The organism is Rhodothermales bacterium, from assembly GCA_017643395.1.
Lineage (GTDB): Bacteria > Bacteroidota > Rhodothermia > Rhodothermales > UBA10348 > JABDJZ01.
This window is the reverse complement of the sequence record JAEPNP010000002.1, coordinates 288358-346028: the sequence shown is the minus strand read 5'-3', so window position 1 is coordinate 346028 and position 57671 is coordinate 288358. Positions and strand designations below refer to the sequence as shown.

General features: G+C 63.0%; 43 protein-coding genes (2 of these 43 only partly in view). 23 read left to right on the top strand and 20 right to left on the bottom strand.

The window, feature by feature from the left end; genetic code table 11:
- The 7 genes from JJ896_09805 to JJ896_09775 all read left to right on the top strand — a co-directional run.
- Positions 1–1735 carry the end of a DUF11 domain-containing protein gene (locus JJ896_09805; protein MBO6779934.1) on the top strand. Its footprint begins 2741 nt before the window's first position, so 1735 of the gene's 4476 nt are visible here — the last part of the coding sequence; the start codon falls outside the window, past its left edge; it ends in the stop codon at positions 1733–1735.
- Between the two features lie 337 nt (positions 1736–2072).
- Entirely contained in the window at positions 2073–3485 is a 1413-nt protein-coding gene (locus tag JJ896_09800; protein ID MBO6779933.1) for a T9SS type A sorting domain-containing protein, read from the top strand.
- A 145-nt stretch (positions 3486–3630) separates the two neighbouring features.
- Entirely contained in the window at positions 3631–4254 is a 624-nt protein-coding gene (locus JJ896_09795; protein MBO6779932.1) for a DUF4287 domain-containing protein, read from the top strand.
- A gap of 39 nt (positions 4255–4293) precedes the next feature.
- Entirely contained in the window at positions 4294–4728 is a 435-nt protein-coding gene (gene lysM, locus JJ896_09790; GenBank protein ID MBO6779931.1) for a peptidoglycan-binding protein LysM, read from the top strand.
- A 121-nt stretch (positions 4729–4849) separates the two neighbouring features.
- Positions 4850–7243 (top strand): DUF853 family protein, encoded by a 2394-nt coding sequence (locus JJ896_09785; protein ID MBO6779930.1) that lies wholly within the window; start codon positions 4850–4852, stop codon positions 7241–7243.
- A gap of 25 nt (positions 7244–7268) precedes the next feature.
- Positions 7269–8003, top strand: a complete 735-nt coding sequence (locus JJ896_09780; protein ID MBO6779929.1) for a DUF937 domain-containing protein — start codon at positions 7269–7271, stop codon at positions 8001–8003.
- Between the two features lie 153 nt (positions 8004–8156).
- Positions 8157–11861: a PAS domain S-box protein gene (locus JJ896_09775; protein ID MBO6779928.1), complete on the top strand. Its 3705-nt coding sequence runs from the start codon at positions 8157–8159 to the stop codon at positions 11859–11861.
- Here the strand turns inward: JJ896_09775 and JJ896_09770 are convergent.
- From JJ896_09770 to JJ896_09735, 8 genes are all read right to left on the bottom strand, one after another.
- A complete protein-coding gene (locus tag JJ896_09770) occupies positions 11858–13255 on the bottom strand; it encodes an MBL fold metallo-hydrolase (GenBank protein MBO6779927.1) in 1398 nt (465 codons plus the stop codon). The two genes, JJ896_09775 and JJ896_09770, sit on opposite strands and share 4 nt — an antisense overlap.
- A gap of 4 nt (positions 13256–13259) precedes the next feature.
- Complete coding sequence (locus JJ896_09765) at positions 13260–13859, bottom strand: hypothetical protein (protein ID MBO6779926.1); 600 nt, start codon at positions 13857–13859, stop codon at positions 13260–13262.
- A gap of 13 nt (positions 13860–13872) precedes the next feature.
- On the bottom strand, positions 13873–14646 hold the full coding sequence (locus JJ896_09760) for a transporter (protein ID MBO6779925.1): 774 nt from the start codon (positions 14644–14646) through the stop codon (positions 13873–13875).
- A gap of 137 nt (positions 14647–14783) precedes the next feature.
- Positions 14784–16406: an N-acetylmuramoyl-L-alanine amidase gene (locus JJ896_09755; protein MBO6779924.1), complete on the bottom strand. Its 1623-nt coding sequence runs from the start codon at positions 16404–16406 to the stop codon at positions 14784–14786.
- Positions 16407–17450 (bottom strand): PorV/PorQ family protein, encoded by a 1044-nt coding sequence (locus JJ896_09750; GenBank protein MBO6779923.1) that lies wholly within the window; start codon positions 17448–17450, stop codon positions 16407–16409.
- Between the two features lie 9 nt (positions 17451–17459).
- Positions 17460–20903 carry a hypothetical protein gene (locus JJ896_09745; GenBank protein ID MBO6779922.1) on the bottom strand — a complete coding sequence of 1148 codons (3444 nt, stop codon included), beginning with the start codon at positions 20901–20903 and terminating at the stop codon, positions 17460–17462.
- Entirely contained in the window at positions 20904–23738 is a 2835-nt protein-coding gene (locus JJ896_09740) for a carboxypeptidase-like regulatory domain-containing protein (GenBank protein MBO6779921.1), read from the bottom strand.
- A gap of 133 nt (positions 23739–23871) precedes the next feature.
- Entirely contained in the window at positions 23872–25767 is a 1896-nt protein-coding gene (locus tag JJ896_09735; protein ID MBO6779920.1) for a T9SS type A sorting domain-containing protein, read from the bottom strand.
- A 96-nt stretch (positions 25768–25863) separates the two neighbouring features.
- Here JJ896_09735 and JJ896_09730 point away from each other — a divergent pair, with 96 nt between their 5' ends.
- Positions 25864–27576 carry a family 10 glycosylhydrolase gene (locus tag JJ896_09730; protein MBO6779919.1) on the top strand — a complete coding sequence of 571 codons (1713 nt, stop codon included), beginning with the start codon at positions 25864–25866 and terminating at the stop codon, positions 27574–27576.
- A gap of 58 nt (positions 27577–27634) precedes the next feature.
- Here the strand turns inward: JJ896_09730 and JJ896_09725 are convergent, their stop codons facing one another.
- Genes JJ896_09725 through JJ896_09715 form a run of 3 tightly spaced genes read right to left on the bottom strand, consistent with a single transcriptional unit; the run spans position 27635 to position 31678 of the window.
- Positions 27635–28300, bottom strand: coding sequence for an AhpC/TSA family protein (locus JJ896_09725; GenBank protein ID MBO6779918.1), 666 nt, complete (start codon positions 28298–28300; stop codon positions 27635–27637).
- Between the two features lie 2 nt (positions 28301–28302).
- Positions 28303–29136 (bottom strand): response regulator transcription factor, encoded by an 834-nt coding sequence (locus JJ896_09720; GenBank protein ID MBO6779917.1) that lies wholly within the window; start codon positions 29134–29136, stop codon positions 28303–28305.
- 1 nt (position 29137) lies between these two features.
- Positions 29138–31678 carry a histidine kinase gene (locus JJ896_09715; protein MBO6779916.1) on the bottom strand — a complete coding sequence of 847 codons (2541 nt, stop codon included), beginning with the start codon at positions 31676–31678 and terminating at the stop codon, positions 29138–29140.
- Between the two features lie 139 nt (positions 31679–31817).
- Between JJ896_09715 and JJ896_09710 the strand changes: the two genes are divergently transcribed.
- A complete protein-coding gene (locus JJ896_09710) occupies positions 31818–32600 on the top strand; it encodes a TatD family hydrolase (protein ID MBO6779915.1) in 783 nt (260 codons plus the stop codon).
- Positions 32601–32651: 51 nt separating this feature from the next.
- Entirely contained in the window at positions 32652–33329 is a 678-nt protein-coding gene (locus JJ896_09705; protein ID MBO6779914.1) for a hypothetical protein, read from the top strand.
- Between the two features lie 24 nt (positions 33330–33353).
- On the opposite strand, the gene JJ896_09700 is transcribed toward JJ896_09705, so the two are convergent.
- Positions 33354–35141, bottom strand: coding sequence for a DUF4954 family protein (locus JJ896_09700; GenBank protein ID MBO6779913.1), 1788 nt, complete (start codon positions 35139–35141; stop codon positions 33354–33356).
- 1 nt (position 35142) lies between these two features.
- Entirely contained in the window at positions 35143–36402 is a 1260-nt protein-coding gene (locus tag JJ896_09695; protein ID MBO6779912.1) for a Gfo/Idh/MocA family oxidoreductase, read from the bottom strand.
- A 281-nt stretch (positions 36403–36683) separates the two neighbouring features.
- Between JJ896_09695 and JJ896_09690 the strand changes: the two genes are divergently transcribed.
- Genes JJ896_09690 through JJ896_09675 form a run of 4 tightly spaced genes read left to right on the top strand, consistent with a single transcriptional unit; the run spans position 36684 to position 42376 of the window.
- The gene (locus tag JJ896_09690) at positions 36684–37682 is read left to right on the top strand and encodes a hypothetical protein (GenBank protein MBO6779911.1); all 999 of its coding nucleotides are present in this window, start codon (positions 36684–36686) and stop codon (positions 37680–37682) included.
- 56 nt (positions 37683–37738) lie between these two features.
- Complete coding sequence (locus JJ896_09685) at positions 37739–38269, top strand: hypothetical protein (GenBank protein MBO6779910.1); 531 nt, start codon at positions 37739–37741, stop codon at positions 38267–38269.
- Positions 38270–38273: 4 nt separating this feature from the next.
- On the top strand, positions 38274–40511 hold the full coding sequence (locus JJ896_09680; protein ID MBO6779909.1) for a hypothetical protein: 2238 nt from the start codon (positions 38274–38276) through the stop codon (positions 40509–40511).
- On the top strand, positions 40508–42376 hold the full coding sequence (locus JJ896_09675) for a hypothetical protein (protein ID MBO6779908.1): 1869 nt from the start codon (positions 40508–40510) through the stop codon (positions 42374–42376). The genes JJ896_09680 and JJ896_09675 overlap by 4 nt, the downstream gene beginning before the upstream one ends.
- 31 nt (positions 42377–42407) lie before the next feature.
- Here JJ896_09675 and JJ896_09670 read toward each other — a convergent pair whose 3' ends face one another.
- Complete coding sequence (locus JJ896_09670; GenBank protein MBO6779907.1) at positions 42408–43274, bottom strand: FAD:protein FMN transferase; 867 nt, start codon at positions 43272–43274, stop codon at positions 42408–42410.
- Positions 43274–44701, bottom strand: a complete 1428-nt coding sequence (locus tag JJ896_09665) for a Gfo/Idh/MocA family oxidoreductase (protein ID MBO6779906.1) — start codon at positions 44699–44701, stop codon at positions 43274–43276. Before JJ896_09665 ends, JJ896_09670 begins: the two co-directional genes overlap by 1 nt.
- A gap of 88 nt (positions 44702–44789) precedes the next feature.
- On the opposite strand from JJ896_09665, the gene JJ896_09660 reads away from it, so the two are divergent.
- Positions 44790–45356, top strand: coding sequence for a YceI family protein (locus tag JJ896_09660; protein ID MBO6779905.1), 567 nt, complete (start codon positions 44790–44792; stop codon positions 45354–45356).
- Positions 45357–45359: 3 nt separating this feature from the next.
- On the opposite strand, the gene JJ896_09655 is transcribed toward JJ896_09660, so the two are convergent.
- From JJ896_09655 to JJ896_09645, 3 genes are read right to left on the bottom strand one after another with little or no spacing between them, the layout of a single operon-like run.
- On the bottom strand, positions 45360–46763 hold the full coding sequence (locus JJ896_09655) for a beta-lactamase family protein (GenBank protein ID MBO6779904.1): 1404 nt from the start codon (positions 46761–46763) through the stop codon (positions 45360–45362).
- A 3-nt stretch (positions 46764–46766) separates the two neighbouring features.
- Positions 46767–47168, bottom strand: coding sequence for a hypothetical protein (locus JJ896_09650; protein MBO6779903.1), 402 nt, complete (start codon positions 47166–47168; stop codon positions 46767–46769).
- Positions 47153–47587, bottom strand: coding sequence for a DUF3667 domain-containing protein (locus JJ896_09645; protein ID MBO6779902.1), 435 nt, complete (start codon positions 47585–47587; stop codon positions 47153–47155). Before JJ896_09645 ends, JJ896_09650 begins: the two co-directional genes overlap by 16 nt.
- A gap of 179 nt (positions 47588–47766) precedes the next feature.
- Here JJ896_09645 and JJ896_09640 point away from each other — a divergent pair, with 179 nt between their 5' ends.
- The 6 genes from JJ896_09640 to JJ896_09615 all read left to right on the top strand — a co-directional run bounded on the left by JJ896_09640 (position 47767) and on the right by JJ896_09615 (position 51833).
- Positions 47767–48120, top strand: coding sequence for a hypothetical protein (locus tag JJ896_09640; GenBank protein MBO6779901.1), 354 nt, complete (start codon positions 47767–47769; stop codon positions 48118–48120).
- Between the two features lie 346 nt (positions 48121–48466).
- Positions 48467–48655 (top strand): hypothetical protein, encoded by a 189-nt coding sequence (locus JJ896_09635; protein MBO6779900.1) that lies wholly within the window; start codon positions 48467–48469, stop codon positions 48653–48655.
- A 156-nt stretch (positions 48656–48811) separates the two neighbouring features.
- Positions 48812–49168, top strand: a complete 357-nt coding sequence (locus tag JJ896_09630) for a hypothetical protein (protein ID MBO6779899.1) — start codon at positions 48812–48814, stop codon at positions 49166–49168.
- 344 nt (positions 49169–49512) lie between these two features.
- Positions 49513–50343, top strand: coding sequence for a hypothetical protein (locus JJ896_09625; GenBank protein ID MBO6779898.1), 831 nt, complete (start codon positions 49513–49515; stop codon positions 50341–50343).
- Between the two features lie 69 nt (positions 50344–50412).
- On the top strand, positions 50413–50619 hold the full coding sequence (locus JJ896_09620; protein ID MBO6779897.1) for a hypothetical protein: 207 nt from the start codon (positions 50413–50415) through the stop codon (positions 50617–50619).
- Between the two features lie 593 nt (positions 50620–51212).
- Positions 51213–51833 carry a hypothetical protein gene (locus JJ896_09615; protein MBO6779896.1) on the top strand — a complete coding sequence of 207 codons (621 nt, stop codon included), beginning with the start codon at positions 51213–51215 and terminating at the stop codon, positions 51831–51833.
- Here the strand turns inward: JJ896_09615 and JJ896_09610 are convergent.
- On the bottom strand, positions 51828–52268 hold the full coding sequence (locus JJ896_09610) for a GNAT family N-acetyltransferase (GenBank protein MBO6779895.1): 441 nt from the start codon (positions 52266–52268) through the stop codon (positions 51828–51830). The two genes, JJ896_09615 and JJ896_09610, sit on opposite strands and share 6 nt — an antisense overlap.
- 58 nt (positions 52269–52326) lie before the next feature.
- Between JJ896_09610 and JJ896_09605 the strand changes: the two genes are divergently transcribed.
- Both JJ896_09605 and JJ896_09600 read left to right on the top strand, forming a co-directional pair.
- Positions 52327–56301: a response regulator gene (locus JJ896_09605; GenBank protein MBO6779894.1), complete on the top strand. Its 3975-nt coding sequence runs from the start codon at positions 52327–52329 to the stop codon at positions 56299–56301.
- 115 nt (positions 56302–56416) lie between these two features.
- Positions 56417–56740, top strand: a complete 324-nt coding sequence (locus JJ896_09600; GenBank protein MBO6779893.1) for a hypothetical protein — start codon at positions 56417–56419, stop codon at positions 56738–56740.
- Between the two features lie 13 nt (positions 56741–56753).
- Here the strand turns inward: JJ896_09600 and JJ896_09595 are convergent, their stop codons facing one another.
- Positions 56754–57671, bottom strand: the final stretch of a protein-coding gene (locus tag JJ896_09595) for a response regulator (protein MBO6779892.1). Its footprint extends 2994 nt past the window's final position; the window shows 918 of its 3912 coding nt (coding positions 2995–3912); the start codon falls outside the window, past its right edge — the gene reads right to left on this strand; it ends in the stop codon at positions 56754–56756.

Sequence of the window (57671 nt, the reverse complement as noted above, 5' to 3'; positions counted from 1 at the left end):
GTCGCTGACCAACGTTGGCGGCTCGGGGTCCTGGACATTTACGAACCGGAACACGGTTTCCTTCAGCGGTATCGAGACGCAGATTGACGACCCGTCCACTGCCGATCTGGCCTTGTCCAAGACGCCGGAAACGGTCGTTGCCTACCCCGAAGATGTGCTGGTCTTTACCATCACGGTGAGCAACAACGGGCCGAGTGATGCTACCGGTATAGAGATCACCGATGACCTCCCGTCCCGCTTGACGTGTGCTTGCAGCCCCACCGTGAGTGAGGGTGCCACGGCCTACTCGGGTGGCGCCGGTGGCACCATCACCTGGAACGGGATTGACCTGGCGGCCGGTGAGTCCGCAACCATGACGTACCGGGCCAGCGTCTCCGGCTCGACTCCGGGCACCGAGACGAATTCGGCTCTGATCGCCGTCGCGACGCCGACCGATCCGGTAGCGAGCAACAACTCGGCAAGCTCGACCATCGAGTACCGCCGTCCCGTGCGCTTCCCGGAAAATGTGCTTGTACAGGCCGTGGACTTCCGCGTGAACTCCGGCGGCATGGTGGAGACCTTCGCTGGTACGTTCAATCAGGGGCTGTACCGCAGTCTGCCGGGCTTCATCGGCAGTCGCTGGGCCCCGGTTCGCGGGGGCTTGCCTTCGCCGCTGGTGGTCAATGAAGTCCTGGTAGCTTCGACAGGCACCATGTATCTGGCGGCTCACGGTTGGGCCGGCATGTACAGCTCGACGGACGGCGGACGCAGTTGGGATGCCGTGGACTTCGGCGGCCCCACGCTGACCATCGTGCATGCCGTGGCCGAGTCCGAGCTAGACGGCATCCTGTACATCTCCGCGGACGATGGGCAGATCTGGCGGCTCTCCGGCGGCTTCTGGGATTTCGCAGGTCGTCTGCCTGAGGGCGCAGCCCACACGCCGTGGACCATGGTGGCAGACCCGGCCGTCTCAGGCCGTGTCTACGCAGGCACCTTCGGTGACGGCGTGTTTCGCAGTGACGACTACGGAGAGACCTGGGTCCGGATATCCGAAGGCGCCATGCCTAACAACGGATCCATCCACGTCTTTGACCTGGCGTTCGACCCGGAACTCACGCCGACGACCCTCTGGGCGGGCACGTCGCGAGGCATTTTCTATTCGCAGGACAGCGGAGTGACCTGGGTCGATGCGTCATCCGGGCTCGGCAAGTTCACTGAAGTCCGTTCCATCGCGTTTGGCCCTGTCGATCCGTTGCCTACCGCCACCGGTCGCATGTATGTGGCGACCTGGGGAGGCGGCGTCTTTGAGCTTCCGAGCGATCGCGCGACGTTGCCTTCCTGGACCAACGTGACACTGCGCCTGCAGCAGGTCGGCGTGGTCGGCGTGACGCCTGACGGCAAGAAGCTGTGGGCCGGGCCCGCTACGGGTGGTGCGGTGGGACTCTCCCTCAGCAGCGTGAGCACGGACGCAGAGCCACCGGCAGAACTGCCGACCGGACTTTCCCTGCATCAGAACTATCCCAACCCCTTCAACCCGTCGACCAACCTGTCGTTTGCATTGCCGCAGTCGGCAGAGGTTCGCCTCTCGGTGCATGACGTCATGGGTCGCGAGGTCGCGGTTCTGGTCGATGGACTCCTTCCGGCCGGGGAGCACAGTGTCGTATTCGACGCTTCCCGACTACCCAGCGGCCCGTACGTCTATCGATTGCGCACGCCGGGGGCCTCGCTGGACAGGGTGATGATGCTGCTCAAGTAGCACGAGGCAGCACAAATCGGACGTAGCGGCCGGGCGGATCAGGATCCGCCCGGCCGTGCTGTTTTTGGGCGTTTTGACGCGAATCGGACAGCGATTGCTGGCCGATTGGTGGCAGGTCGTGACCGATTCGAGGCGCGGGGTGTCGCAAATTTTTTGTTCTGGTCCGTATCCCACAAATGACCGTTCCCGGATTCGTTCGGGATTGGTCAACGATGATTGCCCTCTGGGTCGCGCCGTTTCGGCTGTCGATGTACACAGCTCTTTTCTGCCGCGAACGCCAATTACGAATCGGCGAAGTCACCCACGTTTACTTCGTCCTCGGGAGGATCACCCCAACATGATCGGTTTTTACAATGTCATGGGCCGCGTAGCGCGACCGGTTGCTCTGCTGGCACTGCTCAGCGTTGCACTCGCCCCCGCTTCCACTGCGCAGATTGCGTTTCCTGACTTTGCTCACGCCAAATCGGTGGTGTTCACTACCGATGGTGGCAATGAAGTCCAGGTCGTCGGGACGCATAGCTTCGGTATCTACCGGACCATTCCGGGGGCAGTCGGTACGAACAAGTGGAACGAGGCCTCCGGGCTGACCAAGCCTATCACCATCAATGACATGGTTGTGCTGGCCAACGGCAATGTGCTGGCGGGCGCGTCCGGTTCAGGTGGGCAGCAGACCGATGTCAATGCCACCGGCCTGTTCACGAGCGCCGACGGCGGTTCATCCTGGTCCGCAGTGGCCAAGTCGGCGTTTGATTCGCTGGCGGTACACACGGTTCAGGCCATCGCCCAGTCTCCAGCCGACAGCGTGATTTTCCTGTCAGCCGACGACGGCAACATCTTCATCTCGCAGGATCATGGAGCTTCCTGGACCTTCAACGGGCGGCTGCCCGGCGGGTCCAGCCAGCTTCCCTGGGCGCTGCTTGCACACCCGACCACCGCTGGAACCGTCTATGCCGGCACGCCTGGCTACGGCGTCTTCGTGTCTACCGATCACGGTGCTGGCTGGAGTGTGTTCACAGACAATACGACCCTGCTGCCGGCCGATCCGGCACCGGGAACCGGGGGTGGCCACGTCTTTGACCTGGAGATGAACCCGGCGAATGCGAATCAGATGTATGCCGCGACGGCCGGCGGTGTGTGGCGGTTTGATGACGTCACCAGCGCCTCCGGCAGCTGGTCGCGCATGGCCGCGGCCGATTCGTCCTTCACCCTGGTCGACGGCACCACGTACAACGCCTATCCCGAGGTGCGGTCCATCGCGTTCAACAACGCCGGCACAACCCTCTACATGGCTACCTGGGGATTTGGTGTGCTGACCACGACTGACTTTACCGGATCTCCGTCGCCCACGCAGATCGCGCTTCGCGGCGAGCAGGTATCGACGGTGGCAGTGGCTCCCTCCGGGGCGGTCTTTGCCGGCACGGCCAACGGCGTGCACGAAGTGGTCGCCGCCTCCTCAACCGAGGTATCGCCGCAGAATGACGTGCCAGAAGGCTACACCCTTCGTCAGAACTACCCGAACCCGTTCAATCCGACCACCTCGATCACATTCGATCTCCCCACTCAGGCCGACGTGTCTCTGCGGGTGTTCGATGTACTGGGTCGCGAAGTCGCCGTCCTCGCCCAGGGCACTCGCGCGGCGGGTTCACACACCGTCACGTTTGAAGCTGCCGGCATGCCGAGCGGCCTCTATCTCTATCGTCTGGATGCAGGTGATCAGAGTCTGACCCGAACCATGTCGCTTGTGAAGTAGACCTCTCGGAGGAGGTAGTCCCTTCCGAACGGGCATCGCAGCGGACTTGCGAAACACCCACCGCCCGTTCCAGGACCGACAGGCCGGACAGCAATGTCCGGCCTGTTTCGTTTAGGTAGATTTGGCGGCACCCAATCGTTTTCCCATGTCCTGGCACCCTCAATACGCCGTGCACCCGGCCATCGCATACAGTCAATCGGTTATCGCATCGATGCCGGAACGGACCGGACGGAGCATGGAAGACTGGGTCCGATTGGCACTGTCTGAAGGGCCCGGGGATGAACGGGCCTGTCGCGACTGGCTGCGCGCAACATACAAGCTTGGTAATACCACCGCGTCCGGTATAGCCTCATTTGCCCATGGGGACGGTCGATCCCGTGTTGATCCGGACCACTACCTGCGCTCGGCACCCGCCATGGTTGACGCCCAGTACGCAGGCAAAAAGGCCCATCTGAGGCCCATTCACGACCGGGCCGTACAGACCGTGCTTGAGCTATTCCCCGATGTTCGCATCGCGCCGACGAAGACGACGGTTCCGTTCTACCGCGCGCATGTGTTTGCGCACGTCAAGGCAAGCACGCAGCAGCGTGTCGACCTCGGATTGAGTATTCGCGCCCGGCAGCCTCCGCCGAATGCCAGGATAGTCGACACGGGCGGGGCTGCGAAGAAGGACCGGATCACATGGCGAATCCCCCTCGGCGGCCCGGAAGAGGTGGATGACCTCGTGCGAGTCTGCCTGCAAATGGCCTGGGAGGAGGCTGCGGGGTAACTTGTGGGCTCATCCCAACCATGACTCGCATACATACCCATGGGTCTCATCAGTTTTCTGAAAAACGTCGGCGCCGACATCTTCCGCGGCGGTGATCGCGCTGAAGAAATCAAGGAGTTGCTCCAGAAGTCGCTGGGCAGCAAACTCATCAGCATCGAAGTCGCCGAAGACGACGGCGTCGTGACTCTTTCCGGCGAAGCCGACTCGCAGGCCTCGAAAGAGAAAGCTGCCCTGATCGCCGGTAACGTGAAAGGGATCGAGCGCGTGGACGACACCGCCCTGACGTTCCCCGCGCCGGTGCAGGTCAAGTACTACACGATTGAGAAGGGTGACTCCCTTTCCCGAATCGCCAAGGCGCACTATGGCGATGCCATGAAGTACAAGGTGCTCTTCGAGGAGAACCGCGAAGTCATCAAGGACCCGGATCTGATCTACCCGGGTCAGGTGATTCGCATCCCCAATCTGGACGACTAGCGCTCGATATCGTGCGGTGTGACTTGGCACCGCTCGAACCGACTCCTGTATCTTCCGGCCGGCCCCGGGCACCTACGCCCGGGGCCGCGTCCGTTTATCCCACCACATCCTGACCGACAGCATGGCGGAGGAGACCGCGAAGGCATACGAGAAGCTGGGGGCCTTTTACCTGGGTCGAGAGATAGACGGCCCCGACGGCGATCCCCAGGACGCGCCGGTTCTGTACGATTCAAAGGACCTGACCACGCACGGGGTCATCGTCGGCATGACCGGCTCCGGAAAGACCGGACTCGCTGTCGGCATCCTCGAAGAAGCGGCCATTGACGGCATTCCCGCTATTTCGATTGACGTCAAGGGAGACCTCACCAATCTGCTCCTGACCTTTCCGGAAATGCGGCCGGAAGACTTTCGGCCATGGATCGATGAGGGGGCTGCGGCCCGGAAGGGGCAGTCTGCGGACGAGTTTGCAAGAAGGACGGCGGACCTGTGGAGCAGCGGCATTGCAGGCTGGGGCCAGGGGCCTGACCGCGTTCGTCGCCTTAAAGACGCGGTTGACTTCCGCCTGTACACCCCCGGCGCCAGCAAGGGAGTGCCCATGTCGCTACTGGGATCACTGGGGCGGCCCGAGGGCGGGGATGCGGATCCGGATGCCCAGCGCACACAGATTCTGGGAACGGTGTCCAGCCTCCTGACTCTGCTGGGAATGGATGCAGACCCCATCCGCTCCACCGAGCACATCTTCCTGTCCAACATTCTGTCGTGGGCGTGGCAGGACGGACGGGAATTGACGCTTCCTGACCTGATTCGATCGGTTCAGCAACCGCCGTTCGAATCCATCGGCGTCATTGATCTGGAGTCGTTCTTTCCTTCTCGGGAGCGCATGGCTCTTGCCATGTCACTCAACAACCTTCTTGCGTCCCCCAGCTTCAGCGCCTGGCGTGAGGGCGCGCCCCTGTCCGTTCCGGACCTGCTCTATGGGCCTGAGGGCAAGCCGCGCCATTCTGTGCTGTACCTCGCGCACCTGTCGGATGCGGAGCGCATGTTCTTCGTCACCAGGCTGCTGAACGATGTGGTGGCATGGATGCGCACGCAGTCGGGCACCGGCAGTCTTCGGGCCATGGTGTACATGGACGAGGTGTTCGGCTACATGCCACCGACCGCAAACCCGCCATCGAAGCAGCCCCTGCTCACCCTGATGAAGCAGGCCCGGGCGTTTGGGGTCGGCGTTGTGCTTGCGACCCAGAATCCCGTCGATCTGGACTACAAGGCGCTCTCCAACGCCGGAACGTGGATGCTGGGAAGGCTCCAGACGGAGCGGGACAAGCTGCGCGTCCTGGATGGCCTGGAGGGTGCCGCAGGTGGTGCCGCGTTTGTTCGGCGGGAGGTCGACGCCATTCTATCCGGGCTCGGAAAGCGACGTTTCATGCTCCACAATGTGCATGAGGACGGTCCGGTGCTGTTCCATACGCGCTGGGTGCTGTCTTACCTCGCGGGACCGCTTACGCTGGACAGTGCGTGTCAGCTGGCCCGTGAGACGATGCCCGAATCCGAGGCAGCGGACCAGGGCCCGGCAGAGAGCGCATCGGCCATGCCTGCAGCTGCTGACGATGCCGCCGAGGCTCCCGCGCAGACGCGGCCGGTGCTGCCTGACGGCGTCGAGGAGCTGTTTCTCGAGGGGGATCTGGGAATCGACGCAGACCGCTTTACACCACGGTTGCTCCTGAAGGCACGGTTGCACTTTGTGCGGGCCAGTTGGAAGGTAGACGAGTGGATGGATGTGCAGCTCCTGGCAGACCCGGAGTCCTCGGCGCCCTGGGAGGAGGCCGTGGAGGGTACCTACCGGACCGGGGAAGCGCCCACGCACGATGCGCTCTATGATCCCGTGCCGGTCGCTGCCCTGCGGACCCGTTCGTGGAAATCGTGGCGGTCAGGGGCAAAGGACGCGCTCTATCGCACGCGGACCATTCCGCTGTTTCGCAGCAAGGCCCTCAAGGAGAGCTCTCGCCCGGGAGAGACGGAAGCCGAGTTTCGAATGCGGCTGCGCCACAAGGCCCGTGAACTGAGGGACGTGCAGATCGAGAAGCTGCGTCGCTCTTACGATGCCAAGATCGGGCGGGTCGAGAAGCGCATTGCTTCGGCAGAAGAGCGCGTGGCGCGAGAGGAGTCGCAGTATGAAGAGCAGCGAATGGCTTCCATCCTGGACGTTGGCACGACCGTGCTCGGCACGTTTCTTGGGCGCAAGCGCATGTCTCGCAGCACGATCAGCGGGGCTTCCCGTGCGGCCCGGCGATTCGGAAGAGCCTCCAAGGAGAAGCAGGACATTGCGTTCGCCAAGGAGAAGCTGCAGGTGCTGATGCAGGATCTTGCAGAGCTGGAGATGCAGCTGGAAACGGAACTCGACGAACTTCGTGATGCTTTCGAGGTCGATTTGCTGGACCTGGAAGTACTTGACCTGAACCCCCGCAAATCCGACATCCAGATCGGGCAACTGGCCTTGGCCTGGGTGCCCGTCTGATTCTCAAGCAACGACCCCCAACGACATGTCAGGTATTACAGACCTCTTGCTTTCACAGCTGGGCGGCGGCCAGATGGACGCCCTGGCTCAGTCCATTGGTGCTCCGCGCAGCACGACCGAACGAGCCATGGAGGCGGCGATACCCGCTCTGATCGGTGGACTGGCCCGAAACGCCACCGCTTCACCCTCCGGGGCTGCCTCCCTGGCGAGCGCACTGGAGCGCGACCACGACGGATCGGCGCTCGACAATGTGGGATCGCTGTTGGGAGGCCTTGCCGGAAGCGGCGCATTGGGCGGCTTGCTCGGTGGTGGCAAGAAGTCCGGTGGCCTCGGAAGTCTGCTCGGTGGGTCGAAGAAGGGTGGCCTGGGTGGCCTGCTGGGCGCGGCAGCAGGTGCGGCGTTGAGCTCCCGCACCACGAACGGTGCTGGCATTCTGAAGCACATTTTCGGTGGCCGCCTCGGCAAGGTGGAGCACATGGTCAGCAAGGCCTCGGGTCTGGATGCCGGCCAGGCGTCGAAGTTGCTCATGATGCTGGCTCCGATCGTAATGGGCGCCCTCGGCAGGCTCAAGAAAGAGCGCGAGCTGGACGCCGGAGGCTTGGCTGGACTACTCGGCGGCGAGCGAGAGACGCTTGCAAATCGCCAACCGGAGTTGGGGGGCTTCATGGCCATGCTCGATTCCGACGGTGACGGCGATGTCAAGGACGATGTGGCCGAACTCGGTGCCGGGCTGTTGAAGAATTTCATGGCCGGCCGTTAGGGCCCGACTGCGGCCTGATCAGTGCCGGCCGCACCGACTCCGCCGCCTCCAGGCTGCGAGCAGGTCGCACGGATCGACAGGTAAAGGATTTCCAGCGTGGGCCGATCCTCGAAGGGATAGGAGCGCCACAATGGCACCCCAGGTGCCTGAAGCATGGAAAACCCGCTGGCCAATTTGCCTGGCGAACACCTCGAGCACGTGCTGGAGCTTGCCGGCGACGTCATCTACAAGACGGACGCCGCAGGCCGAATTACGTACGTGAACCAGCGGGTTCGGGAAATGCTCGGGTACAAACCCGAGCAACTGGTGGGCGCCCACTACCTGACGCTCGTGGCCCCGGAAGCCCGTTCTGAGATCTTCAGATTCTACGGTGAGCAGTCCCGTCGGGCCACGGGCCGCACGTATCGGGAGTTTCCAGCGGTGCGAGCGGACGGTGCAGAAATCTGGGTCGGACAGCACGTCCAGGTAGTCCTTGAGGGGGGGCAGCCGGTCGGTTTCATCGGTATCGCCCGGGACAAGACGGAGATCCAACACGCCAAAGGCAAGCTTGCTGAACGCGATGCGAGGCTGACGCTCCTGTCGCGTCTGTCTGCGCAGGAAGGCGATGCGCTCGAGCGCATTCGGGACGGACTGCGACAGGCTTGTACGGCATTAGGCCTTTCGATGGGCCTTCTCAGCCGCATAACGGGTGACAGCTACGAAGTCCGGCGGTACTGGCCGCAGGATTGTGGTTTGTACGAAGGACAAATCTTTGAGCTGGGCGACACCTATTGTCAGACCACCTGGCAGGATCGGGTGGTCACCGCCATCGAGGACGCCGGAGAAACGCACGCGTCCCACCCTTGCTTTGAGGCATTCGGTCTGCGCACCTATCTCGGCGCGCCCGTATTTGTCGGAGGCAGGCTGGTCGGCACCGTGAGCCTTTCCGACCCTGAGGCCCGAAGCACCGGATTCACGACGGCCGACACCGATTTTGTCTCGCTATTCGCTCAATGGGTCGGCTCCGTGCTTGAGCAGTCCGTCGCCCTGGACCGGATTCGAGCCGCGGAGGGCCGCATGGAGGCGATTGTCTCCACGTCGGCAGACGGGATTCTGACGTGCAATGCGGACGGCGCCATTGTATCCGCCAACCCTGCCGCGCGCCGCATGCTCCAGGTGGAGCATGAGCCTGTGGGTCAGGACGTGCGGCTGTTCATCCCCGCATTTCTAAAGACCGAAGTGGGAGGGACTGAGGCCGTGCCGGCCCAGGCACTGCGTCCCGACGGTACCTCCTTTGAGGTCGAGTTGAATGTCTCCCGCACGGAGCACGCCGGACGGGCGCTGCTTGCCGGCATTTTTCGTGACGTGACCGAGCGCAATCGGCATGCAGGACAGCTGCGCCGGCGAGAGGCAGCCCTGCGCGCGTTTTTTGACGGCACGCCCTTCCTGATGGGCATCATCTCGTTGCGCAATGGCAACCTGGTGCATCTTTCAGCCAACTCGGCGGCTATCGAGTTCTTTGGCCTGCTGAAGCCCAAATCGGGCACGGCTGAGCTTGGCGGAAGCGGAGAGATCCCACAGAGCGCACGTTGGGAGCGGGCATGCGGCCAGTGTCTCGCCCAGCGCACACCGGTGCGCTTCGAGACACGCGTTCGGGAGCGGTGGCTCAACGTCACGATCAACCTGATTGACGACGCCCAGCAGGGTGTGCCCAGGTTCTCGTACGTGGTCGAGGACGTTACCACGCAACATGAGCAGGCTGACGAGCTGGCCCGTCGCAAGGCTGAGTTCGAGGCCATTTACCGCTCCATTCCGTACGCGGCCGTATTCGCAGATACGGGAAGGGGCATTGTGGCCGTGAACCCTGCCTTCCAGTCCATCTTTGGCTACAAGGGGGACAAGGTCATCGGCAGCGAGGCCTCGTTTCTGCTGGCAAATCCCGAGCAGCCGTTTGAGCCGGGCCAATCCGAAGTGCGCTTTCGTCGCAAGGACGGCTCCGAGTTTGACGCCGAGGCCATCCGTGTGGATGTGCGAGCAGCGGACGGCAGTACGCTGGGCTCGCTGGCCTTGATACGCGACGTCACCGAGAGAAACGAAAACAGGGAACGCATCCGCATGCAGGCGAACATCCTGGGGCAGGTGCAGGATGCCGTGGTCGTGCTTGACCACGAGATGCGTATCACCTACTGGAACCAGGGCGCCCAGGCACTGACCGGATATGAGGCCGAAGCTGCCGAGGGCCGCCTGATCATGCGTCTGACACCGTTCCGCTGGCTGACCGCCGACCAGGAGCAGGAGGCGATCAACAGTCTCCTGGATCGGGGCAACTGGAAGGGAAGACTCCGCCTGCGATCACGCAGCAGCGGCGTCGTGTTCGTCGATGCGGTGGTCAGTCTGATGCAGGATCGCGAAGGGGAGGCATCCGGCATGCTGGTGGTGGCACGAGATGTCACCGAAACCGTGCATCTGGAGCGACGCCTCCGTCTTCAGGCCCGAGCGGACACGCTCACCAGTCTACCGAACCGCATGGTGCTGGACGAGCGCATCCGGGAAGCCCTGGTGCGACGGGATACGGAGCGCCAGGTGTTTGCCCTTGTCTTTATCGATGTGGATCGATTCAAGCTGGTAAACGACTCCCTGGGCCATGCCGTGGGCGATGCGCTCCTGCAGCAGGTGGCCGCGCGCATTCGCTCCAGTCTCCGGGTCGGCGATGTTGTTGCTCGAATTGGCGGAGACGAATTCGCCGTGCTGCTGAACAATGTCGAGAACGAGCACCAGGCGCGAGAGGCGGCGGACCGCCTGTCCGAATCGCTCTGTGAGCCCTTCCGTGTGTCAGGCAAGAATCTGCCCGCGTCTGCAAGCATGGGCATGGTGATGGCGGACTTCCGCTACAAGAGTCCTGACGAGCTGCTGCGCGATGCGGACACGGCCATGTATGTGGCGAAAAGGCGGGCGCGAGGCACGTGCGTGGTGTTCTCGGAGGCCATGCACGAGGACGTCTCGCGCCGCTTCAAGCTGGAGTCTGACCTGGCGTTCTCCATCGAGCGCGATCAGCTGGAGTTGTACTACCAGCCGTTGGTGAACCTGACAAACGGCGAACTGACCGGATTCGAAGCGCTGGTACGCTGGAATCACCCGGAATTGGGCCGATTGTCGCCGGACGAATTCCTTCCGATCGCGACCGAGCGCGGCATGCTGGCAGACATCGACACGTGGGTCTTGCGCGAGGCCGCGGCCCAGCACTCAGCCTGGCTCATGGCGAATCCGCGCCGAAAGGGTCTCGTGATGCACGTCAATTCGTCCAGCGACACCGTGATGATGCCCGAATACGGCGAAGCCGTAAAGGCCGCCGTGAAGGACTTCGAGCTGCCAGCCGGCGCTCTGGAAATTGAAATCACCGAGCACATCCTCATGGAGAATGTGCCGGAGGCGGCCAAGCGACTGAAGGCGCTCAAGCGAAGCGGTGTGAAGCTGGCCGTCGACGATTTCGGCACCGGGTACTCTTCCCTGAACCTGTTGCACGCGCTTCCGGTCGATACCGTCAAGACCGACCGCTCCCTCCTGGATCCGACGATCCTCGAGGACCGTGGCAATCACATCCTGCGCACCATCGCGACCCTGACCGACGCACTCGGTCTGGAGTTGGTAGCAGAGGGACTCGAGTCTGAGCTGCAGCTCAGACGCCTGCAGGACCTCGGATTCAAGGTGGGGCAAGGCTACCTGTTCAGCAAGCCCCGTTCCGCAGCACACTCGGAGATTCTCCTGCGCACTCCCGGCTGGGTCGGTTACTGGGAGGGTGCCGGTACGGAGGCTGGAGACCGTGCGGCCGCGCAGCCCAATCGCCAAACCGGCGGCCCGCGACGTCGGGACTCGGTCTAGAGTCGCACCGTCTCTCCGAATTCCGGAATCTGCACGTTACCGTAGCCGGCCCCGCGGAACGCCTCGGCCATCGCGTCCTGTCGCTTCGGCGCACCGTGCACGAGAAAGATGTTCTGCAGGCGGTCCTGGTCCAGCTTGCCTACGAAGTCCAGGATGCCGGGCTCATCCGCGTGCGCCGAGAAGCTGTTCATCACCGACACCTCGGCGCGCAACCGGTGCATCTCACCGAAAATGCGTACCTCGGGTCGCTTCTCGATTATGCGCTTGCCGAGTGTGTGGTCGGCACAATAGCCCACCATCATCACCGTGTTGCGGTCGTCACCGATGTTGTTGCGCAGGTGGTGCAGGATGCGGCCTGCCTCACACATGCCCGAGGCGGACAGGATCACCATCGGCACGCGGTTACCGTTCAGGGCCTTCGATTTTTCGACGTCGCGCACGTAGGTCAATCGGTCGAAGCCCCACGGGTTATCATCCGTGAGCATGTACTCGTGCAACTCGGCATCAAAGCACTCGGGGTGCGCCAGAAATACGCTCGTGGCATTCACGGCCAGCGGACTGTCCACGAAAACCGGCACATGCCTGAGGTGGCCTTCGTTCCACAGCTGATCCAGGGCATAGACAATCTCCTGTGTGCGCCCAACTGCAAAGGCCGGAATGATGACTCTGCCGCCGCGCGCAGCTGTGCGTTCAATGACTTCCTGTAGCGCCTTCTTGGCTCGGTCTCCCGGCTCATGGGTCTGACCGCCATACGTGGACTCGCAGATGAGCCAATCGCAATCCTGCATGGCCTGGGGGTCCCGAAGAATGGGTCGTCCCGGGTTGCCGACGTCTCCGGTAAACCCCAGGCGCTTTGTTTTGCCGCCCTCGGTAATCGTGAGCACCATGGTTGCCGACCCCAGAATGTGACCGGCGTCGCGATACTCGACCGATACGCCCGGTACCGGCTCGAACGGTTGGCGATAGCCGACTCCGACGAAGTGCTCCAGGACGCCTTCGGCATGTCGGCGCTCGTAGAGAGGGGCCACGGGAGCATGTCCACGCCGCCGGTTCAGTTTGTTGATGAACCGGACATCCTTCTCCTGAATGTGAGCACTGTCCAGCAGCAGCAGTGTGGAGAGGCTGTACGTGGCGTGCGTGGCGTAGATGCGCCCGCGGAATCCCTCTTTCCAGAGTTTGGGCAGCAGGCCCGCGTGATCGATGTGAGCGTGCGAGAGCAGCACCACATCAATCTCCTTCGGATCGAACAGAAAGCTTCGGTTCATGCGGTCCGAGTCCGCCCGGCGGCCCTGGAAGAGGCCGCAGTCCATCAGGATCTTGTGCCCGGAGTCGAGCTCAAGCAGGTGCTTGGATCCCGTGACAGTGCGCGCCGCGCCGCAGAATCGAAGTCGCATCGGCTCAGCCTCCCACTTCGCGGGAGACGATGGTGATCTCGTTGGGGTAGCGGATGGGACCCAGGGGAGTGTCGATGGACGGGCGGGCACGCAACGAGACACGCTTCGGAGCGCCGTTCACCCCGGCTACCGCCGCCACGAGCTCCACCAGGTCCTGAGCGCTGTTCCGGAAGAACGAGATGAGATTCAGTTCGACGCCGATGGGCACAGCGACCGGAATGCCTGGCGGCAGGTCCCGAGGGTCGTTGAAGCTGCCGGAAATGGTCTCTCGATCATCGAGCAGCAGTGTCCAGTCCATGCCCACCATGCGCGCGTTCACCGGATTGTCGGAGGGGTTGGTAGCCGCCAGGTTCAGGGTAAACCGCAGGGGCAACTCGTCTCTGCCCACGGCAGCGACGATGCGCCCGACGTCCAGGACATTGAGGTCGTTGTAGCTGCGCACCTCATCGAAGTTGACGCCTGCCAGATTGACCTGATTCACGCTGTTGATGGCAAAGTCCACCGACTTCAGCGCGGTGATCTGCTGCAGTGTCTTGCAGCCTGACAGGGAAAGGGAGGCAGCCGTGAAGAGGGCTACCAGAAGGGGTAGGGAGCGAATTCTCATGGGGCAGGGAGGCTTATTCAGGCAGTCTGACGGCAAAGCCGGCACCAATAAACGCGTCGGGAGCCGAGCCGCCCAGGCCCGATCCGATGTAGACGTCCAGCTGCGCGGTGTCGCGGAGGAGGAAGGCGTATCCCACGCCGAAATGATGGGCATCTTCCACATCGTCTGGCAGGAGGAGCCCGAATACTTCGCCGTAGACAGTATGCCCGCGGTCTGTTGACCGGCCGAGGGTCACCGAGTAGAAGTCGTTGCGGTCCCGGCCGTCGTCATCGCCAAACAACCCCGGCGGCGCTGGCGTCCAGTAGGATCCCGCGTTGAGGGTCAGACCGAGCTGGCCTGCAAGCGACCATCCCAGTGCCAGTCGGGCTTCGGGCACCGTCTCTCCGGCGGAGAATGCATCTGCTCCAGAAGGCAGGGACATCGTCAGAATGAGAGCCGAGGAGGGTGCGCGTCTTCCTCCCTCCGAGAGCACAGCTTTGGCGCCCACGGAAATATCCCCGGATCCAGAGGTGGATGTTCCATTTGCGTCTGTAAACCGATTGATTCCCGTCCAGCCCAGGCGCAACTCAATCGGCGAAGCAATGCCGAAGCGCAGCAGACTCTCCAGGACCTGATCTGCGTTGGAGTCATCGATACGAGTCCGCTTTACCCCGGCCTCCAGCTGCACCGTGCGCATGGGCAACACACTGGTCGACGCACCGAAATCCGGGCGGTCGGTGGAGATGGTCTGACCGGATGCCGGCAGGACCAGAAGCGCCAGAATCAGCGCGCACAACGGGAAGCGCATGGACGGTCGGGATAGGCTGCCGGAGTATACGCGTCCGGAGCGCGGTACGCCCGCGACGTCGCACGTCGTTGCCGCCACGACCGCACGGCTCAGCGCCGCTCGCACCCTCACGCCAACGCCGCAGGAGCTGCCGCCACTCAGCGGTTCACAACCAGCGTTTCGGCCCTGTCGAACACCACTCCCGAAAACCCTTCGACCACCAACCGATAGTGGTAGACCCCGCCGGCAAGCGTGCCCACGTCGTAAGGAACGGCATACCATCGCTCGCCTTCCTGCACGCCGTCGGCGAGTTGCGCAACCCGCCGCCCCATGGTGTCATAGAGCGCAAGATCGACCCGGCCGCGAGACGGCATGAAGTACCGGAAATGGACCCGGCCAGAGGCAGGGTTCGGAAAGACCTCGGAGACGGTATGTCGCACCGGCAGGTCCAGGCTCACCTCAATGGAGGCCACCCGCTGCTCCCGGCCGTCGGAGCCGGTCACGTACAGTCTGTAGTTCACCGGTTCGGCGCTCTGCACGCCGGCGTCCGCGAACGTGGCCGGCGGAGCACCCTGGCCGCGCACGAGCACCGCGTCGCGCTCGCCGTCAATCCAGCGCTCCAGACGGTGGCTGACCACGCCGAAATCTGCCACGAACTCCCAGTTGACCTGCACCACGCCGTCCGCGCCGGGTTCGGCCGTCAGGGTTGCCTGTGCGATGGGCTGGTTGCCGGTAATCAGCAGTTCCGTGACCGCGGTTCGGATGCCTGGCAGGAGGGCGTAATTGTTGTCTCCCGGACAAGCGGTCGAGCTGAAGTCGCGATGACCCCGAATCTGGGACGGCGCCACGCCATACCGCTCACTGAGGAAGGCAAACAGCGTCACATACGTGTCCAGGGCCTCGGCGGTGATCTCGTCCTGGCAGTTGCCACCCTCCGGCGGATGGTAGCACCCCAGCATGCATATGCCGATGTTGCCGGTATTCGCACCGCCCACATGCGCGCCTCGGGCAAACACGGGCAAATCGTTCAGCGATCCCGCGCTGTTGAGAAACGGGCGGCCCTGGTACAGCCGGCCGCCGCGGTCGATCACAAAGTGGTAGCCGATGTCACTCCAGCCGCGGATGTCCTGATGCAGGTCCTGGATGGCCTTCACCTGCGCGATGCCCTCGTCCCGCGTCGTGGCAGAGAAGCCCGCGGCGTGGTGGAAGGTCATGAAGTCGTGCGATGGGCTCGCCAGTGGCACCGGGTTGCCGCGCACAAACGGTCCGGCGCCCCACTCTGAACGCGTGATCAGGGGGGGAGGGATGATGGTGCCATTCTCCGCGCCGGCCAGCGGGGCCAGAAACGGCGTGTCGTCCGCAAAACCGTCCGCATCCTGCCGGTTATCGAACGTTACCGTTCGCCCTACTTCAATCGATGCCTCGGCGACCATGCGGATCTCGAATTGCACGGCGGGCTCAAGCACATCGCCCCGATACCCAGCCACGAACTCATCGCCGGTCGCTGATCGCACGACGCGCATGGGCAGCCAGGGTCCCCACGCCCCGTTGCGCTGAAACCGGATATCCGCTTCCAGTGCCCGGTCCGCGGAGACTGCCTCCAGCGCCACGCCCGACAGCGGGGCATTCAGCGCTCCGGAAGTCAACGTGAGCGTGGTGCGTTTACCTGCCGTTTCTGAGCGCTGAGCGGGCTCGGTCAGGCGGCCGTCAAGGTCATCGAGCATTTGTGCCCGGGCCGGCATGGCCACGAGCACGAGCACAAGCCCCCAAAGAAGGCGCATCTAGAACTGAAGGTTAAAGGTGTACCAGTGGGTCTGCTCCAGAATGCCGAAGTCGGCAAATGCGTAGTCGATGCGCACGCGCACGGAGCGGTCGATGCGCAGATTGAGGCCGCCGCCCAGGGTCAGCCCCTGTTCGCCGTCTGTCTCCAGCAGATTGCGGAAGCCGCCGCGCAGGAAGACCAGATCCCTGAAGGAGTATTCACCGCCGATGTTCACGTATTGACTGTTGTCGTTCGGATGGGCGGCATCGGTCAGCAGGACCACTCGGTGCTGCTGGGTATTGACGGCGTCCCACGCCAGACCTACCCGAAAGAGCAGCGGAAGGGCGTGCTCATCCATCAGGAACTCGGCATTGACCACCTCCACGTTGCCGGACTGGTTGACGCCGGGGTCTGTCGAGAACAGGATGTCACGACCACTCATCTGCATCTTCGGGCCGAAATTGGCCATGCTGGCTCCCAGACGCAGTGAGCGGTACGGCGTGGTGAACAACACGCCGACGTCGAACGCCATGGCCGAGGCCGTCGAGTGCCAGATTTGCTCCCGGATGTACTTCAGGTTGGAGCCCAGACTGAAGCGGTCCGTCAGATTGCGGGCGTAGGTCAGCTGGATGGCCAGATCCTGCACCTTGAAGCGCTCCCCGGTGCCGGTGGGACGCGCGGTCGTGCGCACCGCCATGTCCCCGGAGTCCAGGTAGATCAGGCTGGCCCCGATCGAGCCAATGGCCCCCAGGTTGAAGCCGAACGCCGCCACGCTGTAGTTGATGTCGGCCAGGTACTGCGTGTGATTGAACTGCACACCGGAGCCGCCCATGCGGGACAGGCCGGCAGGATTCCAGTACATCGCAGACAAGTCGGACGCCTCTGCTACAAAGGTGCCGCCGAGGCCGATGGCCCGCGCACCCACTCCGAGCTTCAGAAACTGGGCCGAGGTCGTCGCAACTTTGGTGATGGTTTTGGTGCCATCGCCCTCCTCGCCGAACGTCTGGGCGACCGCGGTCGGCACCAGAAAGAGCAGCAGGAGGGAGGTCAGGATAATTCGCATGGCTACCTCCTACTTGATGACTGCGAACTTGCCGATGTAGCTGCCGCCTTCCCACTCTACGTGGAAGATGTACAGCCCATGGGCAATGTTCATGTTGTCCTTGGTGCGCAGGTCCCAGAACGCCTTGCCGTCGTCCACCGGGCTGTCGCGCTCGATGGTGTCGACCAGCTCGCCGGCCAGGGTGAAGATGCGGATGGTGCTCCGCGCCGGCACGCCTGCGAAGTACATGCGCCGGTCGCCCCGTTGAGAGCGGGACACCGGATTGCGCGGCTCAATGTCGTTTGTCGCCACGTAGGGGTTCGGCACGGCGTAGATGCACTCACCGAATTCGTCGTAGCGCGGATCAGTCGGGTCCAGCTCGGAGCAGTCGCCTAGTTCTTCGGCGATCAGGGTCGCGTCATCCCTGGCTCCCAGGGTGCTGAACGTAAAACGGTCGTTCACGAAGGGCTTGGTTGTGGCGACCAGAAATACATCACCCGCACCGGGCGTTGACCCATCATCGGTGAAGAGGACTTCCCAGGTGGCCGTGAGCCTTCCGTCTACCTGTTCGAGGAAGATGATCTGTTCCCCCGTGTCCCAACTGCCGTTCCGGTTGATGTCCGGGACAAAGGCCTGAACCGGTGTGTTGGCCTGCGTGAGGTTCACGATCGAGAAGGGGAGCGGCAAGTTGTTGGAGAATCCGGTCGACACGGGTGCGTTGGAGAACGTGATCTCGTAGTCGCTCGGTTGGGCCACGCGCCCCGGGCCTGAACGCGCCACCATCACCTCATGGGCCGGCCCGCTTCCTTGCACCCAGCCGGTCTGCTCATCGTCGACGGCCAACGTCTCCCGCTGTACGAACAGATGGAGGCCATCGAATACGATGTTGGTTTCTTCACCCCGCAGGGCGGTGCTGCCGGCCAGCGGCGCGTACTTGAACCTGGCGACCAGCAACTCCCCATCGCTGATGGAGCCCGTGGTCAGCACCTGCACGGACCCCTGGGATTCATTGAGCAGGTAGTCTGTGCCTTCGACCAGTGACCTTCCGGCGCTTGTCAGCTGGAATCCGTCCCGGACCACATTCCTGACGCCCAGGGAGGTTGTTTTACCCGCGACAGCTCGCAGCGTATCGACTCTCGGGGTCTCGTCGATCACGGAGTAACTGCTGCCCTGGTCGAACGCGAGGGTGTAGGTACCAGCCGGCGGCACGGCAAGCGGATCCACGATGCGGATCCAGATATCACCCGTTCCGGTGCCGGTCTGGTGCACGATTCCTCCGGCTTCCTCGATCGATGGCGGCACATATCCAGCTGCCTTGGGCCGCGGCGTTACGGCTACGGTGTTCAGGTCGAAGATGTACTCGTCGGTGACCGGGTTGTAGGTAATGGTCTTGGAGGTTTCGCTGGGCGGAATTCCGTTGGTGAAACCGTTGGCGTCGCCAGCAAACCCGCGATCGTAGGCGACCACCGTGTAATAGTAGGTCTGGCCGTTGACCACCGCGTTGTCATCCACGTAGGTGTGGAACAGGCCCGTTTCGTTGCCCAGGGGGTAGGACACGCCGCGCTTGGGGAACGGAATCGGGCTGGGGCCAAACTGGCCGTTGATCAGGTCGAATCGCGCATCGACCCCCAACCGACTCTGCAGCGGCCGAAACAAGAACTTGCTGCCGTTGACATCGGTGATGGTCTGCTGATCGCTGAATTCGTGATCGGTGGACCGGTAGATCACATAGCCCTCGAAGTCCTGACTCCGGGACAGCGGATCGATGCTGGACTCCGCGCGATCGTCCCAGTACAACGTCACCTGACCATCTCCTGGCACGGCCCGCACAATGGGCTTGTCGGGTGGTTTGGCGAACCGGTAACCCACGTCGAAAATCTGCTGCACGGTCTCGGCATTCAGCTGGAGATCGGCAAGGTTCTCTCCAACCAGCAGTGCGATGGAGAAGCGTTTCGTTTCCCCGGCGCGCAGCGGGAACTGCCCGGATCCATACAGGAAGACGTAGTCGCCGGGCTCGGAGGGGACCTCATCAAATCTGCCGGGCTCGACCAGCCCCCAAACCCGTTCGTCGTCAGAGATCCGGTTACCCGCGAACCGCGGACTCGCGAACGAGGTGAGACCGATCATGTCGGACTCGTCAATGTCGGTAAACTCGAAATTCGGCTCGCCGGGCTTGGTGATATCGAACTGGTCTCCCGCCGTGGGAATGCCGTCGCCTTCGCCGGGGTCTCCCGTGCCCGGAATGCCGTCGATACCGACGTCGTCGAACTCCGCATTCCAGTCACCGTCGTTGTCGATGCCGTCCGTCCAGGACTCATCGACCATGCCGTCGTTGTCGTTGTCGATGCCGTCTCCGGGGTAGAACACCCCGTCAATGATTTCATTGCCGAGGCCAGGGCTCTCGAGGAACTTGTAGCCGAAGTACCCGGGCGGCCGACCCGGGATGTCGGATCGACCATCGGCATCCCAGGCGAATACCATGTTCCTGCTCTCGTCAAAGAACGCGAGGTCGTCCGGCCAGTCACCGGGGCCTCCGACATGCGGGTCTCCCCACATGCCGAACGTCACCTTGTCGAGGTCCCGCTCCGACTTGTTCGTGATCTTGTAGACCAGGAAGATCGCGTCCTCGGCCAGCGGGTTGGCCCATTGATAAAGGCGTACCTCAGTCTCCAGGCCCAGACCCCGCTTGGTGGAATCGCTTGGAAACGGGTAGTAGGCGAATTCCCGGTTGTTGTAGTCGTTGATGAAGTAGAGGGCCTCCTTGTCCGCGTTGGAGGCACCCTGCTGAAGAGCTCCCGGCCAGACGTATTCCTTGAGGTTGTCATTGAACCAGTCGTCCGGCCACGAGTCCGGCTTCCCGTCGAGATTCCTGTCTCGTGCGTCCGAGGTCGGGATCTCGTCCGACTCCCGGCTCACGACCTCGATACCTGCGAAGCCCCCGACGGGTTGTGCGCACGGAATCGGTTGCCAGCCCCAGAACTCGCTGGCGTCCGGGGAAATCTCGCCGCCGTTGGATACGATCCCGTCGGAAACGATGTGCATGACCCAGGTCGGGTCACCATTCGCGTCCAGCACCGGATTCCCGTTGTCGTCTCTAAGGAGCACGCTCTTGGGGTCCTTGCGGCCTTCGTCAACCACCTCTGCAGCGACGAAGGGGCCGAATTCGTACCCGTATCCCAGGCCATTCCAGACAATGTCCGTAATGGTGTTTCCCGGGCTGGAAATGGAGCCAAAGTTGAGGATCTGGGTGGTAATCCGGTTTCCGTTCAGAATGACGTCACGTCGGTCCGTGAAGTCCTCCTGGCAGTCGTTGACCGTCGGACCGCCTTTGCGACCCTGCGAGTCGATCCAGGAACGGAGCTGGCGGTAGTCCAGGCCGCGATCGCGGCTCTGGGCCCAGGCATCGGTGCCCAGAACTGCCAGCAGAAGCGTCGTTATGACCAGGCTTCGCATCGTGGAGTCAGGTTTGGGCATCTAGAAATTCAGGGTTGCGCCGACGCGGACTTCGCGTGGGCGTGAGTAGTACTGGGGGCGGGACTGATACTCGTCCGGCGAGTGGATGCCGGGCAGTCCCAATTCGAGCGCGGTTTCCCAGGCGGCGAATTGCCCGCGCTGCTCGGCGAGGGAGTAGGTAGCGCGTCCCGTGTCGTTGAAAACAAAGCGCTCGTTCAGGTGATCGAGCACGTTGAAGACTTTTGCGAACACCCGAAGTCGGGCCCGGTCCGATACGCGAACATCCTTGGAGGCGGTGAAGTCAAGCTTGTAGTTGTTGGGCTTGCGCTCCTGATTCGGCAACTGATCGATCTTCTGGTCGATGAGCAGCGGCGTGTAGGGGTACCCGGTGGTCGCTTGACCAATGAAGCCGGCGCTCCAGTTTCCAGGGCGGGACAGCGTGAGCGTGCTCGAGAAGGTGTGTCGCACATCGAAATTGAGCGGGATGATCTCCAGCTCATTCTCGCGCCCGGACAGGGTGTTGAAGAAGAAGGCATCGCTATCCGTCCGGTTACCCTCCGCCACCTGGAACGTGTAGTCCACAGTCGCCGAGACCAACCCGTTGCGTGCTCGGCGTTTGGTCAACGCAAAGGTGACACCCTTCACGTTGGCGTAGTCGCGGTTGAGCTGGATGCTGTACTGATCCTGTCCCGCGATTGTGGAGAACCGAATGGTCTGTGTCGCCAGGTAGTCGCGGATGTCCTTGAAGAAGCCCGTGATATCGAAAGCCAGCTGACTCGTCAACTGCTGTTGCAGACCGATCTCGTACTGCACGGTGCGCTCAGGCCGCAGGTTGGTATTTCCGTACAGGGTTCCACCGACCGGGAATTCGAACTCCGGATTGACGTACATCGAGCGAAGCGGCGGCATCTGGGCAAAATGCCCGTATGAGAAGTGGATGATGCCGGTGTCCGTGATGGGGAAGCTGACGCCCAGTCGGGGCAGCAGAATGTTCTTGGTGGTCGCCTCGCCCAGATCTGTCGTGAAGTCCTCCACGAAAGGATTCAACAGGTTCGGCACGTACTTACCGTGCGGATTGAAGTGCTCGTAGCGCAGTCCGACGTTGATGATGAAGTCGTCGAACTCCAGCTTGTCCTGGGCGAATGCACTGAACTCGGTGACCTTCTGGTCCTCATAGCGGTCGTGCGCGGGCGCGTTGACGGCAGGGATCGTAGGCACCCGGTACTGGTCTCCGTTGAAGAGGACCACCAGGTTCTGTCTGCTGAGCCGATGCAACTGGAGGTCCACCCCAATCTTGGCTTCGTGAATGATGCCAATCTGGCGGGTCGCATCGGCCTTCAGCCGGAAGGACCGAGCGGACTCGTTCACGTAGCCTTTCTGGTCCCCGCCGAAGAGAAAGTTGTTGCCGGGGAAGCCGACGACTGCGCCGCTGGACACATAGAAGGGGAAGGGCGCCTCGGCCAGCGAACTGACGAGCGGCGTGTCCTCATCGACGACCGGGATATCCCCGATCTCGTGCAGATAGCTTCGGTCGCGGTTCGTTGCGATTGAAGTCCGAACCGTGTAGAACGTGCGGTCGTCCAGGGTTTGGGTCCAGTGCAGTGAATGGTTGAAGCTGTGGCTCCGGAAGCTGGCCACCCCGTCAGGGTTGAATCGGTAGGCAAAGTTGAATCCGCGGCTTCGGGACCGATCCGCCAGGAAGGAATACTCCAGCTTGCTGCCGGTGATGGGCCGGGTAGACAGCTTGGCGATGAAGTTGCCGCCTTCGCTGGGATTCATGTTGACGGGGTCCGCCGGGATCTCCTCGCCCTCGCCGTACTCATACCAGGGCTTGCCGTGCAGCTCGTAGTACCACGCCGGTCCGTTGTAGTCCGGAATGAACTCGCGAATGGTTTCAAGCAGGCCCTCGTCGCCGTTGAAGTTGGCCGAATCACTGGGCAGATGCTCCCGCCGGCCCCAGATGTATCCCTCGGATTCATCGAGCCGTCCGGAAAGAAATACGCGCACCTTCCTGGCAAAAGGCAGAGGGCCACTGAGTGTGCCTTCCATGGTGTACACGCCAAGTCGGCCGGCCTCCGAGCTCATGAAGCCGGGCGACAGGTACAGATCCTCATGACGGGTCCAGGTGTCGCCGCCGTAGAAGGAGAAGGACCCCTCATACCGATCGCCGCCCTCCTTGGTGACGAGATTGACGATTCCGGACATCGCCTTGCCATATTCCGCGTTGAAGGCGCCCGAGATCACTGTCATCTCCTGAATCGCATCGGTCGCGACGGAGGTGGCAAGCCCGTTCGTGGAGAAGGGGTTACCCACGGACATGCCGTCAACCAGATAGGCCACCTCATTGGAGCGACCGCCGCGCACGTGGATTTCGCCTCCGGGTCCTGTGGTGACACCGGCCTGCGTCACCAGCACACCGAAGAAGCTCTCGACCGGCAGGGCCTCGATTTCTTCGGCCAGCACGGTCTTCTTGGAAGCCGTGAGGTCCTTCTGGATCAACGGGCGCTCGGCCGTGACGATCACCTCCTCACCTTCGATGACCTGCTCGGACATCTCCAGGTCGTACCGGGTGGTCTGGCCGGTAATCACGCGCACCTCATTGATGCGCTGGGTGGCGAAACCGATGTACGAGAACACCAGCGTATAGTCGCCGGGCCTCACATTGAGGATGACATAGTTGCCATCCAGATCCGTTACCGTTCCCTGCTGTGTGCTCTCGATCAGCACGTTGACACCGATCAGCGGCTCACCGGAGACGGCATCCGTGACCCGGCCGGCAATCTTGCCGACCTGGGCGTGGGCTTCGGGTATGATCAGGACGAATAGGAGTAGGAGCAGTACCCGTGTACTTCGCATACATCAACTGGTCAGGGGCTGTGCAGAAAGTAGTCCGGTTTCGGGAGTCGAACCGGGCAAATGCACTCCCTCTACAAGAAAGAAGGGGGAGGAGCCCGCGGCCCCTCCCCCTTGAGTCAAACCGGCCGGCCGGCTACTTGAGCAGCACCATTGTGCGACTCTGCCTGAAGTTGCCGTACTCGAGGGCGTAGAGATACGTGCCGGAGGCTACCTGCGCCCCGGACTCGTTCGTGCCGTCCCAGGTGAATTCGTACGTACCGGCATTCAACAGCTGCTGATTGACGATCGTCTTCACCAGGCGACCCGTCACATCGTAGACCCTCACGCTGATGGACTTCTCAAGAGGAAGCGTCACGGTGAAGTTGGTCGACGGATTGAACGGGTTCGGGTAGTTCGCCGACAGCAGATAGTCCGACGGCAGAACAATGCGGTCGTCTTCGCGGGCGACACTCATGCCGTCCATGGAAATGACACGCACGAAGGGCCGGGTCGGCGCTTCCATGCGAGATGCGATCGTGCGATCGTAGCGCAGCGAGTCCGCATTCCACACTTCGCTGTAGACGTAGAGGCTGTCGTCAACCCCCTGGAAGGTCAGCGCGATTTCCACAAAACCGTCGTTGTCCGCATCGCCCATGTAGGCGATTCCCGACGTGAAGACCGGGTCCGCGGAGTTGTCGGTCACGCCCTGCTTGGAGCGGGCGTATTCGTAGTAGGTGCTCATCGTGCCCATCGAATCCCGATGCACCGTGTGGAAGCCCATCGTATCGGCCGGCGAAGAGGTGTCGATGGCCGTCACGGAGTAGTTGGCTCCGTCGGTCACGGATCCGCCGTTGAACTCTGCCACCCGGATGAAGGTGGAGGGCGCGCCCGAATTGCGCGAACCCACGCCGTAGCCCGGGCCGCCGACGATGATCTCCAGCGCTCCGTCATCATCCAGGTCGCCTACTGCCGATCCGCCCGATCCGCCGATGTCGATGACGTTGTGGTACACGTGCGCGGCTCCGATTTCGCGTACATCCTCGAAGTCGGCGTAGTCGATAACGGTGAGCTGGTTCGTCATGAGATCCGGGTAGAAGATCTCATCATTCCCGTCGTCATCGATGTCCACCGCCACGCCGCCAAACAGCGCTACGTTGTCGCCGGGCGCGGCTTTGAAGAACTGTCCGTCTGCCGGGGCGAGATACGTGTCCGGCCCGTTGGTGGTGACGTTGAAGAAGTTCAGGTTATTCCAGGTATGGTAGGACAGGTCCATGAACCCGTCTCCATTGAGGTCCGCCGCGATGATGTCGTACGGCGACCCTCCGCCCAGCCCACGCTGACGCGGTGCTTCACGATGCTCCACCACCCAGCTCTCGAATCCGGTGCCGGCTCCGCCGGGCTCGAATGTGCCCACAACTGAGACGACGTACATGATGTCGTTGGCGCTTGCACCGTCGGAGGGAATGAGAAGCTCCATCACTCCGTCGTTGTCCACGTCGGCGGCCTGCAGGTTCTGGGCTCGGGCGAAGCCCGGCGAGGCGTCACCGCCGGCCACACTGTACTGGCCGATGCTGGCCGGATAGGATCCATAGTTGTCGGAGCCGACGGTTCCGTCATGCTCCCACACGTAGACACCATGCGCGAGGTTCGGATCGAGACCCGCGTCGTAACCGTTGCCGGCCACGTAGATGATCTCCCAGTTGCCGTCCCCGTCCAGGTCACCCGCGGTCGCATACCGGGTATTGCTGCTGGAGCTGGACGAATCGATCATGGCCGTCGCGTAGACCATTTCCCAGGCGTCGGCACCTGCACTTTCAAAAACGAACACACGGCCACCGGCCGCATCGTGCTGTGCTGCGAGAATCTCCAGCTTGCCGTCCCGGTCCATGTCCCAGGGGCCCGACAGGCCGCGTACGCCATTGTGAGAATAGACAGGCAGGGGGTCAGTGAGTTCGCCTGTCCGCGGAGGATTGTACACAAACTCCGTAGTTTGCGCCGTGGCCGTGCCAACGAAGAGAACGGCCAAAGCCAGGGGTAGCGCTCGTTTCATTTTCGAGTTGGAAGCGTTTTCTGAAACAACATGGTACTTACCGACTCGCGCGTGAGTCAACGGGCTTTTTTGCTGTGTTTCTTTTTAGGCCTGAGCATGATATGCGAGGTCCGTGCACAGTCTCCAAAGCACGAATTCCGGGGGGCCTGGATCGCCACCGTCATCAATCTGGACTGGCCCAGTCGCTCCACGACCTCCACCAGCGTGAAGCAGGCGGAACTGCAGGCCATGCTGGACGACCTGGCGGCGCTGGGAGTCAACAGCGTCATGTTTCAGGTGCGCACCGAATGCGACGCGCTCTACAACTCCCCGTTTGAGCCCTGGAGCGTGTACCTGACCGGCCAGCAGGGGCGCGCCCCGGATCCGTACTTCGACCCGCTGGAATTCGCCGTCGATGAGGCGCACGCCCGCGGCATGTCCCTGCACGCCTGGCTCAACCCCTTTCGTTGCGAGCGCGAGGTAGGGCGCTACGCGCTGGCCTCAGACCACCCGGTGGTCGAGAATCCCGAGTGGATGCTTACGCTCGAGTCCAACTCGACGCCAGGCCTGTTCCACACCATCCTGAACCCGGGCCTGGACGCCGTGCACGACTACGTGGCGGAAATCGTGGACGATGTGCTCCGGCGCTACGACGTGGACGGCATCCATTTCGACGACTACTTCTATCCCTATCCGCCGTACGAGATGGGGTCATCCGACCTGTCGACGTTCGATGCCAATCCGCGCGGCTTCGCCAACCTCGATGACTGGCGCCGGGACAACATCAACCGGTTCGTCGCCCGCATCAATTCGGTGGTGCAACAGGTGAAGCCGGACGCGGTGTTCGGCATCAGCCCCTTCGGGATCTGGCGCAGCGGAACGCCGCAGGGGATTGTCGGACTGTCCGGCGCCGATGCGCTTTTCGCGGATGCCCGGGCCTGGCTGGATGCGGGCACGGTAGACTACCTGGCGCCTCAGTTGTACTGGCCGTTCGGGGGCGGGCAGGACTTTGCGGCGCTTGCGGACTGGTGGGTGAGCGTCTCCAACGGCCGACACCTGTACCCCGGACTGGCGGCCTACCGCGCAGACCCCAACACGGCCCCCGGCACCCCCTTTGCCAGCACGGAGATCCCTGCCCAGATCAGGTTCGGTCGCAGCGTGGCAGACGGACACATCCTGTTCCGAACGCAAAACATCAGGGGCACCGCGGTCGCGGATTCTGTCGATGGGCTCTACGCACGTCCGGCGATCCCGCCTCCCATGAATCATCGGGACCTGTTTCCTCCGGACCCGGTCGATAACCTGAGGGCCACCAAGGGCGCCGACGGGACCGTCACGCTTGAATGGGACCCGTCCATCTTCGGCTTTGCACTGGCGCGCTCGTTCGCAGTCTACCGGGCGGAGGGTGCTTCTCCGCCCGACACCCGGGCGATGACCGCATCGTCAGAAAGCCTGCTTGGCAGGGCATTCGGGCCGAGTTACACGGACCGGCCGGGTGGTTCTGGTCCCTATCACTACGTCGTGACGGCTCTCAGCTCGAATTCGGCGGAAAGCGCGGAAAGCGGCGTGGTGACCGTGTCGGATCTCTCCACCGCAGCGGATGCAGTCCCTATTGCACAGCGGCTTGAGGTGTGGCCGAATCCGTTTGATGATGTGCTGTCGATCAAGGGCCACGGGGAGATCACCGTGCACGACGCGTTGGGTCGGCTTGTCTGGCAGTCTGCCGTAGGCGGCGTCAGGGAGTGGCGGGCCCATGTGGCTCCAGGCGTGTATCTGGTGCGCCTGATGGGGGCAAGCGGCCCGGAATCCCGTCTTGTGGTGCACCGCTGAGCGCTGCTCAGAACTACCTCATGGCCCTCATTTCGGGCTCATGCATGGCTCACACCGCTCACGTTTCCCTCAACCTTTCCTCATGATCGGCCGTCGCCCGGGCGGCCGCCATCACGACCTCAGGGGACACGCGCACGCGGTAGTTGGGGTTGACGTACCCGAACTGCACCAGCCCATCGGTAGAGATCACAAATGTCGCGGGGGCCGGCAGCCAGTAATGCGATCGGCCAGAGGCTTCGTCGAGGTCCATGCGGGTGCCCTCGTACCGGTCAATCGTCGCCTGGTCCACCTGGTACGCGATCCCGAATGCGCGAGCGGCCTCGAGATCATTGTCGCTGACCAGCGTGTAATTGAAGGTGGAATCGCTCAGGGACGGTTTCAGAACCTCCGGACGGTCCGCACTGAGGAAGACCACATCGAACCCCATCTCCTGCAGCTCGGACTCTGCATTGCGCAGCGCCGCAAGGTGCCGGTTGCAGTACGGACACCAGCCGCCGCGGTAGAAGGTCATGATGACCGGGCGGTCGAGCCTGTCCGAGTCGAGCGTCCAGGTGGATCCGTCGGCGGCCGTGAGTTCCAGGGAAGGCGCATCCATGCCAGGAAGCAGGGGCGACACGTCCCAGGCGGTCGGGGCGACATCGGCCGGGACTTGCGTGACCTCGGGCTCAGGGCCTGCGGCCTGACAGGCGGCTAGAAACAGAAGGAGAGGGAGGAGGAGACGCATGGTCAGATGTTGAGACGTTCCTTGAGCAGCTTCGAGCGTTCGCGGGAGGCGATGACCTCGTGGGCGCCCGTCAGTACCAACTTGTAGCGACCGCTGAACCACGGGATGAGCTCCTTGATCTGCGTGAACTGTACGATGGCCGAGCGGTGCACGCGCATGAACTGATCCGGGTGCAGCATGCTGGACAGCTGATCCAGCGTGTACCCGACGATGTGCTGGCGGAGCTTGGGTCGGGAGTTTCCGGGGTCGGATTCCTCCAGCACGTACAGCCGGGTAATGCCTTCTGAAATCTCGATCGAGATGATGCGCTCAACAGGCGTCACCAGAATCCGGTCCCTGTAGGGGATCGACAGCTGCTTGACGTAGGTGGACTCGTCGCCTCCCTTGGCCGTTTTCTCGGCCTGCGCGTCCATCCAGTCCAGCAATTTGCCCAGCTTCTGCTCCTGCTCCTCCCGATCAGAGGGCACCTTGGACAGGCGCTCCGCCCGCCGCAGCGTCTCTTCCAGCCGCTCGTTGCTGACGGGCTTCAGCACGTAGTCCACGGCGTTCGCCTGGAAGGCTCGCAGGGCGTACTCGTCGTAGGCCGTCGTAAACGCCACCGTCGGCCGACCTTCCGGAGGCAGTTTTTCCAGCACGTCGAAACCGTCCAGGCCCGGCATGCGGATGTCCAGAAACACGAGGTCTGCGCCGGACGCGGGCAGTTTCTCGACAGCCTCAACCCCATCCGAGGCTTCGCCTACGATGTCTACACGACCCTCGTCCACGAATGGCTCGAGCAGTTGACGGAGGCGCTTGCGGGCGGGAGCCTCGTCGTCGACAAGAAAGACGTTCAGCATATCAGGTGGTGATTGGTTCTTGGGTGAGCGCTCGCGCCTGTCCGCTACCGGATTCCCCGGTTTCGGGCAGCACGAGTGTGGCCGTGGTGCCGGTCACAGGATCGCTTTCCATGAGCAGGAGGTCCGCGCGATGGTACAGCAATTCCATGCGTGTGTGCACATTCTTGAGTCCAATGCCGAAGAAGTCCTCGCGCGCCGAGGTGGGTTCGGGGCGGCCGAAGAGCTGCGGAATGCCCACGCCCGTATCGGTCACCCTGACCGCGACCCCATCGGCCGTGGCATAGGCCCTGACTTCGAGTTTGCCTCCTCCGCGGCGGCGCTCTATGCCGTGCTTGACGGAGTTCTCCACCAGGGTCTGCACGCAGAACGCCGGCACCGGCGTCTGCTCAAGGCCGGACTCGATCTCGGTGGACACGTCCAGATTCTTGCCGAAACGCGCCTTTTCGATGGCCAGGTAGTGGCCGACCAGCTCAAACTCCTCGCGCAGGGACACGAATGCCAGATCCTCTGCATTCAGGGTGTGCCGGAAGATTGCGGCGAGGTGCTCCACGGCTGCTTCCGCGGTTTCGGGCTTTTCAGCGATGTGCGAGAGAATGGTGTTCAGCGCATTGAACAGGAAATGCGGGTTGATCTGCGAACGCAGGGCCACCAGTTGGGCCTGCGTGGTCTCGCGTGCAAGGCGCCGCTCCCGCTCCACGAGGTCGATGCGGTCGATGGCCACGGCAAGGTGCGCAGCCAGCGCACGGAGCACGTCCACGTCCTCCAGGTTGTAGACGGTAGTGCGCGCCTTCTTGAGCCCAAGTACCAGGAGTCCCCTGGACCTGCCTTCGGAACGAATGGGCACCGCCAGGGCACCGCCCCGGGCGACCAGGTCGCGAGCCAGCTCGGCCGGCAGGTGACGCGAGTCCAGTTCCGGGTTGCGGGCCCACACGCGGGAGTCGTTTTCGAAGTAGGGCCAGATGCGCTGAAAGTCGCGTTCGGTGAGGTACGGAGGCTCCGGATGGTGAGACGCGGATCGCCAGCGTGGGGTGGGCTCCTCGAGGCGTACGAACATCACTGCGGAGCGTGCGCCGAGGCCCCGGCCGGCGGCGGCCACGACGTCCTGCAGCAGCACATCGGCATCCAGCGTGTCCGGCATGCGCTCCTGGAGGCGCACCACAAGCTGCCGTGTCCGCTGGCGCTCTGTGCGGAATACCGTTTCGGCGACGATCCGGAGGCGCCGAATGAGCCGGTCGAATACCAGGAGCAGAACCACCACAAGCAGACCGCTCAGAATCTGGCTGGGACCACCCACGTAGCGGTCCAGAAGGGCACTTCCGGCCACGAAGGCAAAGAAAATGAGGCCCAGGACAAGCGCGTAGACGAATGCGCGGGACAGTACGTCGTCAATCTTGCCGTGGCGCAGCGTGCCGTAGGACAGCATGGTGACCGGGGCCACCGCCAGCAGCTGGGCGAACACAATCAGCCAGCCGGCGCGGACTTCGCCGATCTGGTTGAGCGCGGGCACGAACTCCTGCACACAGAGGGCCGCAACCACGGCCACCGTGAGGATCGCGGTTGATCCCACCAGACCCCAGCCGCCGAATCCGCCTTCCTCGAGCTCCGAACTCGGCCGCAGTCGAAATGCCACGATCACACTCAGCGCGGCGGCGCCGATGTAGCAGCTTGCGAACACCAGAATGGGCACCAGCAGGCTTTCCATGGTGACCGGGCCCAGGTGCCCGACAAAGGTGATGTAGCCTATCGCCAGTGCCAACAGAACCGGGGGTACCATCACCACCAGTTCGGTCCACCGAGGCACCTTCTGCAGCACGCCGCGCAGCACGTCCTTGATCAGGAGCACCGGAAATCCGATCCAGCCGACCAGTCCGATCAGCGTCAGGCCCTGGAAGAGGCGGTCATAGAACGATCCGGCGGCGGGTGGGCCGGCAGTCTCCACGGCCAGCAGGCGAATCAGGTTGGAGACGATCCAGACGGCCGAAACCGCGATCAACACGAACTCGGCCCGGGCTGCGCCACTGCGCCGGGCAAGCGGGGCCGCAATAAACAGCGCGAGGATGTGGAAGAACGCGCCGATCGCGAAGCCCCAGAGCGCAAACTGCCAAAGCGCTCCCGAGCGCGGGTACAGGAAGGTGGGGTATCGGGTCGCCGTCACCTGAATGACCTCGTAGTCTCCCTCTCGTGCCACCATATAGGTCAGCACGCGACCCGGACGCGCGCCGCGGACCGCATCGCGCAAATCATCCGCCGAAAAGTACTGGGTGTTGTCCAGCATGTAGAAGCGGTCTCCCGGCTGTAGACCGCTCTCTGCCGCAGGACTTCCCGGGAAGACATATCGGGCTTCGATCTGGCCGTCAGAATCGTCCCAGATCACCCAATCGAACGACTCCGCGGAGCCGACCCGCACCGGCATCAGCTGGCCCATGTCCTTCATGTAGCCACGGAATTCCCACCAGTCGTAGGCCACGCGTGCCGGCTCGACGAGCGCGAGCAATACCGCGGACAGCGCGATCAGGGGAACGATTCGGTCGAGTCGGGGCATGTGGCAGGAACGTGGCAGGGCCGCGCCGGTAAGGCGCGACCAGAACAGGCTGACAGGGCAAAGTAGCGTACCCTAGGAGGGAGAGGACAGCCCGGGTGCGCGGCCGGTTACAGGGCACCTCCGAACGGACTCCCAGAGCATGCTCATCGACACGCATACCCACACGTACCACCGCCGATTCGACGACGACCGGGACGACGTAATCAAGCGGGCCCAGGACGCGGGCGTGGAGATACAGCTGCTTCCGGCCATCGATGTGCCCTCCATACACGGCGCTCTGGAACTTGCGGCGCGGCATGAGGGCGTGTACGTCATGTCGGCGCTGCACCCCAGTGACGTCAAGGAGGCGAGCGATGCGGACTTTGCCGAAGTCGAGCGACTTGCCGGGGAGTCTGCTGTTGTCGCGATCGGGGAAACCGGTCTGGACTACCACTGGGATACCAGTTTCAACGACAAGCAGCACGACTACCTGCGACGCCACATCCGGTTGGCGGCGGAGCGTGATCTGCCTCTTGTATTCCACAACCGTGGAGATGCCTCCGAGGACCTGGTGCGCATCGTGCGAGAGGAGCAGGAGGCCTCGGGCGACGCGACGCGGATCAGAGGCGTATTTCACTGCTTTGGCGGCACCCCCGAGTTTGGTCGCCAGGTCATGGAGCTGGGTTTCCATGTGGGGATCGGCGGGACGCTGACCTTCAAGAACGCCGGCGTGCCGGAGGCGCTGGAGCATGTGCCCATGGAGCGCATCGTGCTTGAGACGGATGCTCCCTTCCTGGCACCGGTACCATATCGCGGAAAGCGCAATGAGCCCGCCTACGTCCGGTTAGTGGCTCAGAAGCTGGCGGAGGTGCGCGGGACCAGCGTGGCCGAGGTGGAGGAGTCGACGACGGCGAACGCGAAGGCGCTGTTCGGGCTGGAGTAGGTGATCCCTCGGACCGCAATCGCGCGTGTCTCCAGGAAACCGGACACCGTCATGCGCACCTTTCTGATGATCCTCGCTATTTCTCTTCTCGGATGTGATTCCGTGGTCGACGCTCTTGAGGACGAGCCGCCGTCCGAGGTAGAGATCACCCCCAGTCAGATTACCGCCTTTGTGAGCTTCAGCGCCAGCGAGTCGGGACCGGGCTTCGCCCTGGTCGGGCTTGCTTCCGCAATCGCGGGCGTGGAGCTCCGCGTCGAGGGCCGCGAGATGGAGGACCTCCCCGGCTGCACTGGCGAAGGCTGCGGGGCCATGCAGTTCCTGGCCCCCCTCGACGTGGTGCCCGGCAACGTCTACCGCTTCGAGTTGGAGCTGCCTGGTGGGACCATTTACGGCTTTTCCGCAGCAGCTGCCGACATCGACATTCGTGACGTTGACCAGCTGACTGAGCACAGCCTTTCCTCAGACCTGGGCATCTCCTACACGTCCGGCGCGAGCCAGATTGTCTGGACGGCTACCAAAGGTCTCGGTGCGCCGGGTGCCTCCGGACTCTGCGGTGACGGCCTGTGCACGATAGGGTCCGCGGATCTGCAGCAGGCATTTGATGCGGGAGATCTGATCACGGTCGATCTCATGGTCTCCGAGTTCGGACCCCTCGGCGAGGGCTTCACGGCTGAGAGTCAGGTCGGCACCATCTATACGGTGTCCAGAACGGTCAAGCTGACCTCGTGAGGCATTGACGGGTGGCGCTCGGCCTCAGATCGTGGCGCGCAGCCCCTCGATGCGCTCCGAAATCGCCTCAAACTGCTCCTCGGCCCATCGGTAGACGTAGTCGTCCCCGGCGGGCGTGTGCACCTGGGCGTAGTCTTCGATGGTCTTGGCGCCGCGGTGGTCGTCCCTGGCTTTCGACGTCAGGACCGCTGCTAGCCGATCGCGCTCGGCTGCCAGGTACAGGTCCAGCAGTGTTCCCGGCTCCGTGGCAGTCGCAAAGCGCGTGAGGTAGGGCACCTGCTCGGGGTGCGGTGCGCGGCCGCCTGATTCCCACATCCGGCAGAACTCGCGTAGACCATACCAGCGCAGCGTGGTCTGGTATGCACTGCGCCCGGATTCCAGATCGCGGTGATCAACGAGGTTGGCTCCGAATCCGCGCAGGTCGTGTCCACTGTACTGGGCCTGTTCAGGAAGCCCCTCCAGTGCCCTGAGAGCGAGGTCGATCTGCACCATGATCTCTGGTCGAAACGCGTCGGGATCGATGAGCCCGCGCGTGGCCCGGTTGCGCGTGGAGAACTTCCACACGTTGCGCATGATGCCGTACATGTTGCGGGCCAGCCCCCATCCCGGAAAGAGCCTGTTGGGTCCATCGGGCGCTGATCCCGGCACGATCAGCGAAAACGGCATCGTCATGCGCTGTGGCGCCGTATCGACGCCGGTCGCGACAATGGTGTAGGGAGCCGCGCTGAAATCGGCCGGCATCTTGACGTTGATGCCGAGACCGAAGAAGGTGCCTTCACCCGGGTGCACCTCCTGATCGGGCGCACGGCCGGTATGGTTGGAGCCCACGTTGGCGCCGTAGCCCACGTTTCCTCTTCCCTCAGGCCAACAGGCGGAGACAAGCAGGGCATGGTGATTGAACCCCGTGAAGGGCCCCACGACGGACGCCGAAACCTCGCCTTCCGCGATGGACGTGTTCGGGCCGATGGCTGAATGCGTCACGATGCCCTTGCGGGTCACGCTGCTCGCTTCTGCCAGAAGGCTGTCTTCGACAAACGCGCCGTCCTCTGCGACGGCGTTCCATTGCAGCAGCGCATTTCGAACGATGGCCCCTGCGCCAATCCGTGCGCCGGGCAAGAGCGTGGTGCCGGTGACTGTCTCGGCGCTGATCACCACGCACCCCGGCCCTACAAAGGTGCCTGAAACCCGCCGGCATCCGGATACACGCGCACCGGCGCTGATGACTGTGCGGCTCATGCGACACGCGTCGAGATAGCCGGCGACGACGCCTTCCAGCGCGGCCAGAACCTCGGCGTCGGGACGGGGGCGGACCAGACGGGCCAGATCCTCGAACAGGAGGTCGGCGACCACCGGAATGCTTCGGTCCGCGTTGGCGGCGTTCAGGCCTACCCGGACTCCGTTGCCGAATGTGCAGTCCCTGATGGCGATCACCTCGTCGCAGTCGGCAACCAGAGCGCCGGGACCGACCACGGTCCCCGCCATCAGCGATACGTTGGAAACCCGTGCGCCGTCCTCGATCAGGCAATCGGCCAGGGTGGCGTCGAACACTCCGGACTTCAGCGCGACACCCGAACGATCCACGGTGGTGTAGAATCGGCCGAGCACCACATCGCCCGAAAAGTGCACCCGTTGTACCCGGTTGGGGTTGAAGTCATCCGGCACCAGGACGCGTGCCCAGTCATCGGCCGAGCATGCGTTCGCTTCCAACTGCACGATCTCGGTGTCCAGAATGGCCCGCACTGCACCGGTGTGCGGGACCTCAAGCCACGTGGGGACTCGCGGAAAGGATGCCAGGAAGCGGAAGGGGTCCACGTCAGACCAGGTAGTCTTCGTCGGCGATGGCGATGCGCGTGCCCTCCCTGACGGCGCGCCTGGTTGCATCGGCCAGGACCACCATCGCAAAGCCAAGGTCCTGACCGGCCATGGCGGGGTAGGGGCCGAAGAAGAAGTTGTCTGAGAAGGCCTTGAAACCGTGCCAGATCGGGTCCTTGCGATTGGGATCGTCGTCCGTCGCGTCCTGGCCCAGCGCATCGAGCTTTGTGGCGTTTGCCACCAGCGCCACACCGGTCTCCTTGTAGAACTTGTCCTTGCGCGCGTAGACCTCCCAGCCGAGCATGGGCGCATCGACCTCCTTGAACATCCAGCCCTTCTGATCCCGCATCATGATGGTGGAGAAGGAGCCGTAATAGTTCTCGTAGGCGGCATCAAATGAGGATGCCAGCGTCGCGTTATACATGAGGTTCGCACCGCTGGGGAAGGTGTAGACAGCCTGTTCGGTGTCCGGCACCTGCCGGCCGTCTGTCCACAGCAGCGTGGACCCGAATCCTGCGACGGAGGTGGGCATGCCGCCCATCATCCAGCAGACGGCGTCAATCTGTCCGAGGCCTGCCTCACCGATGAGTCCGAGGCTCAGGTCGGGATCAAGTCTCCAGTTTTGAGCGATTTCCCGCTCACGGTTGGGGCTGGCCCGACGCCAGGACTCCTTGGTGTTCCACTGGGCGCGGGCCATGACGGCGTCGCCGATGGCACCACTCCGGATGAACTGAAAGACGGAACGGTACTGCGGTTCGGAGCGCAGGTGAAGGCCGACCTGGAAGATCTGATCCGGATGCTCGTTCGCCGCCTGGGCGATGGCCCGGGCATCTTCGACGGTGTGGGCCATCGGTGACTCACAGTAGACGTGCTTGCCTGCCGAGAGCGCATCGATCACCACCTGTCTGTGCTGGTGGGTTGGGGTCGCCACCAGGATCGCGTCGATGTCGGGGTTCGAAAGCAACTCCGTGTAGTCCTCATGCCTCGTGGCGTCGGGGTGCGATCGCTGGGCGCGGCGCAGCATGGGGCCGTATGTGTCGCAGATCGCGGTAAGCTGCATCTCCGGCAGATCGTCAAGCTGCTCCGCGATGTTGCGTCCCCAGGTGCCGAATCCGATCAGCCCGCATCGCACGACCTCATCCGGGGGGGGGCGACGGGTGAACTCGGGACGGTCTGCCACGATGCGGTACGCGTCTCGCACACCGACCAGGCCTGCGATGCTTCCGAGGGATGTCTTCTTGAGGAAATTCCTGCGATCCATGTAGTTACAATTGCCTGGGTCCGGCGTGCTCCGTTACCGGTCCTCTGAGTGGCTGGTGTGAGTGTCCTGGGGCGGCCGCTGTGAGCTGTTCAGGCCGGCGCGCGGCGGGCATACACAAACATACGCCACTGGCTGGCGCGGTTCCGTGCTCTGACGCGCGTCTGCCGCAGCGCTGACACGACCGTTCACCGAATTGGAAGTGGAAAATCCGACGCGTTTTAACGAATATTCGTGGGCGGTCAGGCCAGCCCGCTCCTTGGTCTCCCAGCCTACGTTTTCCTGTGCACCCCTCGATTGACCCAGGCTCCCTGCGCGCCCAGTTCCGGGCTGCCGTGGATACGAGTGGCGACGCACGACTGCGGACTGATCTGGTGTTGCGGGCTGCGGACATGGGGCAGGCGCTGGTAAGGATGCGGCGCCGTTCTGGCAGATGGGCATTCCTGGATACCGCTCTCGATGATCGCGATGTGGCTCTGGATGCCTTGGCCGAGGCGTTCCAGACTGACGCTGCGGGATGCATGGTGCGCATCGCATCGTACCTGGAGGCCATCGATTGGAAGCGACTGGATGATGAGCAATTGGTGACCGCTCTCCGGCGCTTTGTTTTTCGCAAGGTGGAGGACGGCGTGTACCGCATGTTTCAGGAGCGTGACCCGCAGTTGTCCCGCATGATCCGATCCCTTCGGGGCGCGGTTGAACGACGAAGCGATGTGCAACTGGTACGGTTCGAACGCAGGCAGTGGGTTTGTCTGACCGGTAGCCTGCCCAGTCACAACGGTTCGCCCATTCCGGTCGAGTTGCTGGAACGCCGGCTGGTAGTTCGGGAAGGCCATCGGGGCACCGAGCTGTTGGAGGCGACCGTTCGTGTGCTGTCGAACCAGTCGATGCATCTGCCGGCCGTCCCGGTCGTTTCGCTCGCGTTGGCCATTCGCGCGTCACTCGCTCGGCTCCAGCGACCGGAGCCGCCCGCGACGACCCCGGCGGAAGAGGCGCAGTGGCAGGAAGCGGTAGTTCGCGCGACAACGGCGGTCAGCCGTGGTCTGCGCGAATCGTACGCCGGCAAACTCCCCCAGGAGTGGCTGGAGCGTTACGCTCGTGCAGCGCAGTTGGTGCTGCTGCAGGGGTACCGGCATTCCGAGGCCGTTGGACATCAAATTCCAGGCGCCTCAGCGAACTACCGTGATCAGCATCGAAAGGTCTTCGAGTATATTCTCCGCAAGACCCGGTCGAAACTGGCCGCATTCTACAAGTCGGACGCGTCTGCACTTTCCTCGATGTGAGGGGACTTTTGTGAGGATGGCACACGCGCGTCGGGGAATGGCCCCGGTAACGTGCTATGTCGGAGCTGGACGAACATATCATCGAAGTCTGGATCAGAAATCCTGAATCGCTGCCGGCTGCGCAGCAAGAGGAGATCTCCAGAAACGTAGAACGCTTTCCCGAGTGGCGCGAGGTGGCGGACTACTGGCGCGAGTTCTACCGCGTACTGGGGGCCGTGTCCAGGGAGCAGCCCCGGACCGCGCCTGCGTCGGCGATGAAGCTGGTGCGCAGCCAGGCGGCCTCTGCGCCACCGGCCCGTTCCATGGCCGCGGCAGATGTATCGGAGTTCGCCATCCGCGAGCTGGGCACGTTTCTGTCTGAAGACGGGTCCGTGGCGGTGCGATGCCTCCTTGACGAGGATCGGTCCGAGGTGCTGGTTCGCGTTATCGCGCCGCGCGGCTCCGGTCGTGTCAGGGAAGTATTGCTTCCGGTTTCCGACTCCGTGGTTTCCATCGATGGAAGAGGTCACGGGTCTGTGGCTGTTTCGGAGTCGCTCGTCCGCGCTTTGTCTTCAGGCGAGGAGACCGTAGAAGTGCGAATGGACTAGGGAGATGGCCGGACACTCGCTGAGTGAGACGCAGGCCGCCTACAAGTCCTTGCGGGATGCGCTTGAGAGTGAGCCGTCCGACCGCATGAAAGTGTTTCTGGTTGCCAGATTCCTGCTGGATCTGGCACCGTGGCCGGAAGTGCGCGGCGCCTACGCCGAAGAACTGCTCTCGATGCTTCCGGCGGAGCTTTCCGCCTCCGAACTCCGGGGTGCGGACCCGGAAACACTGCTGACGGTCTCTGACGTCATCGAGGCGGCTGCACTCGGCATCGGACGGGATGCCATCGGAGAGTTGCGATGCACCCGGATCTTCCGACTGGTGGAGCAGCTTTCGGCGGCTGCCTCTCGTTCCGATCCCGGGCGCAGTGGTTATCCATCCGTGTTCGTGCCGCTGCGCGAACCGGTACCGACGGAAGCACCGTTCTTGGACCTGCGGGTTGAGCGGTTCGAGTTGCGAGCCATGCACCGCAGTGCCGGTATGCAGGACGATGTGGCGCTCCTGGGCGCACTGCTGGACGCCTCGGCTCACGTGGTCGCGGGGGTGAGGAAACCCGCGCTCGCTGCCCGCAATGCCCTGCAACTCCCCGGCCGGCTGCGTTTCAAGGGGGTTGTTGCAACCGAGTCGGGCACCAGACTTGAACCGGCCGAGTTGTCCGGGCTTGGGCTTGGTCTGCTGGTCGCGGCTGGAATGAGTCGCGAAACATCGGGGACCGAGCGGCTGAGAATGCGACCCCATGTCGCTGCCTGCGGCACGCTGGAAGCCGACGGCACTATTGGTGCCCTGCCCGACGACTTTGTGTCTGCATGTGCCCGGGCTGCCCTGCACGCCGGCGCAAGTGTGCTTGTCGTGCCCCAGGTCCACGAAGAGTTGGTCCGACAGGAGCTTCGGCTTGTTGCACCGGATTGGCCGGATCGCAGCATGCATGTGGTCTCGGCGCACAAACTGGACACCGTGCTGCACGACGCCCGTGTGTTTGAGCGGCGAAAGATCGGGATGTGGCAGCGATTGTTCGCCTGGTTTGGGGAGCGCAAGCGCAGCCTTGCTGCTCTGGCGGTGCTCATCGTCCTGGCCCTGTTCCTCTCCTGGATGGAGTTGGGTCCCAATCCAGTGCTGAGGGCGGTGGCTCCGGCCGCGGAACTGGGAGCCGTCTCCGGATCCGGTGAAACTGCCCGGTTTGTCAGTGTGGTGGAGGTGTTTGCTTCCGGGGACGGGCACGGGGTGGCCGGCACGCTGGATCTCGGCCGATGGGTGGGCTTCGTTGACTGGCACGGTACGCGGCTGTCGATGCCTTCCTACAGGGGTCCCGGCCGAACTCTGGTGAACGCCGGAGAGCAGCCCGCCATCGAGGATGTTCAGGGCACGGCAGGCTCCGGCCTCCTGGTTGTGGGCACGACCTCGGTCTCCGGGAGTCGCCGGGGTTTCTGGGCCGAAGTCGGCCCCAATGATCGAGAGGTCGACGGCCGCATCTTCGCTGAGCCGGGCACCGAGTTCAATGCGCTGTGCCGGGATGGCGGGTCGGTGCTGCTTGTAGGATCCGTGTGGGGTGACGGATTCCCCATGGCGGCAGTCTGGTCGATGGACGAGGAGGCTGGAGAGCCGGTGCGACGCTCCCTGACAGGGGTGCCAGCGCATTCATCAGGATTGGTTTGCCATGCCGACTCGGGTGAGTTGTTGATCGGGGGATGGCGCCAGGATGGAGGGAGGAGAATGGCCTATCTGGCCAAGGTGGAGGGTGGCCAGGCTGGAGAGATCCCGCTGTCGTGGAGCGCGCTGTCTCGGGAGCAGGTCGACGCGCTGATTCCGCTGCCGGACGGTGCTGTAGCCGTAGTCGGACCCGCGCGGTGGGGGATCGACAGCCACTTGATGGTGCAGAGACTGACGCCGGATCGGCGCCTGGATGCCCGGTTCGGCATCGATGGACTCTACTCGGACTTTATAGGGAAAGCTACCCGGGTCGCGCCGGCCGCAGTGAGTCTGGGCGACGGCAGACTTGCGTTGGCCTTTTCGACGAGAGACTATGGCAACCCCGAGGAACCCGAACCCAAACCCCACTTCGACGGCGTGGCCACGATTCTGACTGCGGACGGGAGGCTAGAAGGGTCCACTGTGTTGGGGGAGACGGCGAGCTTCCACCTTTCTGCCATGACCGCGCGGGGAGACAGTCTGATACTGGTGGGCATTCAGGAGGACCGGTCTCGCGCCGTCCTGCATGCCGTATCCCAGGCGGGGATCAGGCAGTGAAAACCACAGTGCACATTCCGGTCGTGGAGCGGGCTTCCGGTCGCGGAGCCGTGATCTCTCTCAGCTGTACCTGCGTGCCCTCCCGGGACGGGCAAAACTCCCTGCGTGTGTCGGGATTGACTGCTCGGCCGGGGGCATTCGACGCGGTGCTGGCCAATCTCACAGACGCGGGCGCGTCCGACACTCCAGGTCGGCAGTGGCTGCTCGAGTCGGCCGGCAGCGATCTTCCCGTTTCCGGCCGGAGTGCGCGACTTGGCATCGCGGTGGCGGCGTTCCTGGCCGCCGACCAGGCGTCCCCCTCGTCGCGGGTGCTTGTCCAGAAACAAAAGATTGCGTTTACCGGGGACCTGAGCCCGTCGGGACACATCCTGCCGGTTGATAGCGGTACGCTTCCCGCCAAGGCCGCTGCCGCCAGCCAGGCCGGTTGCGCGGTCCTGGTGGTGCCGCCGTCTCAGGTCCAGGACGTGAGCGGAGCGTCGGGGGTCACTCTGATTTCCGCCGGCACGTTCCAGGAGTTGCTGGAGAACCCGGAGCTCTTTGCCCGTCGGGCAAGAAGCGTGGCCAGCCGAGCCAGGCGCCGTCCCGTGCTGGCGGCGGCGGTCGGCACCCTGCTCATCGCCCTTCTGGTACTTGGCGGGGTCGGCGTGTCCCCGACGGGCACGCGGCCGCCTACGGTTCTGGAGCGATTCGGCCCAACCGGGATTGGCCTGTTTGCCGGCAATGCCCAGCGATTCAACTGGGTGCGGAGAATCAAACAGTTTCCCAATGGAGACCTGCTTCTGGTCGGAACTGGTGCCTCCGAAGTGGGCGGTCCCATCTCCCAGTTTGTTGCTCGACTGAATCCGGACGGCAGCCTGGTGACGGGTTTTGGTACCGATGGCTTTCGCCACTGGCGGCAGGGGGAAAACACTAACGGGCTGGATGTCGTGATGGAGCCCGATGGCAGCTTTGTAGTCGCCGGGACTGCCAAAATGACGCTGGCGGGCGACTTCAGTCTGACCAAATACCTCCCGGACGGCTCGCCTGATCCGGACTTCGGAGACGGCGGATTCGTGTGGACACACGTGGCGTATCACACCGATCGGCCCTACGCCATCCGGCGGCAGCAGGACGGCAGGTTCGTCGTCGCCGGGGACGCCCACTCGGGGGTGGATTACGATTTCGCGATCGTGCGCTACCTGCCGGACGGGAGGCTGGATGACTCGTTTGGAGCGGATGGCGTGGTCATCACTGACATTGACGGCCTGGACGGCATTGCCGGGTTGGCGCTGCTTCCGGACGGAGGTATTGTTGTCTCAGGGTGGTCGGGATTCAGGGCCACCGTCGCGCGATACACCCGGGATGGCGCGCTCGAGGAATCCTTTGGATCGGACGGGTTTGTCCGCCTGGCCGCCCCGGCTGATCGGGAAGAGAAACTGACGGAACTGGCGATCGGACCGGACGGATCGATTGTCGCCTCGGGCTTTTCCAGACTGCAGGACTCAGACTATCGCATGCTGGTGGTCCGGCTGGACCAGCAGGGAAATCTGGACTCCCGGTTCGCCGATTACGGGGTTGCCAGACTGCAGGTGGGGGGGGTGTCGGACGGGGCCCATGACCTCGCCATTTCGCCAGACGGCTCCGTGACCCTGGTCGGGTATACCGAGTCGGTTCGCGGAGACAGCGACCTGTTGATCGTGCGACTTGGTCCAGAGGGGCGGGTCATGGAGGCTGCCACGAGCACGCTTGACATCGCACATGGCGGGGAAATGGGCTACGACCTCGAGATGCTTGATGACGGTACGCTGCTCGTCGCGGGCGTATCGCGGAGGCCGGATGTATCGGAGATGGTGCTGCTGCGGGTGCCGGTGGAGGCTGACCGGTAAAAAAGCCTTGGGGGTGTCGTCCGGGCTGGGCTCATCCCCCGGCAAGTTGCCACGGCCCGGAGTGCTCCGTGATGCGGTTCTGCGAGTAGCAGAGCGTATGCGTGTCTTCGAACGCCGGGCCGCGAGTGCCGGTCACGAGGAGAGCGGTGGAGAGCGCATCGGCCCGGGCCGCAGCAAGATTGCCCCTGTACGTGACTGCAGCGGCCAGTTCCGTGTGGGACACAGCCTTTCCGCTGCGCGGATCCATGATATGTCCTTTCCAGCCGTCGTCGGTTTGTTGCCCCCGGTTGTAGATGCCTGACACGCTGAGACAGGCATTGACCAGGGGCATGCGGGCGATGAGCTCTCCGGCCCGATCAGGCACGGGGTGCGAAACCCCGATGGTCCAGGGGCGCACGCCATCCGAACCGAGGGCCACTGCAGTGCTCGTGCCGCCGTGCAGGAGGGCGTTCCGGGCGCCGGCCTCCAGCATGATCTCCGCGGCGAGGTCCAGGGCATAGCCCTTGCCTATGGCCCCGAGGTTCAGGAGCGTTTGCGGCGACGTGAATCGCACCGTGCGGTCCTCCAGCACCACGGAATCCATGCCGGCCGGGGACTCCGACGAATCCGGCGCTACGGTCGGGTCGAAGGCACCACCCGACGCCTGATGCAGACTCTGGGCAAGCTGCAACAATTCGTAGATCCTGGCGGGCACCTTTACGGGCTGCTGGGCGGCGCGTTGGTTGATGCGACTCACCACGCTCTCCGGCACGAACCAGGAGAGCTGTTGTTCTACCCGATGAACCTCTCGTATGGCTTCCTCCGCCGCTGCGCGCATGCGCACCGGGTCGCCGTCCACCACGATTTCAAAGCGTGTGGCCATGGCGTGGGCCGCCAGGCGCACACGTTCAACGGGCATCAGGAGGCCTCTAGCGTACCGTAGGTAATGGGTTCGATGACGCGACCCGATCCGGTGCGAACTTCCCGAGTGGCCTCATCGAAGTGCATCATTTCACCGAGGCGGTCCGACATTTCGGCCAACGAGATGATGGTCTGGGCGCGCATAGCCACCTCGATATTGCCGTTCGGAGTGCCGTCATTCCGGATCGCTTCCAGCCAGTCTGACACGTGGGCCGGGATACTAACGCCTGGCGTGATGTTCTCGACGGTTTCCTGATCCACCAGGTCCGCGAACGGGCGCTCAGGGCGCAGCTCAACAGATCCGCCACTGCCGAAATACAGCGTGCCCTCGTTGCCGCGAATCACGGAGCCGAGGCCCTGCTCATTCACTGTGGCACCCGCGATGATCATGTTCAGCCCGCTGGGGAATTCAGCGATGAGCTGGGTGTTGTCATTAACCGACCTGTCGTCCGGGCCGACGGTCGCATTGGTGATCTTCTTGTTGCCAAGGCTGACCACGCGACTCGGGAATTCCGGGTTGCCGGTGGCAATCAGCATGGGGTGGACGCGGTGCGCGAGAAGGTCACCCAGGATGCCCGCGCAGTACGGGTAGTACTTGCGCCAGCGGTGGTAGTGCTCGCGGTTGAAGGCGATCTTGTTGTTGACCGGCCCCAGCCATTTCATCCAGTCGAGTGTCTCCGGCGTGACGTCCTCTTCCAGGCCGTAGTAGTTCCACTCTCCATTGGGGGTATTCCGCATGTAGGAATCCTGGGCCAGCACCAGCTGCCCGATCATCATGTTGCGGATCATCTCGGCGGCCGTGTGCCAGGTGCCCTCAGTGCAATACTGAGAGCCGATCTGGAATTTTTTCCCGGTGCGTTGCACCGCGTCGTAAACGGCGAAGCCTTCGTCCAGGTAGCGCGTCATCGGCTTTTCGCAGTAGACGTGCTTGCCCGCATCCAGGGCATCGATCGCCATCTGGGCATGCCAGTGGTCTACGGCGCCGATCATGACGGCATCGATGTCGTCGCGGTCCAGAATGGCGCGGTAGTCCTCGTACACTTCTGTCGTGACGTCTCCGGCACCGCGATTCTGGCGGGCGTACTCCATGAGCTCCTTCGCGCGATCCCGTCGACCCGAATACAGGTCACAGGCAGCCACAGAGACCGCGTTCAGGTCGTAATTGTGGAAGGTCTCGCCGTTGCCGTCTGCGTTGGAGACGGTGCGCATGTGGGCGTTGAACCCCTGGCCGCCAACCCCAAGGTGTCCGATCACCAGACGATCATTCGCACCCAGCACGGAGCCGGTTGCCGGGACCCAGTTCGTGCGAACCTTGCTTGCGGCTTTTGCGGTCTTGACGCCCGCCATGGCGGCAGTGGCGACGACAGCGCTCTTTTTCAGGAAGTCGCGGCGGCCTTCATTGGCGCCGTTGGAACCGTTGTCCATGGGGCTGAATTGGATCGGGTGAGGTGCTTGAGGGTGCCGATCAGTTGCGGCGAGCCCTCAAGATAACCGTCAAACCCTGAAACAGGCTATGCTGCGATTCCTGCCCCTACTGATTATTGCGCTCATGGCGCTTCCTGCATCCGCACAAACGCTCACCGTCCAGGAGGGGTCGACGCTCGAGATTGACGGATCGTCGAACAAGAGCGACTGGACCGTCAAGGCTTCGTCGTTCGCCGGCACCTTCGAGATGGCCGAAGGCAGCGTGGTTTCCGCAGAATTCGTGGTTGACGCGACGACGATCAAGGGCGAGAGCGGGGTTATTCAGGACCGGCTGATCACGCGCGCGCTGAAGACGCCTGCAAACCCGGAGATTCGCTTCGTGCTTTCTGAGGTGGCCGGCAGTCAGGCGGTTGATGGCGGTTTGCTGCTTGCGACAAAAGGCACGCTGGAGATTGCCGGCGTCGAGCAGGAAGTCGAAATGGATGTGCTGATGGCCGCTGTCGACGGCGGTGTACGCTTTACCGGCTCCCAGGAGGTGTCCATGACGGACTACCGGATCCAGCCGCCAAAGGCCATGTTCGGCGCCCTGGTGGTCTCGAAGGACGTGACGGTTCGCTTTGACGTGCTGGCCGGAGGAGTGCCGGCAGGGGACTGACGGCTACTGCTTGATGCCGCGCCACTGGTCATTCCAGACCAGGGTCATGGTGCCGTCGTCGGCCGTTTCCAGGCGCACGCGATCCTGATCGGTTCGGGCGTGGAGCTCGTTTGCTGACGTGGGCACCATCGTGGCATACTGTCCGTCCCACTCGGAGGTGAGTCGGAAGGTGCCGTCTTCGTGTTCGACGGTCACCAGTCCGGGCTCGTAACGGTACTGGCCGACAAGAGCGGCGACCTCATCGTCCGTAAGCGCGGTCGTTTCCAGGCGCTGGGGCTCGAAGCCCTCCCAACCGTACTCGCGGGCGGCGGTCAGCAACATCTCGTAGGCCATCGTTCCGCCACTGTCTGAGTTGGTCATGATGGCGATGCCGCCGCGACCATCCTGGAACGTCATCAGGTTGCAGCGGAATCCTTCATTGGCACCACCATGGCCGAACTTGAGGCCGTCCTCAGAGATGCTCGGGCCCAGACCATGACCACCCGGACCTTTGGTAAGCATGGTTTCGACCGTCTCGGAATCCAGAATGGTGCCCGCACCGGCTCTGTCATTCATGATGGTCATCGACCACCGGAGCAGGTCTGAGGGTGTGGTCCAGAGGCCGGCCGCGGCCATTTCGGGGTAGACGTGCCAGTTTCCGTCGACGACGGCGCCACTGGACCGGTAGCCGGTTGCTGCCGCGTCATACAAACGCTCAGGTAGCGGTTGCCAATAGCCGCTGCTCGTCATGCCGGCGGGCTCCAGCACCCGGGCCTGCAGGATGTCTGGAAACGACTGGTTAGCCGCCTCGGCCATCGCCAGCTGCATGATGGTGTACCCGCCGCCGGAGTATTGCCAGCTTTCGCCGGGGGTCTTGTAGACCCGGACGGAGTCCGTATTGCCCTCGCCGTCCAGCACCTGTGCGGTCGTTGGCAGGGACTCGTCCCGGTTGTAGCCCGGAAATCCCCAGACGGTGAGGCCGGCCGAGTGCTCGGTGATGCGGCGCAGGGTCACCTTTTCGTCCCGGGTGAACGCGTTGTCAGGTAGCGACCACGATGTGAGGTGGTCATTGATGTTACCGTCCAGCGTCAGCAGGCCGTCTTCGACCATGTCGTGCATGGCGGTTGCAGCGACGGGCTTGGAGATTGAAGCGGCCTGGAACAGGGTCTCCGTGGTGGCCGCGCGGCCGGAGGCGCTGTCTGCGATGCCCCAGGCCCGGGCCCAGGCGATCTCGCCGTCCAGGAGTACAGCCACGCTCAGGGCGGGCACGCCGAGTTGCTGCATGCGCTCTTCCAGGGTCGGCCCGGCTTCATCGTCAAAAATGCGTGCCTTGACGACCTCAGACTCGAGGCGGGTAATGCTCTCGGCGTGCGGATCCGTTCCGCATGCGGCTAGAGCGAGGAGAGCGAAAAGGGGCAGATTGCGCATGGGTCAGCCTCCGGCAGCGTCCAGGGTCGCGAGGATCACGAATATCATCATGACGATGGCCAGGATGATGAAGTAGGCCAGGAAGGCGATCGCCAGGCAGAGGGAGGTCTTGAGCACGCCCTTGGCCCCCTCCTGATGAAAGCCCAGGGAGGCCACGGCGAACAGTACGAAATAGCCCCCGATGCCGATGGTGCTGTGCAGAATCGGGGATATGCGGAACGTGATGGGCAGTATCAGCCCTGTGAACAGCGTCCAGTGGCCAATCACAAACAGGGAAAAGACGAACTGCTCGGCGAGATTGAAGCCGCCTCTGTTCTTGCGCATGAACAGGCTGAGCAAGCCGGCCATCGCGAACGCAAAGAACAGGCCCATGTACGAGTAGGCAGCGGTCACCGAGCGCAGCATGACGGCCGCGAGTTGCGGAACCGGATCCTCGACGTTCCAGAGTTCGGCATAACCCGCAGGGACTCCGCTCCCATGTCTCCCATGGTCTCCATCTGAGAGCGAAGCTGGTTCTGGAGATAGGCCAGATAGCCGTCCTCGATCAGGTTCAGCGCCAGGAGCTGCACGGCTGCCGCGATCAGCCAGTAGGACAGTGGATTCGTGTACCAGGCTCGTTTGCCCTCGACGAACCGCCTCGGGACGTCTCCTGGCTCCCGGAACATGCCGACCAGCGTGAGCAGGAAGCCTCGGTCCATACTGAACATGCGGCTGGCCGCATACTGAAAGAATCCGCGCATGGTGAGGCGACCGGTGTCCGGTTGGCCGCACGTGTGGCAGAATGCGCCTTCAAGGCGGGTGTCGCAGTTGGGGCAGTGACGCATGCAGGGAGGGGTGGGGCCAGGTGCGGTGCCTGAACGCAATGTGCCAAGTCACCGGTTCCAATGATTCTCGGCAGATCGTGGGGCGGGGGTGCGGAGCCCATCGCCCGAAAAAAGGTCAATTTTGACTATGGTGCCCGCGCGTTGAAGCGGATAGTTTTTTCTCAATCGACTGGCACAACATGGAAGAGAAGTCGCAGGATCTCTCGATCGACTACGACACTCCGGTAGTGGCTCGCTTTGCGAGCTATCTCGAAGGCGTCCTGATCTCGCACACGGTGGTGATGTGGTTCAATCTGGCGCGGAACGCCGGGTTGTCGTACGACGATTCGCTGGATCTATTGGCGCGCTATCTGCCGTTCTCGCGAACCACGATAAATCGGAGATTGAAGGACTGGGCCCAGCAGGACTCTTTCCTGAAGCTTTCTGAGTCGGACCAGTACTTGCCGTTTGTCACAAACACAGAGGGATGGCCGAACGAAATCCGCCGTTTCATGGCTGAATTGCAGGAATTACAGGCCGAACCGGAGAAATGAGAAAGGCCACTTCCAAAGGTTTGGCAGGGGTTGGCGGAGTTGCCCGGAGTTCGTAATTCCCACTACGCGGGTTGCCGCACATTTTGTTCGCCGGGGCCATCAGAGTTAGTAGTCGGGCCCCAGGCTTTACGTCATGCTGGGGGGAGCCATCGGGGAGGTGGCTGACAGCATGGCTGAGGCGGGGCGCTCCATCGGGGGGCGCTCCGCTTCTTTTTTGGGCGATGTTGTACAGTGGGTGAACAAACGAAGACGCAGGAAGCCGACCGTGTCCCTACCTTAGGCAGTTCCGAGAGTCGTCCACTGAAGCGATTGGCGCCACCCACGTGGTGCGACCACCACTGACTCCGTGAAGCCACCAGCACCTTCAGACAAGAAGACGAAAGCCGGCAGACAGCCATACAGCCGCCCCGAGCTGAAGTGCGAGGGCACCCTCGAAGAGCTGACCCAGGCCGAATATGGTGGACTCGACAGGGCCGTCTTCGGCACGCTGTTCGCGATTGCGTCGCCAGGCTTGCCCGGTGCCCCAAGCAGATAGTACTCGCGGAAAGTCGCGAAGCCTGCCCGGTCGGCCGGCAGGTCGTGGACAAAAACTGACAAAAATCCGGACGAAATCGGACAATCGGTTCGCGGGAGTCCGTCAGGCTGTCGCGCAAGGGTTAGGCTCTTACCACAGCCATCGACCTCAGCCGCCGTGTCCTCAAATTCCCAAGACCTGTCCCCACCGAAGATCGACTACGACACTCCGTTGGTGTCCCGCTTCGGGGCCTATCTCGAGGGGGTCCTACTGGCTCACACGGTGGTCGCCTATTTCAGTTTGGCCCGAGCAGCTGGGCTCCCTTTCGAGCACGCGCTGGAAGTTGTCGGCGCACACTTGCCGTTCGGTCGCACCACGCTCACCCGCCGCCTGAAGGATTGGACCCAGCTGGAGACCTTCTTAAAGCTCTCAGCCTCCGGGGACTTTGTAGGGATGATCAGCTTCGATGAGGAGTGGGCCGGGCGATTCCGCTCGTTCTTCCAGGACGTCCAGTCGCGTGGTGACGGCATATGAGTGCGCACTCTCAGAAAACTGGAAGTGCAATGCCGCCTGGGAATGGCGTTCATGAACAGCGCGTGAATCTGCCTGGACTGGTCCCGGTGGTTCAAGCGCGTGAGCCCCTCACCGGTTGCCCTCCAACGCGCGATGGCGCGGGCCTCGCCAGGGATGGCGACCGCAGTTCCAGAAATGTTGTGTCCACGAGTTGCAGGTCCAACCTGAAGCCGCATTTGGCTGCGGTGATGGCGCCGGATCCGACCCAACGGTCGGTCAGGCTGGTGGCGGAGACAGCAATCAGGATGTCGCTCGCGCTTGTGAGGTCGCGACGCCCGGCCGCCTGGGCTTTTGTAGATCCACTATTGAGCGATCGCGATGTCGCGGTCGATTGTCTCGCCGACGCTTTTCGCCGGGATGCTTCGGGGGCTTTGCCCGAGTTCATTGCCTACTTCGACCAGCATGATTGGCGCTCCTGGGAGGAAGAGCAGGTCTTCACAGCCTTCCGGCAGTTCGTGTTCAGAAAGACCCTGGACGGCGTCTATCGCATGCACGGCGAACGAGACCCGCAATTGGCTCGACTCATCCGAAATCTGAAGCTGACCATTGCCGAGTCTGCAGAGGTGGTCCTTTACAAGAAAGGCCAGGTAGCCTGGATTCGGACGTCGGAGGCGCCGGTTGAGAACGCTCTTGAACCGATCCCGCTGGAGTTGTTTGAGCGCCGGGTGTGCGTCTGTGAAGGAGACACGGCTCCTGACCTTTTGGCCTGCACGGTGCGCGTTCTGCGTCACCAGACGTTGTTTGCGCCATCGGTTCCCCTCACCGGCCTGGCAATCGCGCTCCGGAATGCGCTGGCTCGGACCCGACCGGTATCCGGGGAAGCTCAGGAGCCCACTGCGTATAGCAACCTCAGCGCCGACTGGGTGCGCGACGTGATCCGCGCAGTCTCGTCCCGGATGTGGCCGTCGTATCAAGGCAAGGTCTCGCGCCCTGTGTACGAGGCCTACCAGGAGGCGGCGTTTCTCGTTGTTGTCAGGGGTTACTGTCACTCGGCCGCAGTGGCAAGCACGTTGCATTTGACTGCGAAGGAGTATCGCGAGCGGCACCGCAACACGTTTGAATACGTCCTCCGTCAGTTTCGGCGGCGGCTTCGAGCCGAGTACCTTGCAGACCTCTCCGCAGAACGGGCGGGGTGAGAGGACGTGGTGGTGAGCACCCGCCCGGAAACAGTTTCGTAGTGGGGAAGTGCAGGTGCCGGCTCCCCCATGCCCAAACCGGATTCGCATATCCTGGAACTCTGGGTCAGAGATCCCGAGAGGCTGCCCGCCGACGTCAGGGCAAAGGTAGCGCGTCGTGTTGCTCGCTACCCCGAGTGGCGCGAGGCGGCGGATTTCTGGCGTCGCTACTACGAGGAGCTCCGCAATGTGGATGACGAGGAAGCGGCCGACGGTGCAGACGATCTGCTGAAGTAGTCCGCACATTTCGGCAGGTGCGAGGACCTCGTTGAAAGGCTCCCCGCCACCAGACCGTCAGGACCATGACTCGGAAAGCAGGCCCTATTCACCATTCCTCCTTCTCGACCGTTGCCATGCAGGTTCGCATGACGAACATCTGCAACGATGACTGGATGATTGGGAGTGCCTATCGATGTCCCGAGAAATCGCGGAACCGGTCGATGAATTCGGCCAGCAAGTATCGGAGCCGCCCCGAACGTGCGGCGTGTCGGAAGGTGCCGGATTGTTTGTGTTGATGCGTTAAGCATCCGAAAGTCGTGCTGCGGGGAGCCTTGCCTGTCGATGGTTTGGCGGCAGCACGGCAAGGGGCGGGTGCCGGCGGCGCCCGCCCTATTTGCTCTCCTCAGCAGAACAGCGTGATTGCGCGATGCCACCACAGTCGCCGCGCCCCACCTTGCACCACGTTCGTCCCTCAGTTCCTCCCAGTGAGTCCTCAGCCATCCCAATCGCCGCGGCCGGTCCCGGTGCCGATCCGCGCCGCGATGTTCTCCGCTATCCGTGCCAATCCGCCAGACTCACATATCGGGTACCTGGCGCGAGTCTCAATCAGCATGTCAATAGCACTCATTCGAGGAAGGCGCATGCGAGGATTGTGGGCGTTCATAAGCCCGGAGCTGTCGGACCGGGATGTCGCGGTACGATGTCTGGCCGACTCATTTGTTCGTGATGCTGCGGGGCGACTGATTCGACTCGACGCATACCTGGGAGAGCTGGATTGGCGGTCGATGAGTGACGATATGCTTGAAACGGTCTTGCGAAGGTTCGTCTTCCGCGAGACCGACGCCGGGGTCCACAGACTGCACCTGGGACAGGATCCGCAGCTTGTGGGAACCATCGCCAAAGTCAAGGATGCCGTGAGCGTCCATGACCAGCTGGTGTTGAGTCGGAGAGCGGACGGGTTTTGGGTAGAGGATCGGGAGGTGTCGCGAGCCGGTCTTGAACCTGTGCCGCTGGAGTTTCTTGAGGGCAGGCTGAGAGAGTCCAGCGCGCACTCGTTGGCCAGCCTTATCCAGGAGGTGGCCTTGGTCTTGCGAAATCAGTCGCTCTTCCGTCGTGAGATACCGCTATGGGCGCTGACGTTGGTCTTGCGCGTGGCACTCCGTCAGGCCGATCCACCGCGTTGGGAGCTGGAGCCGGACGTCTCCAACAATCCTGGTCCAGGATCTTTATAGCTCCCTGCGAAACTGCACAATCCTGTAGGTCTCCTCGAACCCTACCCGTCGGTGCCAGGCTTGTGCTTCGGTCTCATCCAGACTCGAATCAGACGCAAACTCTGAGCACCCTTGCGCGCGCGCCCAACCCATGGCCGCCTCCAGCAGCTGCCGGCTCAACCCTTTTCCTCGGTGCCCCGGTACGAGGTAGATCCCTTCCAGGTACCCGACCGGTGAGGTCAGGCAGCCGTCCACAAGGTTTCGAAGCGCGACTTCCGCGAATCCGACGACCTCATCGCCCGAAAAAGCGAGAAGGACTTCCTGCTCGTCCCTGGCAAGCAGCGCCGCCATATCTGCGTCGTTGAATGCAGGATCCAGATCGGGAAAGAGTGCGATTCGCAGCTCGCCCCAACGGGAGCGTTCACGGTCGCTGTTACGGTCCAGTGGGCGAATCATGCGGTCAAGCTACGGTGCTGCGGCTTGATTCGACGGCACCCTGCACCTAGCGTGCGGCATGTCCCTTGTGCGACACATCGGAGTCACTGCGATTGCGGTCTTTCTGTTGGTCGGTTCGGCCACTGGCCAGGCGGTGCGATTCAGCGAACTCGGGGTAGGTCAGGGACGATCATTCGCCGGCATCGAGCAGATGGTCGTCGACGAACTGGGTTTCCTGTGGTTTGGCAAGACCCGCTGGGATGGCGTCGAGTTTCGCGAGTTTCCGACGGTTGTAGGGGATTCCGTGGCTATGCTTGGCCATGCCTGGGACGGCCTCTTCGCCGATGCCGAGAACCGGGTTTGGATCGGCACGGACATCGGCCTGGTGGTCTTCGAGTATGCGACGGGAACGTTCCGAAACGTGCAGCTGCCGCCCGCTCCGGACGGGGACCAGCCTTGGATCGACCCGATTGTTCAGGCACCAGGAGGCATGCTCGTGCTTGGATCCTGGAATTCAGGTGTCTATTTGCTCGACCCTGAGACGGAGCAGGTGCGCCACATCCCGCTCCTTTCGGGGAGCAATGATGTGCGATCGCTAACCGTGGACTCGGAGGGCCGTGTTTGGGCGGCTTCGCCTACCGGGGGCGTGTTCTACATCGATGTTGCAGGGGCGGAGGCTCAGAGCTGGACCACGACCTGTGGCGATCGTGTGCAATCTGTGGCCCGTTCCGAGTCGGGAGGCATCTGGATCGGTGGCCCGGAGGGCATCTGCCGCTCGGGTCTGGGAAAAGTGTTCGACATCCGGGAGGTCGTTGATCTCCTCGAAGACGGGGACGGACGCCTTTGGATTGGCACTGAAAGTGGGCTATTCATCCGAGATGCCTCGGGGGGTGTGGTGCACGTAACCGGACCACCAGCTACCGAACGCATTTTCAGTCTGACCGTGGATCCATCCGGGACCGTTTGGGTCGCGACGGAGCGGGGCATCCATTTTGCCGATCCCGGGGCCGGACGTGTCGTTACGATTGATCGTCTCGCGCCCGACGGCCGCAATCTGGCCGTTGCGTCCGCGGCGCTCCACTGGCAGCAATCAGGTGGATTCGATGCAAGGGAGACGGTGCTCCTCGGCACACGCAGCGCGGGCCTTGCGGCACTCAGTGTGCACGAAATGACGGTGCGCGCGTACCCCACCCAGCCGCGACTGCCCTCGCTCAACGTGCGCGCTCTTTCTGTGGACGCCATGCGCCGGCTCTGGATCGGCACAGACCAGGGATTGGTGCGCATGGGGATGGACCTGACTGTGCAATCCGTGGACCCGGGCGGGGCTCTGGAATCGGCCTACGTGCAGTCGATCGCACACGACCGGTCCGGGAACGCCTGGGTGCTCACTCAGGATGAGCGGTTACATCGGGTGGGGCCACAGGACGATGTCAGGACCTGGCCTCGCGAGGCGTATCTCGCAGACAGCCCTCACGCAACCAGCTATGCCCTGCATCTGCAGGTCCATCCACTGGACCCTGCGGCCGTGTACATCAGCACATTCCATGAGGGCCTGGTGCGATTCGAGCCGGGATCGGGCCGGACAACGCGTTACGGGCGGGAAGCTCCCGACAGACCAGGCTTGGCCGGCAATGCCGTCTTCAGTTCATGGCTGCCTACCCCCGAATTCCTTTGGGTTGCAGCCGGCACGGGCCTGTACCGCTTCACGCTGGATGCGAACAGGGAGCCGGTCCAGGTTCGTCGGTTTACGACCCGCGACGGACTTCCGTCCGACATCGTTCGCGCCCTGGTGCCCTCGCCGGACGGTGTGCTTTGGATTGGGACTGAGGTCGGAATAGCACGCCTTGATCTCCAAACCGGGGAGATCACCGTGCTTGGTGCTGAACATGGGGCAACTGAGGGCATCATCGAACACCATGCTGCACTGGTGACGCCGAGCGGGCGGGTCGTGATGGGTGGCAACGAGGGCATCAGCGTGATTCTGGACGGAGCACCCGGCCCCGAGCCGGTGCGCAGCCCCCGCATAACACGTCTCTGGGTTGGAGGCGTACCGCGGGATTTCGCGCCCTCGATCGAATTGGCCGAGTCTGTCACGCTTGCTCACGACGAGAACTTCCTGGAGTTCGACTTCTCCGCGATGGCGCTGACCAGTTCCGGCTCGTTGCGATATCGGCTCCGCGGGCTGGATCCAGGATGGCGGGCATACGATGAACGCACCAGGGCGTCCTACCCCAACCTGGATCCCGGCACGTACTGGTTCGAAGTGGAAGCACCCAACGGAATGGCTGCGACCCTCGCAGTCAAGGTTCGTCATCCGTGGTGGAATTCGCCGGTGTCTCGAACCGGGTATGGAGTGTTCGCCGTGCTGGGCCTCATTGGATTTGTGACCGGCCGCACCCGACGCCTGCGACGACGCACCCAGGAGCTGGAACGGGATGTGTTTGCCCGCACAAAAGAGCTGGATCAAAAGCGGAAGGAGGCTGAGGAGAACGCAGGTCTCGTCGCCCGACAGGCCAGCGAACTCAGGAAGCTCGAGCAGACCAAGTCGCGGCTGTTTGCGAATGTGTCCCACGAATTCCGCACCCCGCTGACACTCATAGAGGGGCCTCTGGCCGATGCGCTAGCGAGTTCAAACGGTAGCGGCGTATTCCTTCCCGGTCGCTCAGCGGAGCGCATGCTGCGCCAATCGCGTCACCTGAAGGGGCTCGTGGATCGTCTGCTGGAGGTGGCTCGCATCGAGTCAGCACAGCTTGAGTTTGGCCTGTCCAGGTCGGATCCGGGCGATGTGGTTTTCGCGATTGTCGACGGTTTCGCCGACGAAGCGGATCGGCGAGGCATCACGCTGTCCTGCTCCGGTGCCGTGGACGCCTTGTTGTGGGTCGATGCGGACAAGCTGCATCACATCGTAGGCAATCTCGTGGCGAACGCCATCACCCATACACCTCGGGGCGGGCGCGTTGAGGTGGAGACCACGGTTGCGGGAGCACGCTTGCGAATTCGGGTGATAGACACCGGGGTTGGCATCGGCCCGGACCGTCTGGCCAGCATCTTCGAGCGGTTCAATTCCGGCACGGTGGATGGCACGGGCATCGGGCTTGCGCTTGTCCATGATCTGGTTTCGGCACTGGGCGGGGAGATTTCAGTGGCAAGCGAGCCCGGAAAAGGCAGCACATTCACTGTCTCATTGCCCGCGTGGGAGAGGCCACCCGATCTGGACAACCTCGTCATTGCCGAGCCGGAGACGCCGCATAGCGTCGTGCCTCGGGAGTTGATTTCTATCCCGTCCTCGGACGGGGCCTCCACGAAGGGCGGCAACCTGGTGCTTGTAGTCGAGGACAATCCGGATGTGCGTTCGTACCTGAGGGAGGTCCTCGAGCCGGTCGCAGCGGTGGCCGAGGCATCGGAAGGAAGCCTTGGGCTTGAGCTGGCGGAGCAGCTGGCTCCGGATGCTATCGTGAGCGATGTGATGATGCCGGGCATGGACGGGTACGCCCTAGTGAGTGCTGTCCGGGCATCTGAGGATCTGGAATTGACACCGGTGATCCTCCTTACGGCGAAGGTGGAAGATTCGGATGTCGCGCGGGGGCTGCAGGGCGGCGCAGACGTTTATCTCAGGAAGCCGTTCTCAGCCCAGGTGCTGCGTGCTCAGGTAAGGCGGCTGATTGAGCGGCATCGGGCACAGCGGGAGCGACTGGCGAGGCCGACGCCCCTGCCTGCTGATGGTCTCGGAACGGGAGCCACCGTTCGGGAGGCGCGGCGGCTCGTGCTGCAATCCATCGACAGGACCAGCGTAGAGGCGTTGGCTTCGGAGATGGCCATGAGCTCTCGCACGTTGCACAGACGTCTCCGCGACGAGGCCGGCGTGGGTCCGCAGGTGTTTATTCGCACCGTGAGGCTATCCCGGGCAGAAGAGCTCCTGCGAGAGGAGCGGCTTGGGGTCGAAGAAGTGGCCCTGATGGTGGGCTACGGCTCTACAAAGAACTTTCGTGCACACTTTCGACGGCAGTTCGGATACCTGCCTGGTGAGGCACGCATGTGGACTGCCACGCGCTAACCGCAAGGGCGTACCCCCAGGCGCGGCCCCGAGGCGAATGGCGTAATCGCGCGATGTCTTCGGCTTGCTCTTCAATTATGCTAGGCACGGTTATTCCATACTACACCTCGGTAGCATGAAATCGTCGTCGATCGATTATGAGAATCCCCTCATGGGACGTTTTGCAGGCTACCTGGAGGGAGTGTTGATTTCGCATACCGTGGCCGTCTATTTCGAGCTGGCGCGACGGCGCGGACTGAGCTTCGAAGATTCTCTCCTAGTGGTGGCCCGTCACACGCCGTTCTCTCGGACTACCCTTACGCGCAGGCTGAAGGACTGGCAGCAAAAACAGTCCTTGCTGAGGCTGACCGACACGGACGACTATGTGGATTTCGTCACGTGCTCGAACGGGTGGGGCGACAACCTCAGGGAGTTTTTGAGCGAGATCGACAACAGCTAGACGCGGCCAGCGTCTAGCCGGGAGGCCGGACTTCTGCGTGGTCGGAGCCTGGGGGAGCCCCGTGCCTGGCCTCGGAGGGTGACATTCCGAACTGGCGCCTGAAGTGAGCACGGAACGCCTTGGTGCCGTTGTAGCCGACCCGTTCAGCCGCTTCTGCGACAGTCACCCTGTTGACGACCAGTTGTGTCCAGGCGGCCTGCATTCGCATGCCCCGCATGAACTCCAGTGGTCCGCAGCCGACCTCCGATGTAAGGCGCCTGTGCAGGGTTCGGTCCGACATCGCCAGCTCGGAGGCCAGCCTTGCCACATTGAATTTGGGGTCGGAGACATGTTCGGCGATAAGTGCGCGGGCTCGTGATACGAACTCCGATTCTGTCGAGGAGGTCACTGCTTCCCGGTCGGCAGATAATCGTGCCCTGACTTCACGGTGGCGCGTAGTCATCTGTCGGACGTGGCCGCGCAAAACGCGCGCAGAGAACGGCTTACGCAGGTAAACGTCAGCACCGACTCCGATCCCTTCGAGCAGGTCCTCCTCGTCTGCGCGAGCGGTCAGAAGCAAGACGGGGGTTAGTTGAAGCTCAGGACTGTCCCGTACGGACTTGACCAATTCGTGGCCGTCCATGCCCGGCATGACAACGTCGGATACGATGACGTCTGGCGCCTCCTTGAGCGCTAGGGACAGGGCCTCGCGACCCTCGCGAGCCTTGAAGACGCGACATTCAGGTGCCAGGACTTCCGCGACGTAGTCCCTTACGTCCGGATTGTCGTCTACGACAAGCACTACGCTGCGGCTCGCAGTGCCCGGGGCGGCCAAACCTTTCTGGTAGCCAGATTTCGACCGGCGTTGATCCAGAACACTACCGTTTGACGCGACTGTGGCGTTTGCCGGAGGCTGTTGCCAAACCGGGAGCGTCACCTCAAAGGAGGATCC

Excerpts from the sequence above, each read along its gene's own strand:
- JJ896_09755 (MBO6779924.1), bottom strand. The coding sequence starts at position 16,406 with ATGCGCCTTCTTTGGGGGCTTGTGCTCGTGCTCGTGGCCATGCCGGCC.
- JJ896_09685 (MBO6779910.1), top strand. The coding sequence starts at position 37,739 with ATGTCGGAGCTGGACGAACATATCATCGAAGTCTGGATCAGAAATCCT.
- JJ896_09655 (MBO6779904.1), bottom strand. The coding sequence starts at position 46,763 with ATGCGCAATCTGCCCCTTTTCGCTCTCCTCGCTCTAGCCGCATGCGGA.
- JJ896_09740 (MBO6779921.1), bottom strand. The coding sequence starts at position 23,738 with ATGCGAAGTACACGGGTACTGCTCCTACTCCTATTCGTCCTGATCATA.
- JJ896_09605 (MBO6779894.1), top strand. The coding sequence starts at position 52,327 with ATGTCCCTTGTGCGACACATCGGAGTCACTGCGATTGCGGTCTTTCTG.
- JJ896_09640 (MBO6779901.1), top strand. The coding sequence starts at position 47,767 with ATGGAAGAGAAGTCGCAGGATCTCTCGATCGACTACGACACTCCGGTA.
- JJ896_09710 (MBO6779915.1), top strand. The coding sequence starts at position 31,818 with ATGCTCATCGACACGCATACCCACACGTACCACCGCCGATTCGACGAC.
- JJ896_09650 (MBO6779903.1), bottom strand. The coding sequence starts at position 47,168 with ATGCTGCGCTCGGTGACCGCTGCCTACTCGTACATGGGCCTGTTCTTT.
- JJ896_09720 (MBO6779917.1), bottom strand. The coding sequence starts at position 29,136 with ATGCTGAACGTCTTTCTTGTCGACGACGAGGCTCCCGCCCGCAAGCGC.
- JJ896_09620 (MBO6779897.1), top strand. The coding sequence starts at position 50,413 with ATGCCCAAACCGGATTCGCATATCCTGGAACTCTGGGTCAGAGATCCC.
- JJ896_09765 (MBO6779926.1), bottom strand. The coding sequence starts at position 13,859 with ATGAGAATTCGCTCCCTACCCCTTCTGGTAGCCCTCTTCACGGCTGCC.
- lysM (MBO6779931.1), top strand. The coding sequence starts at position 4,294 with ATGGGTCTCATCAGTTTTCTGAAAAACGTCGGCGCCGACATCTTCCGC.
- JJ896_09645 (MBO6779902.1), bottom strand. The coding sequence starts at position 47,587 with ATGCGTCACTGCCCCAACTGCGACACCCGCCTTGAAGGCGCATTCTGC.
- JJ896_09715 (MBO6779916.1), bottom strand. The coding sequence starts at position 31,678 with ATGCCCCGACTCGACCGAATCGTTCCCCTGATCGCGCTGTCCGCGGTA.
- JJ896_09760 (MBO6779925.1), bottom strand. The coding sequence starts at position 14,646 with ATGCGCTTCCCGTTGTGCGCGCTGATTCTGGCGCTTCTGGTCCTGCCG.
- JJ896_09665 (MBO6779906.1), bottom strand. The coding sequence starts at position 44,701 with ATGGACAACGGTTCCAACGGCGCCAATGAAGGCCGCCGCGACTTCCTG.
- JJ896_09670 (MBO6779907.1), bottom strand. The coding sequence starts at position 43,274 with ATGCCCGTTGAACGTGTGCGCCTGGCGGCCCACGCCATGGCCACACGC.
- JJ896_09795 (MBO6779932.1), top strand. The coding sequence starts at position 3,631 with ATGTCCTGGCACCCTCAATACGCCGTGCACCCGGCCATCGCATACAGT.
- JJ896_09780 (MBO6779929.1), top strand. The coding sequence starts at position 7,269 with ATGTCAGGTATTACAGACCTCTTGCTTTCACAGCTGGGCGGCGGCCAG.
- JJ896_09735 (MBO6779920.1), bottom strand. The coding sequence starts at position 25,767 with ATGAAACGAGCGCTACCCCTGGCTTTGGCCGTTCTCTTCGTTGGCACG.
- JJ896_09770 (MBO6779927.1), bottom strand. The coding sequence starts at position 13,255 with ATGCGACTTCGATTCTGCGGCGCGGCGCGCACTGTCACGGGATCCAAG.
- JJ896_09610 (MBO6779895.1), bottom strand. The coding sequence starts at position 52,268 with ATGATTCGCCCACTGGACCGTAACAGCGACCGTGAACGCTCCCGTTGG.
- JJ896_09730 (MBO6779919.1), top strand. The coding sequence starts at position 25,864 with ATGATATGCGAGGTCCGTGCACAGTCTCCAAAGCACGAATTCCGGGGG.
- JJ896_09600 (MBO6779893.1), top strand. The coding sequence starts at position 56,417 with ATGAAATCGTCGTCGATCGATTATGAGAATCCCCTCATGGGACGTTTT.
- JJ896_09680 (MBO6779909.1), top strand. The coding sequence starts at position 38,274 with ATGGCCGGACACTCGCTGAGTGAGACGCAGGCCGCCTACAAGTCCTTG.
- JJ896_09785 (MBO6779930.1), top strand. The coding sequence starts at position 4,850 with ATGGCGGAGGAGACCGCGAAGGCATACGAGAAGCTGGGGGCCTTTTAC.
- JJ896_09800 (MBO6779933.1), top strand. The coding sequence starts at position 2,073 with ATGATCGGTTTTTACAATGTCATGGGCCGCGTAGCGCGACCGGTTGCT.
- JJ896_09750 (MBO6779923.1), bottom strand. The coding sequence starts at position 17,450 with ATGCGAATTATCCTGACCTCCCTCCTGCTGCTCTTTCTGGTGCCGACC.
- JJ896_09615 (MBO6779896.1), top strand. The coding sequence starts at position 51,213 with ATGTCAATAGCACTCATTCGAGGAAGGCGCATGCGAGGATTGTGGGCG.
- JJ896_09660 (MBO6779905.1), top strand. The coding sequence starts at position 44,790 with ATGCTGCGATTCCTGCCCCTACTGATTATTGCGCTCATGGCGCTTCCT.
- JJ896_09695 (MBO6779912.1), bottom strand. The coding sequence starts at position 36,402 with ATGGATCGCAGGAATTTCCTCAAGAAGACATCCCTCGGAAGCATCGCA.
- JJ896_09775 (MBO6779928.1), top strand. The coding sequence starts at position 8,157 with ATGGAAAACCCGCTGGCCAATTTGCCTGGCGAACACCTCGAGCACGTG.
- JJ896_09725 (MBO6779918.1), bottom strand. The coding sequence starts at position 28,300 with ATGCGTCTCCTCCTCCCTCTCCTTCTGTTTCTAGCCGCCTGTCAGGCC.
- JJ896_09745 (MBO6779922.1), bottom strand. The coding sequence starts at position 20,903 with ATGCCCAAACCTGACTCCACGATGCGAAGCCTGGTCATAACGACGCTT.
- JJ896_09705 (MBO6779914.1), top strand. The coding sequence starts at position 32,652 with ATGCGCACCTTTCTGATGATCCTCGCTATTTCTCTTCTCGGATGTGAT.